This window comes from Prevotella sp. P4-119, assembly GCF_002251345.1.
Taxonomy (GTDB): Bacteria; Bacteroidota; Bacteroidia; order Bacteroidales; family Bacteroidaceae; genus Prevotella.
In genome coordinates, this window is record NZ_NPJB01000063.1 from 173,015 (window position 1) to 230,685 (window position 57,671).

Below are 57,671 nucleotides of genomic sequence, written 5' to 3' on the forward strand. Positions count from 1 at the left end.
ACACCCATAGATAGCGTTATAGATGTATCGGGAATAAGCATGGATAGTTTGACACTTGCGTTCAAAAATGAAAGAAAAACAAAATATCCTTTAGCATTTCGCTCACTTATTCGTACCTCTGCGACGTTGTCGCTTAGGTACTAGCGTTCGAGAATACAAAAGAAAAGAAAAGTTTTCTTTTGTATTCTGCTCACTTATTCGTACCTTTGCACCTTGTATTAATAATTATACTTATATTATTACATATGACACACACAAAATACATTTTCGTCACGGGTGGCGTAGTATCGTCACTGGGAAAGGGCATTATCTCTTCATCAATAGGAAAGCTTTTACAAGCCCGTGGCTACAACATCACTATTCAAAAGTTTGACCCATACATCAACATCGATCCGGGCACGCTGAATCCCTATGAACACGGAGAATGCTATGTTACGGTAGATGGTATGGAAACCGACCTCGACCTCGGACACTACGAACGGTTCACAGGCATTCAGACTACCAAGGCCAACTCGCTGACAACAGGACGAATCTACAAAGCTGTCATCGACAAAGAGCGCCACGGAGACTATCTGGGAAAAACCATTCAGGTGGTACCACACATCACCGACGAGATTAAGAGAAACGTCAAACTGCTGGGAGAAAAGTACCACTACGATTTCGTCATCACAGAAATTGGCGGAACCATCGGCGACATCGAGAGTGCTCCATTCATGGAAGCCATCCGACAGCTGAGGTGGGAATTGGGAAAGAATGCCATCAACGTGCACCTGACCTACGTACCCTATCTGAGAGCAGCAGGGGAACTCAAAACCAAGCCAACCCAGCATTCAGTAAAAGAACTACAGAGCGTGGGCATACAGCCCGACATCCTCGTGCTCCGCACAGAGAAACATCTGAGCGATGAGATACGCCATAAAGTGGCTGCCTTCTGTAACGTCGATTACGACTGCGTCATACAGAGCGAAGACCTACCCAGCATCTATGAAGTGCCGGTCAACATGCAAAACCAAGGCATCGACACCGCCATTCTTCGCAAGATGAACATGGAGGTCGGTCCCACTCCAGAACTCGGACCATGGAAAAGTTTCCTCGAACGACGCAACAAAGCCACAAAAGAAGTACACATCGGACTGGTGGGAAAATACGACTTGCAGGATGCATACAAGAGCATTCGCGAAAGTCTCTCGCAAGCAGGAGTATATAACGACCACAAGACTGTGCTGACATTCATCAACTCGGAAGACATTACAGAAGATAATGTGGCACAAAAACTGGCAGGTCAAGACGGTATCGTCATCTGTCCGGGATTCGGCCACCGCGGCATAGAGGGCAAAATCATAGCCGCCCACTACACCCGCACACACGATATCCCCACCTTCGGCATCTGCCTCGGCATGCAGATGATGGTCATCGAATTTGCACGCAACGTGTTAGGCTATACTGATGCCAACAGCAAGGAAATGGACGAAAAGACACCACACAACGTGATTGACATCATGGAAGAACAGAAAGACATCACCAACATGGGCGGAACCATGCGACTCGGTGCATTCGACTGCATCCTGCGTCAAGGATCACACGTCTTCAACATCTATCAGAAAGAACACATACAGGAGCGCCACCGCCACCGCTATGAGTTCAATAGTGACTATATCAAGGAATATGAGCAAAAAGGCATGCAATGTGTAGGCCGAAACCCAGAAAGCAATCTCGTGGAGATAGTAGAAATACCAAAGCTCAAATGGTACATCGGAACACAGTTCCACCCAGAATACCAATCGACCGTGCTCCATCCACATCCGCTCTTCCTTGATTTCATAAAAACAGCAATAATAAATAAATAAAAAATAATCAGAAAGAACAAAACAACAAGAAATGAACAAGAACACCATCATCGGTTTCATCCTCATCGCAGTCGTGCTGATAGGGTTCAGTTGGTACAACAGTCCCTCGCAAGAGCAGATCGAAGCCGCACGTCAACAAGACTCCATCGCCAATGCACTCCAGGACAAGGCTAAAAAGGCCGCTCCCCAAGAAACTATCAACAAAAAGCAACAGGAGAAGGCGCTGGCTGCCGACACTACGGCACTCTTCTACCCTGCCCTTAACGGCAAATCAAAACAGGTTACTCTGAAAAACAACAAACTCGAACTGACACTCGACACCAAAGGTGGCGTAGTGCGCAAGGCTCGTATTCTCGGTTTCAAAGACCTCAATGGCGCTAAAGACCTCACACTCTTCGATGCCAAGGACCAAAACCTCAACTTCCTGTTTGCAGGCAAAGAGGACAACATCGTAACTGCCGACCTCTACTTCGTTCCATCAGAACAAACTGACTCGACCGTCACCATGACAGCCACAGCCAGCAATGGCGGACAGCTCATCATGAAATACAGACTCGGCAACGACTACATGCTCCACTTCTCACTTCAAGCTCAAGGACTGGCAAAAGCCTTCGCACCTACCTATAAGGAGATGGAGATTGAATGGACTGACCATTGCCGCCAGCACGAGAAGGGACACTCCTTTGAGAATCGCTACACCTCTATCTTCTATAAAGAGAGCAAAGGTAGCACCGACAATCTCTCCGAGTCGGGTGATAAGTCAAAAACCATTGAGGACGAACTCGACTGGGTGGCTTTCCGCAACCAGTTCTTCAGCGTTGCTTTCATTTCTAAAGACAACTTCTCGGCTAATGCTGCACTCTCCAGCATCTCACAGGAGAAAGGCACCAACTATCTGAAACAGTTTGATGCAAAACTCAAGACTGCATTCGATCCAACAGGTGTCAAGGTCTCTGAGTTTGAAATGTATATTGGTCCCAACAACTTCCGCCTCATACAGAGTGTAGAAGCACAAAGCCAGTTTGGCAAAGACCTCGACCTCGAACAGCTCGTCAACCTCGGATGGACACTCTTCCGCTGGATCAACCGCTGGTTCACGCTCTATGTCTTCGACTTCCTGGCAAGCCTCGGCTTCAGTATGGGTGTCGTGCTGATTCTCATCACCATCATCCTCAAGGTTATTACCTATCCTATGGTGAAGAAGAGCTACATGTCATCTGCCAAGATGCGCGTGCTCAAACCCAAACTCGAAGAGGCTACCAAGCAGTATGACAAGCCGGAAGACCAGATGAAGAAACAACAGGAGATGATGTCGCTCTACTCCAAATATGGTGTAAGCCCAATGGGTGGATGTCTCCCCATGATTATCCAAATGCCAATCTGGATTGCCATGTTCTGGTTTGTTCCAAATGCCATTCAACTGCGTGGACAGAGCTTCCTCTGGATGGACGATCTCTCTACCTACGACCCCATTTTTGAATGGGGCACCAATATCTGGGGTATCGGCGACCACCTCTCACTCACCTGTATTCTCTTCTGTGCCGCACAGCTCATCTACACATGGATTTCTATGCGCCAACAGCGTGACCAGATGGTTGGACAGCAGGCAGAGCAGATGAAGATGATGCAATGGATGATGTACATCATGCCGCTCATGTTCTTCTTTATCTTCAACGACTACTCCAGCGGTCTTAACTTCTATTACTTCATCTCGCTGTTCTTCTCTGCCAGCATCATGTGGCTGCTCCGCAAAACCACTAACGACGAGAAACTCCTCGCCATACTGGAAGCCAACTATCAGGCCAACAAGAACAATCCTAAGAAACAAAGTGGACTGGCTGCACGTCTGGAAGCACTACAAAAGCAACAGGAAGAACTGCAACGCCAGCGCAACAATCTCCACAAGAAATAACAAGATCGCTAATATCATGACAATAGGTTTCGACAACGATAAATACCTCAAAATACAGTCAGAACACATTCGCGAGCGTATCGCCAAGTTCGATGGTAAACTCTACCTCGAACTCGGCGGTAAGCTGTTCGACGACCATCATGCCTCACGAGTTTTGCCTGGCTTCAAGCCCGACAGCAAACTCCGCATGTTTGGACAACTGCGCGATAGTTTGGAAATAGTCATCGTCATCAGCGCTGATGACATTGAGAAAAACAAGGTGCGTGCCGACCTCGGCATTACCTACGATGAAGATGTGCTCCGACTGCGCGACGAATTTATGAGCCGCGACTTCATGGTCGGCTCAGTAGTTATCACCCACTACGACGGACAGCGTGCTGCAGATGCCTTCCGCCATCGCTTGGAACGTCTCGGCATCAAATCCTACGTACACTATCTCATCGATGGTTATCCACATGATGTGGCACTCATCGCCTCGGACGAAGGATTCGGCAAAAACGATTTCGTAGAGACTGAACGCCCACTCGTCATCGTCACAGCTCCTGGACCCGGAAGCGGTAAGATGGCGGTATGCCTCAGCCAACTCTATGGCGAGAACAAACGTGGTGTTCATGCCGGATATGCTAAGTTTGAAACATTCCCTGTATGGAATCTGCCGCTGAAACATCCTGTCAACATCGCCTACGAGGCTGCTACCGCCGACCTCAACGATGTCAACATGATCGACCCCTTCCACATGGAAGCCTACGGCAAAGTGGCTATCAACTACAATCGCGACATAGAAATATTCCCTGTGCTCAATGCGCTCTTCGAAGGAATCTATGGCGAGAACCCCTACAAATCACCCACAGACATGGGTGTCAATATGGTAGGCTTCTGCATTTCCGACGACGAAGTGTGCTGTCAAGCATCAAAGGATGAAATCATACGTCGCTACTATGCTGCTACCAACAAACTGGCTGATGGTGCCGACAATGAAAACGAGGTAAACAAAATCCTGATGCTCTTCAATCAGGCTAAGATTACCACAGCCACCCGCAAAACTACCGTGGCTGCTGCTAAATACAAAGCAGAAACAGGACACACCTCAGCAGCCATCGAACTCCATGACGGTACGATCATCACCGCCAAGTCGAGTCCGTTGCTCGGATGTTGCGCCGCACTAATCCTCAATGCCACTAAATATCTGGCTGGCATCAACCACGAGGTGAAACTCATCCCACAAAGCATGATAGAACCCATTCAAAAGACTAAGACCGAATTCCTCGGAGCAAGAAACCCACGTCTGCACACCGATGAGGTACTCGTGGCGCTCTCCGTACTTTCGGAAAACGATGAGAACTGTCGCCGCGCATTAGAGCAATTGCCACAGTTGCGCGACTGTCAAGTTCACAGCACCGTCATGCTCAGCGAAGTAGATCGAAAGATTTTCAAGAAACTGGGATGCGGACTGACATGCGATCCTATCAAGAAAAAATAGCTAAGAATTGTAATCTATGAACAAACTAATTACACTTGTCGCCACCGCTCTGCTCATCATAGGCGCTGGGACAGCAAAAGCACAAGACAACGTGAACATTGGAAAAAGCAACATCAAGCTCAACAGCCGGATGATGACTCCCGAAGCTCTTTGGGCCATGGGACGCATTGGCGGTGTGGCTGCATCACCCAACGGCAGTCAGGTGGTCTATCAAGTAGGCTACTACAGCGTGAAGCAAAACAAAGGCCATCAGGTCATCTGCATCATGAATGCCGACGGTAGCCATCAACGCCAGCTCACCACCAGCAGCAAAAGCGAGACAGATCCCGTATGGCTTAATGCCGAAACCATTGCGTTCAACTGTGGCGGAGAAATCTGGACCATGAAAGCCGACGGTAGCGATCGCCAACAACTGACTAAGACTGGGGGCAAGGTAGAAGGCTTCAAATTCTCACCCGACGGAACGAAAGTCATCCTCATACAGTCGATTCCTTTCCACGAAATCATCAAGAAGAACCCCGACGACCTGCCTTTGGCTACAGGACGCCGCGTTACCGACTTGATGTACCGCCATTGGGATCATTACGTAGAGAGCATCCAGCATCCTTTCTTAGCAGAAGTGACTGCTGAAGGAGTTGGACAGGGTATAGATATTCTTGAAGGCGAACCTTTCGAATGTCCTATGGAACCATTCGGTGGTATTGAACAGCTGGCATGGAGTCCCGATTCGAAGACCATTGCCTATACTTGCCGCAAGAAAATCGGCATGGAATATGCTACTTCGACCGACTCTGATATCTTCCTTTATAATATAGGTACGCGCGAGACACGCAACCTCTGCAAACCTGCCGACTGGAAACAGCCTGCAACCGACATGACCCACACCCGTACGGATCAGGCTGTCAATGCAGACCCTAATGCCAATACTGGCTACGACCAGAATCCTATGTTCTCGCCAGACGGTAAATATATTGCTTGGCAGTCGATGCCTCGCGATGGCTATGAGTCTGACCTTAACCGCATCTGTGTCTATTCGCTCGAAACCGGCACCAAGCAGTACGTTGCCCACAACTCAGATATCGATGCCTTCTGCTGGGCTCCTGCAAAAGACAAAACTGCCATGCTCTATTTCATCAGCGTATGGCATGGTTGCAAGAACATGTATCGTGTAGATCGCAAAGGCGTGGTAAGTCAGCTGACCGACCACTGGTCTGACTGGACTTCGCTCCAATTGGCCAACGACGGTAAGCGCATCCTCGCTACTCGCCAGAGCATTTCCGCTCCAACAGATATCTACATGGTTACTCCCGGCAAGAACATCGAGAAGACTCAGGTTACCCAGATCAGTCAGGAGAATAAGCAGATTCTCGACCAACTCACCTTCGGTAAGGTGCAACAGCGTTGGGTAAAGACCACCGATAATAAAGAGATGCTCGTATGGGTTATCTTGCCTGCCAACTATGAGGAAGGTAAGAAATATCCCACCCTGCTATTCTGCGAAGGCGGTCCACAGAGTCCCGTATCACAGTTCTGGAGCTACCGCTGGAATTTCCAGATCATGGCTGCCAACGGCTATGTAGTCATCGCACCCAACCGTCGTGGTCTCCCCGGCTTTGGTCAGGAGTGGAAAGAAGAGATTTCTGGCGACTGGACCGGCCAATGCATGGATGACTATCTGTCTGCCATCGATGATGCCGCAAAGAATCTGCCCTTCGTTGACAAAGACCGCTTGGGTTGCGTTGGTGCTTCATTTGGCGGTTTCAGCGTATATTATCTCGCTGGTCACCACAACAAGCGCTTCAAGGCGTTCATCTCACACGATGGTGCTTTCAACCTCGAATCCATGTACACCGACACCGAAGAAGTATTCTTCAGCAATCAGGAGTACGACGATGCTTATTGGAAGAAAGACCGTACCGCTCGTGCCGACAAGACTTATAAGAACTCTCCCCACTTGTTTGTAGATCAATGGGATACCCCCATCCTCTGCATCCACGGCGAGAAAGACTACCGCATTGTTTATAACCAAGGTATGGGTGCTTTCAATGCCGCACGTCTGCGTGGCGTTCCTGCCGAACTGCTCATCTTCCCCGATGAGAACCACTGGGTATTGAAACCCCAGAACGGCATTCTGTGGCAGCGCACCTTCTTTGGCTGGCTCGACCGTTGGTTGAAGAAATAATCCGTAGTACACTCACTCTGCAACAAACAATTATCTAATAAACAAATGACACAAGAAATTCAAAAAACTCTGAGAGATTCTGCCGCCATGCGCTGGACAGCCCTTCTGTTGCTTGCCCTCGCCATGTTCTGCAGCTATATCTTTATGGATATTCTCTCGCCCATCAAAGACCTCATGCAGGAGTATCGCGGATGGGACTCTACCGCCTTCGGTACCATGCAGGGTTCGGAGGTATTCCTCAACGTATTCGTATTTTTCCTCATCTTTGCAGGTATCATCCTCGACAAGATGGGTGTGCGCTTCACCGCTGTACTTTCAGCAGCCGTTATGTTGACTGGTGCTATTGTCAAGTGGTACGCTGTGACCGACTATTTCACCGGCAGCAGTCTGGAAGTATGGTTTAATAACAACCTCAACTACATTCCTGTATTCGACGAATTGGGCGTTTCGCCTTTCTATGAGGGAATGCCCGCCTCAGCCAAGTTTGCCGCCTGCGGCTTTATGATCTTCGGCTGTGGTTGCGAAATGGCAGGAATCACCGTGAGCCGCGGTATTGTGAAATGGTTTAAGGGACGCGAAATGGCACTGGCTATGGGTTCTGAGATGGCATTGGCACGTTTGGGTGTTGCCACCTGTATGATTTTCTCTCCCTTCTTTGCCAAGCTCGGTGGTAATATCAGCGTTAGCCGTAGCGTTGCCTTCGGCGTAGTACTGATGTGTATTGCCCTCATCATGACCATCGTTTATTTCTTCATGGATAAGAAACTCGACAGTCAGACTGGTGAGGCAGAAGAGAAAGACGATCCATTCAAGATTAGCGATCTGGGACAGATTCTCACGTCAAGCGGTTTCTGGCTCGTTGCCCTGTTGTGTGTGCTCTACTATTCAGCTATCTTCCCCTTCCAGAAGTATGCGGTAAACATGCTGCAGTGTAACCTCACCCTCGTTGAACCTTCACAGGATTCGTTTTGGGCAAGTTCTTCTGTAACCATCGTACAGTATGTTATCATGCTCATCGTAGCTGCTGCAGGTTTTGCCAGCAATTTCCAAAAGGTAAAGAGAAACCAGTTTATCCTGCTCGCCTTTTCAATTATCTCGCTCATAACCTATTGTTACATGGGTTACATGCGTCAGTCGGCAGAGAGTATCTTCGCTGTATTCCCACTGTTGGCAGTACTCATCACCCCAATCCTCGGCAGTTATGTTGACCACAAGGGTAAGGCAGCTTCTATGTTGATACTCGGTTCGGTATTGCTTATCGCTTGCCACCTGACCTTTGCCTTCATTCTGCCTTTGTTCAAGGATAGCGCTGTGGGTGGTATCATCATTGCCTACGCTACTATTCTGGTATTGGGAAGTTCGTTCTCGCTGGTTCCTGCTTCATTGTGGCCCAGTGTGCCCAAACTGGTTGATGCTAAGGTTATCGGTTCTGCCTATGCGTTGATCTTCTGGATTCAGAACATCGGTTTGTGGCTGTTCCCCTTGCTCATCGGTAAGGTGCTCGACAAGTCTAATCCGGGTGTTACCGATCCTACAAAGTTCGACTACACCGCTCCCCTCATCATGTTGGCAAGTCTTGGCGTTGCAGCCCTGTTGCTCGGTTTCGTGCTGAAGGCTGTTGACAAGAAGAAAGGTCTGGGACTGGAAGAACCCAACATCAAGTAATTGCAATTGATAACTCAATGCAACATACCCATTCGGGGACTCACCATGAGGTTGAGTCCCCGAATTTCGTTTATCTCAATGTGATATTATTCCATTTCATAGTAATCATTACATAAGAGCATGAACTCGCTTTATGACGCAATTATATTTACACGCGTAAAGCGTTACAATATTACAGTATTACAGATTTCAAAAAGCTAAAACAATGGTTTTAGAGTGTACTTTTTCGATTTTTGGCCTATAAACAGCAGAAAAATTCGTTTTCTATTATTGTAATAACACAATTGCTCGAAGTTCTTGAGTAGATTGAGTCGCCATTCCCCACTTAATCCTCAATTCACCTGGTACAGATTCAATCCAGTCGCTAAACGGTTGTAGCTCATCCATCCGTAAAGGCTGTTCTTCGGGAAAGAAGAAAAACACTAGAGCATGATTGAATGGTTCAAGATGTGTGGAATTTCTTGTTATTTCGACCATCATCAAATTCATTCTGTTTGCCATTAAGGCATCTACAGAAACATCAAAGGCATGAATTTCTCCACCTTCCTGAAACAGGTCTCTCACATCGTTAACATCGATGCTCGCAAGACCCTTAGGAGCGTTGAGCACATCCATGATGCAGCGTTTAACCTGTCTGTGCTCTTCTTCTATTGTAACTTTTTCGTCAATGAGGGCAAAAACGGGTCTCATGTATTCTGGCCCTATCATGCATTTCTGTTCTTCCATAATCATCTATCCTTTTATTGATTGATACTCTTCTGGGAAGTCTTTCTTTAGCATGGCAAGGAAAGCATACTGATACATCGAACCGACAAAGTGTGCCATGCTTGGCAAAGGTCTCTTGGTTGCCCTGTCAAAGAGTGAACTCCAGATATGATTTAGCTCGTCCTCCCTAAAGCCGTTATCCATTCCCCGATGCAGATAAACATGTTTAAGGCATTCCGCTTCAAGTGGGTTCTGGCCAGACATCAGCTGAACAATCCTTGCTGACTCTTTCCAAGTCATACCTATCCAGCCCGTCATGAACCAGCAGACATCCTCTCTATATAGGAATCCGTATGGGAATCGCCATTTGTCAAATAGCCGTACTACACCGTGTTTCTTCTTATAGTCTTCAATGTTATGGACGTGAATTTCGTAAATCAGCCGTGCACTGTATAGGGCAGTAATGGTAAGCAGGTCTTCCATAGAAGTTATCTTACCGAAAAGTATCTCAGCCATTTCCTTTGCCAACTTGTCACCAAAGAAAGGAATGCTTCTGTCTTCTTCATCAAACAATGTCTGATAACCATTTGAATAATACAGAATGTTTGCACTTCCACGATGATACATGTCTGGACATACCTTGCCAGCCTTGACGATTTCATGTTGAATGCGCTTGATGCGAGTCAGCGTATCTGAGCGGATGACGTTAAATCTGAATATATGTATGTTGTCAGTCGGCTCAACATCACCGTCAATGCAAAGCGTATCTAATCCGTCATCTCCTTCCACTTCATAAACCTTATAATGTTCTGCTACACCATCAGGACAGACAACTATAGAATAGCCTTTCTGCTTCTTCCTATATCCACGAAACGTATTGATTTCTTCTTCACTCTGAATGTTGTCTATGTCTGATGTGCGGGCAACATTGTCATACCCGAATACTTCTGTAGCCTTGAAATATGCCCAGTCATAGGTATCTTCATCAACCTCAATGTCCATCGTCGTATCACTATCTTCATCGCCCCAAAAGTCTATCGGTGTAAGGCTGATACTTCCAAGGCAAATGTTAGTAATTCCAAGTGCATGACAAACATGCGAAGCGGTCATCCATCTGTGGCCTGGTCCGATAAGTGCATCAGGCATAGACGTTAGTTCTTTCACGTATCGGTGCATCGCCAAGAAGTAATCGACCTGCTTCCTATTCTCAATAAAAGTGAGTTCCTGTAACAAGGTAAATGTTCTGACTCCAAGATTGGGAATGCTCTCTTTCCCTTCTATGACGAGCTTTCTTAATTGTTCTATTGCTGTTTCCATATAGTAGTTATTTTACTAATGGGTTATTGGAATTGTATGCAGCATAACTGATGACCACTTGATTACCAAGTGCAGGGTCATAGTCAAGGATGAGGTCGCCATACTTGCGTCCTTCTGCCAACAGATTGCATAAAAGAATCTCGTCTTCCGTCAGAACTTCATGCTCTGTTCCTGTGACAAGACGGACAACGATGCCGTCCATCTTTGGTATCATGTCATACGATGTAAACAACTCGTATAGATACTTTGCGCCACTTTTACCATTAGAGGCATACGACATGATTTCCTCAGTACAGAACAACTCAGAATGGAAAAGCTCACAGAGTTGTTCAACGAGTATATAGTTTCTGACACCTTTCAATGCCGGTATGGCTTGAACTATAAAATCACTGATAACGGACATTCGCTCATAGTAGTGTTCCAAGAACTCTATTCTAAAATGTTTCTTCCGTTTTATTCTGTTCATGGGAGTGCTACCCAAGAACATAGAGTCCTTCGCTTGTTTGATAAGCTCTGCTTTCTTCGACTTGGATAGTTGTCTTATGGTCGGTATGAAGCCACCATGTTCTCGTATTATACTGAAATTCTGTAAAGCTTTTGCTTTATAGTACAAGCTATCGTCCCATCTGTTTAACGTATCTAAGTCCAAATCTTCGGTTCTGAAGCGTTCTTTTACATGTTTTTCAACGAATCCATAGAAAGATGTATGCCACAAGCAACAAGCAGCCAGTTCTTCTTTGGTTGCTTTTACGTCTAGTGCTACTATCAACTCTTTGGTAAGCGAGTGCTCCCACAAGTCACCCTCCATCGGATAAGCGTTAAGATGCAGTCCGCTACCGTCCTCCCAGTCTTCCATGGTTATGTGACACACCTTGTCATTGGCATCCTCATGGAAAACTGGTTGTAACAGACGCAGCATGTCAATATGGATTTTGTACCAGCCAAGACTTTGCCTCATGTCTGGGTACATCCTGACAATATGAGGAGCCACATCCTCATACCGTACGCAGTCTAAAAGTTCCTTGAATGTCATATCAAACCTTTTTGTTGATTTCTATGTTAATCTCAGTCTCAAACTTCTGTACATATATGAAGTCAGTGATAGCGAAGTTCATGTGGTCAAAGAGGTTGTGAAATGCACTGATTAGGTGCAAGTCTTTCGTCAGTTCTCTATCAAGCCCCTCATTCCAATTAGGCGGTGGGCAGTCCATACCGATAAAAGTGTCAAAGTCCTCATTGATGTCCCTTGGCAGGGTTAGCGTTGGCAGCGTAACACCATCATCATATAATGGGTTCCAACCTCTGTCACAGATTGCGCCCCAAAGTTCTTCGCGTTCTTCACCTTGCAAGGGGTGAAGTTCTGGATAGTCATAGGAGAGGAAGCATTTAGCTGTAACCTCCATATCATCCCCCCAGGCGTTTTCTTTGATGCTGCCCCAGATACTATAAGCCCTGTCGTACATATCCTTCAGTGCGTCTCTCAGAGCATCGTTAAAGGCGATGATGTCTGGTAGAATATCCTCTTGGTGAGCCAGCACTCTCTTATTTATCATGCTCTTACGCAAGGATAACAGGCAGTCGCAATCGGAATAATCGTGCCGATTGTCGTTGTATTTCCATAGAATCTCTCTCTCGATGAGTTCAATGTCGTAATCATGTAAGTCAACCATATTACTACTTCTTTTCAAATTACACTGCAAAATAAACAAAGACCTCCGCCAACTGGTGGCAGAGGTCAAAGGAAAGTGATGTTATTGTGAAAAATAATTATATCTTCTGGATTTCTTCTTTTAAATCTTTTATTTCCTTGCAAATACCTTCTATAATCTCGTTGTCATTATTGCCAAATTGAGAAAACACTTTTTTCCCAATCCAAACCTTTTCAGAAGTATTGTATCCCCGTCCTTTCAATATTTCTTTTAATTTATGGACTTCTTTATCTTGGTTGTTGTCATAACCCTTAGTATCATAGTCAATGTGTCTTATTGCTATATAACCTTTCTCTTTATCTGTTATCGTTATTCCATATTGATTATTCAACTTATACCTATGGTTCTTTTCTTCATAGGCCTCAAGATTGCATTCTGATATAACTTTTTCTACGAGAATCCTCACATCCGATATCTTTATTTGCCTCTTTTTATTGTGGATCCTCTCTTCATATTCTTTGATCTGTTTAGCGCATTCTTTTTGTATCAATGCGATATCAATATGCTCATAATTATCTGAACTAATGAGGTATGGAATGACCGAAGCAACAAGATTCAACTCTTCATTTGTTTTATATGCTGGGTGTGGGATACCAATACATAGTTTTCCATTAAGAACACCTACATAAATATTACCACAAACAATCTTGTATTTGAACTGGATATTTCCTGACATTTTTGACAAATTTAAAAGTCTTTCAAAGCATTTCTTTCCACTAAGGAATATCAAATGCTTGGATTTGGTTATATTTATTAAATGAAGTGTATATGGGATTGTCTCTACTAATAAGGTATCGCTTATCTCATCTGCTTTTGGGGTACTGAAAAATGATGCGTTCGTGACAATAATTTTACTATCATCTTCTATTATTTCATTCAAATTAGTCTGTGACAAGCATCTTTTCAAGCCTTTCCAATAGCCCCATTTTCTATGATTCTCCCATGACGAGGGTTTACCTTCTTCCCTGCAGTAATTACCTTTAAGCAAATGATTCTGGTCTTGATTATTATTGTACAAGTATGACCAGTTTTTATTTTCACATTGCTCCTTGTAAGTACCTCCACTACCAGGATTAATTCCAACAATCATCAATTCCGGTTTTTCTGAAATCAGAGAAAGATCAGATTGGGTATAATATGCTAGATTTACCTCCTTACGACTCGCAATTTCATGATACTCTCTGACGGTTTTTTCAGCCCATTTTACAATTTCTTCTTGAATGTTCATAACTTCATCGGGATTATAATTAGAATACATCTGTTTGGTAGAGTTGTTTCACAGTTATCTCATCTTTATCTAACTGGTAGAGGCCAGAAGGCAAATCATCTTGGATTACCTCTCGCTCATAATAATCCATATCCTCATCTACTAAGACTTTTTTATAATAATTCTGCTCGTCTTGTTCAATTCTACCAGTAAAACATTGGGGAATCTCAAAAGACTCGCCATCATTTACTTCTATATGATAAGCTTCCAGGCCTTGCTGTCCTAAAAGCTCTTCCTCATTGGTATCATTATAGTCAAGACCAAAATCTTCACAAATACTTTCTATGGTTGGCATTATTAATACAAACATAACAATAAAAATTAAAAGTTAATCATTTTACAATATTTCTCTTGCTATCCATGCACAAGCTTCTGCATCTGCCAATGCATGGTGATGATCCTCTAAGCAATAGTCACAGGCAGCAGCTACAGTTTGAAGCTGGTGGTTTTCTAAATCAGGGAGTACTCGCCGTGAGACACAAAGGGTGTCATAGAACTCATAGTCTGGATAGTCCATCTGATAGACGCGGAACACTGCCTTCAGACAACCTTCGTCAAAAGGCTTATTATGAGCAACGAGTGGTAAGTTCGTTATCAGAGGCTCTATCTGAGCCCATACTTTTGGAAAAACTGGTGCATCGTCAGTATCTTCATGGCAGAGACCATGAACCTGTGAGCACCAATAGTTATAATAGTTCGGTTCTGGTTGGATGAGAGAGTAGAACGAATCTACTATCTCACCATTTCGTACAATGACGATACCAACAGAACAAACCGAAGAACGCTCGTTGTTAGCTGTCTCAAAATCTATTGCTGCAAAATCTTTCATTTTATTGTTTTTATTATTTCTAACAGTTGATAATAATAGTTGTTCAATGCTTCAACTATAATATCACTATCTGTTGATTTGATAGTAGGAAGATGTAAATATATCCTGTTCTTCAATCCCATGTTATCAATTATTGCATTGGGATATCTCTTTATTAATTCTTCTTTATACGGGACAAAACAATTTGTATCCCAGACTGTAACAAACACATGAAAGTAATCGTCATTTTCTATGTTTTTTCGTCCATACCAAGATTCAAGTCCTATTTTGTTTGTCTTATCATTGAAAGAAATTCCTAAATCCCAGCCTTGATAAATCCACCATTTAGCGCTTGTCATTTGTTTTAATCGGCTTTTGATTAATGACAATTTTGACAAGTATCCAATCTCTCCTTGGAATTTATCAGAAGATCTGGTATCATAACAGAATTGAAGTTTCATCAACATACCCTCCGGTTTGTTTTTCATAAAACGCATCAGTCGCCTAGGATGCATAAAACTGTTTTCTTCAAAAACAGGACTTAGGTATTTAACACCTAGTTCATGAATGGTTTTATCAAAAAAGCATTTTGCTTTGTCTCTAAATTGAGAGTGTTGGGACAATTGTCCAAAACCTAAATAACATGGTGCTTTTAAGTTTTTAATGTCATCATTGAATATTTTATCATTTATGTCATTAAGTTTAAACTGATTGTTCAAAGCAATTCCTTTATTAGGATTTGGATCTTTGAGGTAAAACAGGTTAAATATTTGAATAACACCATTAAGATTGCCGTAACCGTTAAGTCTAGCTCTCTCAGTAAACAATTCGTTTACAAGATTCAACGTGGGATCACTACCAAATTCATACCAATCTTCGGTAAAACTTTGGTCATTATCGAACTGACGCAGATGGTTCAGCAATTCCTTATCTGTTTCTGCATGATGATCAGGATACTTAAAATTGGCTCCACGCGAATTCATCATTACTATCGAACCAATAACATCCCATGAGTTGCCAAATTGCAGTAAAGTCCGCCAACGGTATCCCATGTCAGTATTGGCTATTTTATTATAGTGAGTATAGACTTTCATCTGTTTATTCATTGCTTATATTATATTTGTTCCACATTCTTTTAATCTTTCCGGCAATTTCTTTACGGAGCCAGAGAGGTTCCAACACTTCCATATCCTCACCGTTCCAAAGTATTTCTTGTTGGAAGTCAAACTCTGGACGGAGATTAAAGGTAAAGATGCTATACTCTTCATTGCGCTCTATCTCTTCCTGCGACTCGTGCATTTTCAGATCACGGATGTAATTGGCCTGTCCTGCTGACACCTTTAACTTAACAGGTTGAATCTTGACAGACTGTTCGGCTATGATACCAAAACAACCAGCAAAGAAATCCTCTGCCGTCCAATCCTTTGGCATTTCAAATGTCTCGTCTGTTGCATGAAGATATTTAATTCGATCAAGGGAATAGATACGTGGCCCTTTCTCATAATAGTAGGAATAAGTGCTACGAGCCACCATGTACCAACGCTGCCGGAATAGTTTTACACAATACGGCTGAACATCGAAGTTGTTCTCCTCGTCCTTCCAATAACTGTGATAGGTCATGTTTAGCACACGATTTTCCTTCATAGCTTCGATGATGGGCTGAAGGTAATCCTGCCCCGATGGAACATACTCCAAGATGATACGCTCTTTGATGCTCTGGCTATTCGCTAAAGCATTGCTGACACAGAATGTGTTGTAAAGCCAGGAACGGAGTCCGTTCTTGCTAATATCCTCTTCATTCTCGATGTAGTAACGGTACTCGCCACGCCCTTCATTGGCGATGTTGATGCCAAACATATCCCAGATGACATAACGCCAGTTGTCGAAGGTACGTTTGGGGATATCCACACCTCTGCTAATGTCATCGCGAAGCCATAGCTCGTTCAGTTCTTTGAATGAAATCTTCCGTCTGCGATATATGGTTTCTATCACCCAGACGTATTTGGTAATCAGGTTTTGCCCTCTATCGTTATTAATCATTTTAAATTGTTTTTCTACAAAATTATACTGGGGGTGCGCCAAGCTGTGGCAGAGGTTGGAGAAAAAGTAGATTTTGTTAAAAATTTATCTACATTCAACCTTTAGGGACATCTAAAGCTCGGAATTGTTCTTGAAGGTTCGTTATCTTTTCCATCAACTCGCCGAAAGTCAGAGGTTGCCCATAAATGAAGCTCTCCTTCATTTCGTTATAGTCAGCTTCGTAAGAGGACATCAGTTCGTCACTTGGTACAATCTGAATAGTGGCAGGTAGCTCTTTGTCGTAATCCACATAACCAACATGATAGAACTTGCGACGATGTTCCACAATCTCATGATAGAGCACCAAATCATTAAGAGCCATTTCTGCGTATGGGGTTTGCATCAGTTTCTCCAAGTCGTAGAAGTGACGTGTCATTCTATGCGTTCTCGGTTCGTCCTTCTGGAACTCTTCACACAAGAGGAAAGCTTTTTCCAAGAAAGTCCTGGCGGGACTGACAGTGCGGATTGTCTGGACAAGGTCGGAATCCACATCTTCATCCTTGAAGGTCTGTTCTATAAGTGATGAAATTCTTCTCATCTCGTAAGGCTCGGACATTGACAACACGCTAATCTCTACTTTAACCGTTGGTATTGCGTATGCGGCTTGGCTATCGTAGAGTGAAGGATATTGAACATAAAGAACAGATGGGTCTTTATCGTGTGGTACCTTTCTTGTCTCGCCATTTTCATTGGTTATGTTATTGTCTGTTAGAACTGTTACGTCAAGTCCCAAATCAGCCAGTTTTTTCATCAACTCGTCCTTAAACTCACCAAACAGAAAGTCTTGCCCTTTCTCTCGAAGATTATGGATTTGTGTATTACTGGTACAGCTCGAACAAGAGAGTTGCTTGACGTTCAAGAAATAGTCTCGGCTCAACGCCAAGTCTATATCTTCACTGAATCGGTTGATGATGTCCCAGCCTTTACTCAGGCTTGTACCGCCTTTGAACAACAGATACTCAGATACGCTAGTGTGAAACAGCGCATACAATACTGCTGTTACCCACCAGTCCTTCTCAGCAGCAGCTTCATCAATTTGTCTTGCCTCAACTACACCTTGTATCATCGCCTTTCGCTCGTCGAGCGAGAAATCTATCCATTTACTCATTGCTTTATTCCTTTCTTTATAATTTGTCGCATCCATACAGGAGCCAACAATAAATCATATTCTATGGTGTCAGTCTCAGGAGTTTCTGAGAACAATTGTCCAATCCTCGCTTCAACATCCTGAGTGATGTTATGCTCACCAATGTTGCGTAATGCCTGTACCAGTTCTGGCATCAAACGTCCTCGGAATGCAAAGTTCTTAGGTGCCCCATGCTTCAGAGTCACTGTTCGATTCCCTAATTTCAATTTTCGCCCAGACCCAGTAGTCAGAAAAATAGTATTCATGGGTACTTGCGTTGAGAATCCTAAGCGATTAGCGGCTGTGGCTCCAGTTGGTATAACTTTTGCCTTATCTCGTTTAGCAATTTCTTTCACTAATTCGTAAGCCGAAGGGTAAAGGATGCCAAAACGTGTCTTGCGTGGCTTGACATACACACCCTTGGCTATACGGGTAACCAATCCTTCTTTCTCAAATATGGCGAGTAACTTTGTGACATACTCAACATCATACTGAGGAAAAGAAGAAACAAAGAATATCTCGCCGAATTTACTGCGAGTAATCTTCTTTCTAATCTGCTGTACTACTGCATTCTCCATTGATTTTGTATATAAATTATGGTCGGAATGATAACAAATATTTCCGACCACAAAGATATAAAATTTCTTTCATACAACAATACTTTAAGTGTTGAAATTAAGTTTCATTGGCAAATTATAGCGTTTTTCTTGTTGTGCAGATGGCATTCCTATATAAATAATGTGTCGTTTTTTACATTAGGTGGCAATATAGCCAGAAAAGACGACTTCAAGAATAAAATGCCATGACTTAATCAAATCATGGCACACTTGTATGCTATTTGTGGTTCAAAAAAGTTACAAACGTTAAATATTCGTCTTTTTCCCAATCTTTAGAATCTAGGTTATCACTTTTCTACCGCTTAGTGCATAAACCATTAATATAAAACACTTTACAAATACGATGACTATAATACTGTAACGCGACAGGACTTCTAAGACAACACTCTTTCTTTACATTATCGCATTACTTCCCATTATTAGCGCCCCACACTTACTATTGCTAAATGTACGTATCACATCCCATGTAACTCCGTTAGAAGTCCCACGTAAGTCCCAATAATCATACAAGCAAGATAGGAGACTGATAGGAGCCACCACGGTCGTACAAATGGAACACTAATTACGTGGTCACATTTGCATGTTGAAATAGTAATCATCACCATAAAGATAAGACTTTAGCCTTGTACCACACATTTTTGAGTATAATGTTCTTTGTTTCAGAGAAAAACATGTAACTTTGTAGGCATGAATTAATTAAAAAAACCTATCCTTATGAAACAAAGGTATTATAGATTTGGAATATTGACCTGTCTGCTGCTTTTCCTACTGACGGGCAATATAGTTGCGCAAACCAATGAAGAGAACCAACAGACCTACACCAAGCTGATGAAACAGAAAAATTATGGCGATGCTATCAGACTGATGGAGAAGGTTCTGAAGGACAAGGAAAGTAAAACTGCCGAGAACTACTACAAACGGGCTGCCGCATACGCTGCCATAGAATCTTATGTAGAGGCTGTGGCTGACTGCACTTCGTCGCTCATGCTCGACGACACCAATACAGAGGTATATTTTCTGCGTGGCAAATGCAAGTATCTTTTCGGTGATGTAACCTATCAAGACGATTTACTCAAAGGCGGTGAACAAGGTCAGAAGTATTTGGCAAAACTCGGAGCTAAGAAGCCAAAGGCTGAGCCGCAGCAAAACTACTATGCCCAGCAAACTCCCAGTCCAAAACAGGACATGACAGATGTGGATCAGAACATTCCTATGGTAGCTGCCAACAGCAACAAACACACGTTTGTGGTTATTGTGGCAAATGAGAAATATATGGAGAATAACATCTCTGCTGTCAACTATGCCGAAAACGATGGCAGGATATTCCGCCAATACTGCATCAGGACCTTGGGCATTCCTGAAGAAAACATCCACATGAAACTCAATGCCACCAAAAACCAGATGCGTGCAGAAATGAAATGGGCACAAAATATCAGCAAGGCTTTCGGACAGAAGGCCAATATCATCTTCTATTATTCTGGTCACGGAATGCCTGATGAGGTAAGCCGCAAAGCCTATCTGTTGCCTGCCGACGGTATAGCAAACGATCCTGAGAGTGCTTACCCCCTATCCACACTCTATGAACAACTGGCAGGACTGCAGACCAATGCCGTAATGGTATTCCTCGATGCTTGTTTCAGCGGAGCACAACGCAACGGTGGCATGCTCACCAGCACCAAGGGTGTGAGCATCAAGCCCAAAGCCGAACAGGTCAGCGGTAAGGTAGCCGTATTGAGTGCCACAAAAGAAGACCAGACCGCCTATCCCTACAACGAGAAGCGCCACGGTCTGTTTACCTATTTCTTACTGAAAAAACTCCACGACACCAAGGGCAATGTGACATTGGGCGAACTGAAAGACTATGTAGAGTCTAATGTCTATCAAACCAGTACCGTGAAATATAAGACGCAGACCCCTACCCTCACCATATCGGCAGCCAACGAACAATCATTGTTGAACATGAAACTCCGTTAACCCATGATCAAGAAATACATCCTACTCCCACTGTTGCTGATTGCCGCAACATTTATTTATGCGCAACCTCAGCGCAAAGTGTTATTGACGCTCAAAAAGGGCGAAATACTTTATTATGCCGAATATGCCAGCAATATGCGCATTAATGGTCATAAGTTTACTTGTATTCTTAACGATACGCTAAATGACAAAAAGATCTTTATCCACAACGGGGAACGAAAAGTAACAGCAAGCGAAATCTACGCTTATAACATCAATCCTGACGATTTCAACAAATGCGTCTTTGAATATTACAACAATATCAAAGGTACTGACAAACAGCAACACTACCTATCTTTATATGGAGTGAATTATGGACCATACGAAGGCATCGACTACTACTACGAGACCGACAAATGCGATGATTATACCGGACAATCAAACATCAACTATGCCCTCCCCCATGAATTTAGATTCACGCTCATGGGCGAAGACTATTTTCACTACGAAGACGGTAGTATTCTCGACGCAAAAGAAACGAGATACGAATATCAAAGTCCGAACAAACAACACGAAATCCACATTGATCATTCCAAACGCTTTGTCACCTTGGATGACAGAAGATTTATCATCCCGATTCCTATGGATGGAAACTGTAGTAAATACGATCCAAGAGTCTGTCTGTTTGACGATGGTACTTGTTTCTATGAGCAGACCTGCGAGATGACTCCCGGAATCAAAACATTCCAGTTCTTTATCACTCCAACAGCTATCAAACAACTCATCGTAGGAAAAGAATACTACGATTTCGACAAACATCAGGTACTACCTTATAAAAAAGATGCAGATTATTCAGGTTCTATTGATTACATGCTGTGGCCTTACGAACGCCTTGGATGGGATTACAAGAACCACGAATTAGTTACAACCTACAACTTCACCCTTCAAGACAAGAGCAAACGCCATCTTTTTATCGCCAATTGGAAGTATGATTACGTATTGATTGACGGAAAGAAATACGGAAAGCACTGCCCTATAGATGCTTTCTACGACGAAGATACCAATGCCTTTGCATGGACCACTATCGAAGGCAACGAGATTGTGCTCTATACTTTTGATCTCAACTGACAATGTGGCTTACCATTCTCTTTGCCATCACCACATTCTTCTCTGACTACCACAGAGAGGCTCAATGTGCTATCGACCTTTTCAACCAACATTCGGAGATAAGGACTGAACTCTGCCATTATCTCACTGAAGAAGAGAGCCGCATGGCACAAGCCATCGTCATGCCCGAAGTGGCAATGTACACCAAACTGGGTGGACAGATGGAATATCGCACCCTTTGTCTGATGTATATTCTCCACAGCAAGGCTGAGTTCAGCATCGGCCTGTTTCAGATGAAACCCTCGTTTGTAGAACAACTCGAACAACAACTGGCTGCCGATAAAAACTTGAAAAGAAAATATGCCAAACTCTTCATCCACAAGCGCAACGCACGCGAATGTAGAAAAATACGCATGGACCGCATGATGCAACTGAAATGGCAGACTCGCTATCTGGCTGCCTTCGTGGATATTTGCAAGCAAAAGACTGCCAACATCCACTTTACTTCCACGCAAGAGCTGTTGCGTCATTGGGCAACACTCTATAATGCAGGACTGCATCGCAGCGCTGCCGATGTCAATCGCTTGCAGAGACTCAAACAGTTTCCTCACTTCCGCAACAAATACAACTATGCCGATGTGGCATGGGAGTTCTATCAGCAACTCAACAATACAACCTACAAATAGTATAAGTCATGAAAAAACGAATCCCGATTACGCTGACAATATGGATACTGCAAACGCTCTTGGCAACTGCTGTCCACTGTCAATCCCTTCAGTTTGTAGAGACCGACCACCAACACTACACCTTCGGCGAAATGATCACAGACCTCGATTCCATCGCCAAACGCTATCCCGACTTTGTGAGTTACGAACTTGACAGCGCCACAACCCTACTGGGACATCGGTTGCCTGTGGTGACACTCGGCAACCGTTCGGCTCGTCACCACATCATGGTACAAGCCACCATGCACGCTCGCGAATATATGGCAACACAACTCACCATGGCACTCCTCGAACATTATGCCCAGATGTGCTATCAAGACATTTGTGAATATAAAGGCCAACGCATCAGCAATCTGCTGCAACAAGTGTGTTTTGTCATCATCCCGATGGTCAATCCCGACGGAGTGGAGATTGCACAAAACGGCAGCAACGGTCAACTGACCGATGAAGTGAAACAATGGGTAAGGCAGACTGAAGACAACGGCACCTCGCATACAAAAATCAAAGCCAATGCCAACGGGGTGGATATAAACCGCAATTTCGGCAATGGCTTCAACAATCCGTTTACTTCAAGCCGTAAGACCCATCGCAGTTTCAATTTCTATTCGGGCTTGTTGCCCTACTCCGAGCCAGAGAGCCAACTGATGCTCCGTGTGTCGCAGCGCTATGACTATGACCTTTTTCTCAACTATCACACATCGGGCAACATCATCTATTACGGATGTCAGAATGCAAAAAAATACGTCAACAAGTTAGCCCACGACTATGCCAAACTCATCCATTGCCACACCAATTATCCACTCTATGGTCCAGATAGCGCTCCTGCCGGCGGCACATGGGCTGACGACGTAGAGATTATCTACCAATGTCCCAGCGTTACCGTAGAATTAGGAAGTACCAATCCCGTACCCATCTCGGAGTTTCCTGCCATATTCGAAAAGCATAAAAATGTTTGGGCTGACCTCGCTATCGAAGTGCTGGACAACCCATAGCCTCTATACTTTTTAATGCATATCCCATCAAGAATGGGAAAGTGCAGTCTTGGTAGATTTTCTGTAAAGCAACATCAGACAGACAAAACCCAACAAACAGAAAGGAATACCGGCAAGTGCCGTATAACGCGGTGTGCAACCAAACGAGATGGGCAATCCGCCAACAAATGCACCAAGCGCATTACCAAGATTGAACGCCATCTGTACGCAGGCACCTCCCAGCATCTCACCACCTGGTGCATGACGCAGAATGAGGAATTGCTCAGGACCGCTTACGGCAAACAAGCAGCCAGCCACTACCACCATAAGCACTACCGAGAGCCATCCATAATCGGCAAGGAAGAAAATCAATATCAGTCCGACAACGGCAAGAAGCTGTGTGGCTGGTGCAACACGATAGGCTGAATAGCGGTCGGAAAGCACTCCACTCAGTATGTTGCCGAGCACCATTCCTGCACCAGCGGCTATCATCAGCATCGGAACTTGAGTCAATGCAAATCCACTCTCTTGCGAGAGCAACGGAGAAATATAGCTGTACCAACAGAACACACCACCATTGCCAAGCAATGTTGCCGTAAGTATCAACCAAGGAGCACTGGTGCTAAGAAAGCGAAACTGCCCTTTGAAACCTGTCACTGGCAAGCGATCCATATTGGGCACCCAGCGCCAGATACAGCAAAGGACGAGCAAGGCACATATACTGGTAATGAGGAAAGGGAATCTCCAAGACCATGTGGAACAAAGCCAAGACGACACCGGAACACCCATCAGGTTTGCCACCGTCATTCCTGCTATCATGGTTGATACTGCCTTACCCTTCTTATCTTCGGGTGCAAGATGCACAGCCACGATAGACGCTACTCCGAAATAAGCACCATGGGGCAGTCCTGAAATGAATCTTGCCACCAGAAACAACCAGTAGTTGGGAGCAAGCACAGAGAGTACGGCACCCGCAAACATCACCAATGCCAAAAACAGCAAGACACTCTTGGGCTTGAATCTATAGCCCACAATGAGTAGCGGTGCACCAACTGCCACACCTAAAGCGTATGCAGAAATCAGGTGTCCTGCCTGCGGAATACTAATCGACAAACTTGATGCTACTTCCGACAAGATAGCCATCATGACATATTCAGTAATACCTAATGCAAAAGTGCCAAGAGATAAGGCAAAGAGAGCTTTCTTCATTTGTGTTTTCAATTTTCGTGCAAAGATAGGGTAAGAAAGTAAGGTATAATTGGTAGATATTATCAAATAATTGTCTAATTTTGCACCGACAAGCATTATACCTGATCGATTATGAGGAAATATTCAAAGTCAAAGGATATGGTTACCGACGAGAAACAACCTGCGTATGAGGTGCTCGACTACGACACAGAGGGAAAGTCGTTTCGCTATCTGCATCATGAGGTGCCGATAAGCGAAGAGATTGCCATCCACTTCCATCCTGAATTGGAAATCAACTGGATAGTGCGTGGCTATGGTATGCGCATTGTTGGCACCTGCCATGAGTTTTTCTCACAAGGTGAAATGGTATTCATGCCTGGCAGCATGCCCCATTGTTGGATATACGATCCTGAGTCGTGTGGCGACACAGGTCGCAAGGAGTCGCATGTGTGTCAGTTGTCTGCCAACATGTTGTTGCATGCCTGCATCATATTTCCCGAACTGAAACCTGTAGTCAACTTTCTGCTTAGTCTGCGCCAAGCATATCTGATTACGGGCAACAGCAAAACCGTAGTCTGTCAGCAACTATTGGCGATGGAGCATGCTGATGATGCCATGAGGCTGTGTCATCTGTGGTCTGTCCTTACCTATATAAGTCATCACCCTGCCGATTTATTACCCATTGGTAAACCAGAAGACACCACGTTTGAAATGAATCAGAGTATTGAACAGATGCGCAAACTATTGGACTTTATATCGCTTCATTATAAAGAGGAAATCAGGCTCAATGATATTGCCCAGCATCTGAATCTCAGCACAGCGTCCTTCTGCCGATGTGTGAAGCAGGCCACTGGTCAAACATTCATTGCTTATCTCAACAGTTATCGGTTAAACAAGTTTTGCGAACTGTTACAATCTGACACAACACAGCGCATCAACGAATTGGCATGGGCATGTGGTTTTGGCGACATCCCCTATTTCAATCGGTTGTTTAAGAAAGTAAAAGGCATGACTCCATCCGCATGGATTGCAGAGAGTCGGAAGTGTGTGGAAACAAAGTCGTAAGATTTGAGCGAGTCTGAGACATCAGAATGAGACAAAACTGGCTGTTTCCAAATACTGTATGAAATATCTGTAAATTCGTCAAGGCTGCCCTTTAATAACGATATTCTTCACTTCCACTGCCATATCAAGGTCGTTGCGTCGGCAACGGGCAAGCCATTTTCTGAAGTTTTCTACTGTAGTCTCTCTGGGCATGAGTACTGTGGTTGAACGGTCGATGGTCTTGGTCAGAGGATTGGGTGAGAAAATGATGTAGAGCTGATTATACTCTTTGCTTTCTTGACTGTTGAGTATGTATTCATCTACTAACGAAGCGATACTGCGGTCAGCATCCTTAGGTGAGAAAAGCACATAACGACGGTTTGCCTTTACTGGAAAATTGCCTGTCGTCTGTTGGCGATAAGGCAAGAGGCAATAGGCTTTCTGACTCTCATCGATGAGATAAACCAGACAATAACCATCAGTGGGCGACTGGAAAGAGAACACCGTGTACATGATACTGACAGCCTTCTGCATGAATTTCTTCGACTTAAAAGAGCGTTTTCGTTAAGCCAAATATGCTGAGTTAAGCTTGTTTTCACTATGCCATGGCGAGAATAGATGCACTTAAATAAATGCGCATTTAACATCATTTGCAGAAAAAAACTTGGAAGCTATCCATATATTTTCCATATTTGCCAAATCTATCACTCGTTAAGCCGTAGAACATCATCCTTATAGATCATCAATTCGGCAAGCGACAGATAGTGAGAGTAATCAACCCTAAGAAATAACTTTTTAAAAACCAAGAAACATGAAAAAGTATGTATGTGATGTATGTGGATGGATTTACGACCCAGAAGTAGGTGATCCCGAAGGCGGTATTGCACCAGGAACAGCATTCGAAGACATTCCCGATGATTGGGTTTGCCCTCTTTGCGGAGTTGGCAAGGACGAGTTTAGTCCAGTAGGCTAATCTACGTTCTCAGACTCTATATTCATTTAACTTTTAATATTAGGAGGAACTATCATGACAAAAATAAAACAAGTATATCGCTGCCCCATCTGCAGCAACGTAGTAGAAGTATTGCACTCTGGAGCTGTTCTGAGTTGCTGTGGACAACCCATGCAACTGATGGAAGAAAACGCTACCGACGGAGCCTACAAGAAACATGTACCTGTTATCGAGCCCATAGAGGGAGGTTTTCGTGTCAAGGTAGGAAGCGTGGAACACCCCATGATTCCCGAGCACTATATCGAATGGATTGAACTCCTCACTCCTACCGATGTGCTTCGTCATGAATTGAGACCAGGCGAGAAACCTGAAGCTATCTTCATGACTAATGCCACAGAGGTGACAGCACGCGAATATTGCAACCTACACGGACTGTGGAAAGGCGAATAATACATTTCTCACTCATTTATACAAACAAGGACAACGAGTACTAATGCTCATTGCCCTTGTTTTTTATTTATTCTGTTGACGAATGGCATACGACTACAGATATAGAAGCTACTTAAAGAAACGATTCAGTTGCTTCACAGCCTTATCAAATTGCTTGACAGGCAAAGTATAGTTCTTCACAGGATTCATCTTGCTATCGTATATATCAAGCGACCCCTGTGGAGTCTTTTCCAAAATACTATCTTTGTCGATAATGAAAGCATAATTCAGATTGCTACCTACTATCTGCCACAGACGGGGTGAACTATCAGTCATAAGCCTGCCCATAGAATAGTCGTCTTCAGGATTCTTCACGCCTAAATATTCCTTCATCAACGTAGGGACCACATCATAATGAGTCGTACGATGTGCATACTGATGTGGCTGTTGTCCTGGCACATGCCATATCATTGGAACTCCTATCTGATGAATAGAGAAATTACTATTGTTTCCCCAGTAATTGCGATGATTCTCATTAAACTCCTGACTATGATCGCCAGTGATTATAACCAAAGTATTCTCCAACAATCCTTGCTTCTTCAAAGTCTCAAACACTCTGCCTAAGAGTAAATCATCTTGGTAGCAAGTATTGCGATAAAGATTCCAAAAAGGAGTGGGATCCATATTGTTGTTCAGTTTCGTGTAGTCGGCAAAGGCCCATGCTGGCTGAAAACGCGTATTCTTATCGACAGGTAACTCAAAACTATGAGGAAGGTCAAAGAAGAGGAACGAGAAGAAAGGCTTTTTCTTGTCCTTTCTACCTTCCACATCGGAAATAAAGAGATTGGTAATACGAGTATCTCGGTCCAAGGCTGTCTTACCCTCGGTCTCTGTTCGTATACCAGGTACACCACCAAAGATAACCCTGCCGAAAGGAGGGTCTGCCCATGTAGCACTGGGATAAGTATGAATATCATATCCTAAAGCCTGCAACCTCTGTATCAAGAGTGGTTGCACATGAGCAGGTTCAAAACTTTCCCAATAATAGCAAGACAAACCGAAGAAAAGGCTAAACACACCACTCCTCGTACCATTGCTTCCACTCGTATGATTAGTATACCATTGATTCTGTTTAGCAAACTGATAGGTATGAGGCATGCACTCAGGAGTCAGCGCCCTGCGATTCCATGAATCAATAAGAATAACTACAATATTGGGTAAAGAATCGGGGTTTTCCGCTTCTAATGGGTGTATGGGATATTGCAAGTCAGTACTATGTCTGCCCTGGGTATTCCCCATTCCTCTTGGTTGTTTGAATCCCCACTTGAGCAGTAAACCATTAGAAGTAGTAGGAAAATAATAAGGTAATAAGGTGGCACTCTTCATAACCGACTGATGCTGATAGAAGGCTGCATATACATGCCAAAGATGCGCATAAAGCGTACTGCCTACAAAGATGCCTACCATCAGCCAAGCATAGGCTTTTCTTCTCCATAACCAAAAACGATGAGACAGATACCACACTCCCACTACGACAGCTGCGACAACAGCAAAGAGTCCTACTTCCTTAAGATAGAGCAAGATATCAAAATTGAATATCTCGCCTGCACCCTTGCCAAAAACCATACTCAACACAAAACCATTGATATGGAAATGATAGATGGAAAAAACCTGCGAGTTGAGGTAATTGAGCACACTGAGCAACACCACTCCAATTATCTGCACCACCAAAGCCGTCTTTCTGTATCGACACAACAGGAACAATAGACTTAAGAGATAAGGCACCAATGCAAACTGCGAAGCATGACTCACGCAAGATGCAGCAAAGAAAACCCATCCCTCCAAATCCATATAGTCGAGAATGGAACTATCCACAATATAAAAGCCAAACTGAATGGCTATCAATATTGTAAAAATGCATAAAACAAAAAACCTTGTTTTATGCTCTTTATCAATTGATTTTTATAAGTCATATTTAGGTAAACCTTAATTCCGCAACACTATTATAAATTAAACTTTTTAAGTACCTGAACAACAAAAAGTTCTTGCTTTGGCAAGCGGCAGAGCCGGTTACTTAGACTAGCTATGCGGCAGAGCCGAGCGGCCCAGGATTTTGCCATGTCGAAGAATTCACTTATCTTAGTGTTGCAAAAAGAAAACAAGCAAAAACTCCTTCTTTTTCTTTATATCCGCTTTTCTATGCGGCAAAGTGGTTCGTTTATGCCACCCATTTCCTTTTTATATCTTTCGTCGCCACGACACATGTCGAAGTCTACTATACCTTCGTTCATCCAAAGCTTTGTAGCCTCCAAAATAAGCAATATACCTGGCGAATAGCGACTAAAAGAGGTGTCGATAGCAAGACGTGGCATAAGTAGATTTTTGTTATGACGATATACAATCATAAATGCTGCAGGCTTTTTGTCTATTTCCAAAACATAAAGTTGAGCATCTTTTAGTTTTTTCAAGCTTGCTGTAGCGCAACCGTTTTTCACCTCGTAGACAGCCTTTAAGTAGGTGGTGATATTGCTGAAAGCATTATAGCTCTTGTGTCGCCAAGCCATCTTACGTTTGAAATAGAAATGCCAAAGATAGCGCAAATAGCTGTCGGAAGCCATATTGTCGTGGTTAAACACTTTTAGCTCCATTTTCTTACCATCTGTGGTAAGATGATTATACGACTTGCGAATATTCTTATATATATTTTTAGGTAGCGACGACACATATTCTTCGTGAGAAGCAAATTGTGTTAATGGTACATGAAAGCTTGTACGCTCGATAGTATTATTGTCGATTAGCTTCATTATTTTAGCAAAAGGAGTTTGACACGGCACATCAGCAAGGCTTAGCGTCATTCCCTTACATGAGGCTACTATATGGTCGGCAATAGCCTTCATTATCTCCTCGTTGCCTTCGTATGTATATGGGCAAACCATATTCAGCACACCTCCTACTCGGCATGATGGTATTCGTGCCTTTTTTGATGAGCGTGTAACAGCAAAAGGAATAATGGCGAAAGGTTTACCATCTACTGTTATTAAATCGTAGCGCATAATGGTAGTAAGTATTCCTAAACCATCTGTAGAATGGTGAGCAATGAAGTAATTCCATTCGTATGTCTGATAGTAGGTATAGTTGATGTATGCAGATGTTTTGTTTTCTGCTATCTTGTCGAGCACAAGCCATTGATTCTTAATGCTTTCTATCTTGCTATGTTGACTAATAGATATATTATTTTTCATAAGTCTTATACAATAGTTCGTTAAAATTTGAGTATATGGCTACGCAGCCTTAGGCTGCCAGCCAATGAGTTCTTAGACTAGCTAAGCGGCAGGGCCGAGCGTCCCAGGATTTTGCCATGTCAGAGGAATTCACTTAATTTAGTGTTGCTGTAATAATCAAACAAAACCTCATCAGACATGACAAAAATACAAATAAAATCTGAGAAACTCACTCCTTTTGGAGAAATTTTTGCAATCATGGAGCAATTTAACCCAAATCGGTCTTTATAAAATTACAAGATGCTTGTTCTAATGATTTGGTTAAAACAAATGATATATATAACCACCAATAAGCCCAATTGGTATTGATTTTCTTCATTTTTCATGCCCTTTAATAACGATATTCTTCACTTCCACAGCCATATCAAGGTCGTTGCGTCGGCAACGGGCAAGCCATTTCCTAAAGTTTTCTACTGTGGTCTCTCTGGGCATGAGTTCTGTGGTTGAACGGTCGATGGTCTTGGTCAGAGGATTGGGTGAGAAAATGATGTAGAGCTGATTATACTCTTTGCTTTCTTGACTGTTGAGTGTGTATTCATCTACTAACGACGCGATACTGCGGTCGGCATCCTTAGGCGAGAAAAGCACATAACGACGGTTTGCCTTTATTGGGAAATTGCCTGTCGTCTGTTGGCGATAAGGCAAGAGGCAATAGGCTTTCTGACTCTCATCGATGAGATAAACCAGACAATAACCATCAGTGGGCGACCGGAAAGAGAGATAGAGTTGATCGTTGGTATTGAAGCGGTCGGTTTCAAACTTATCGTCGGTGCCATTACACAACACTTTTGCCATAAACTCTACCTTGGCTCTTTTTATTTCGCGCGCCTTTCCCTTTACTTTTGCTGTGATGAGAAAACCATCATCTTGTGGTATTACGGTTATATCCGGTTTACCGACGGTCTCTATCCATTCGCCATTCACCTCGTATTCTGCCACCTGTACAAACTTATCAATAGATTCACTACTGGTTTCTTTGGCAAACGACGAATTGGTCATCGATACGGTAGTTCCAAATTCGTCTGCCAATGCTTTGATTTTAGCTCTTTGCAAGGCATAGTCCTTGGCTTCGCGCAACGTGACATTTTGTGGTGCTGCGTATGTATATTCACCTGCTACGGTTTACACCTTCTGCGCCATCAGCATGATGGGACAAAATAACATGGCAAAAAGCATCGTAAACTTCATTCTATTCATCATCTTTATAGATATCAAATTTGTAATGGTTAGCATACTTATTGTTTCACGCTGCAAATATAAGGACTATTTCCGGTTTTACAAAGTCTATTTTCACATTTTTATTGTAGCAGTACGAGGATGGCTCATTCATACTCAACATGAAACCCAAGCTCTATATACTAATGTACGCACGCGCACATACGCGCACGCGACTCGTCAACTTTTCGACCACCGACCACCAATTACGTATAACAACCTACCATATAGCATCTTACAACGGTGGTCAAAAGATATTCAAATGAGTGATCGACCACCAATCGACCACCCATCAATATCCATGGCTGCCTATACAGTCTCCCCTTCAACACCATTCTTTATTACTTGATAACAATAGGGATAGTACCTTCTATGACAGGCCATATTGTTCATTGTGTTTGTACAACATTACACAACATTTGGCCAAGCGTTGGAAAACACCCTTGCCAAACGTTAGAAAATACTTTTATCAACGTTGGAAAACACTTTTGTCAACGTTGGATAATACTTTTATCAAACGTTGGATAATACTTTTATCAAACATTGGATAATACTTTTATCAAACATTGGATAATACTTTTATCAAACGTTGGATAATACTTTTATCAAACGTTGGATAATACTTGAAAATAATATAGTAGTTTACACAACTACTCGTTTTCCAGGTATTTGTGTCAACTGCAAGTGTTATTGCATCTATTTCTTTTATTTGTGCCAACAGCTATGTTCTGTTCATAGACCTAATAACACCGCACTGGTTTTGTAAATGTTTAAGCCATACAACAAACGCCACCATGTAAAATTATAATATATTTTTGCCCTAAAATCCGTTATCATTAGCAAAATCTTAACAGTACACATACATACTTGATAACTAAAGCGTTAGACGATATATAACGGCTTATAACGTGAGAGGGGTGTGGCATAGAATTCAGAAAGATCTGTTGACAGAAGTTAAAATTTGAGAGAGAGTAGAACTTGGTGGTGAGAGATTGGTATTGTGATGTGTTTTATGTATATTAATAGGTTCGCGCGCGAGCTGTGTTATGGTAGGCGCACGTCAAAAATACCCATTATGGCCATTTCTGCAACTTCAACTTGTCAGTGTACCACCCGACGGGTTGATTCGCCACAGACGCCTTGTAAATGCCTTAAAACGGGTATTATAATCACCAGATAGTATCGGCGATTTGACTATTGGCTGTTCGTCGCCACCTCGAACCATCTTCGTCGTGTTCTCGTCGTCATTTCGCTGTTTTTTCGTTGTTTTCTCGTTCGTTTTTCGATTGGTTCTTTATCGGCAAACGAATGACGAGCGAGAGACGAACGAAAGACGAACGAGAACCGAGCGAAAAGGGAACGAGAAGCGATCGAGAACGGAACGAAAATGGACAGAAAAAAGATTAAAATTCAGTGTGTTTTGTAAACAAGTATGCCTGCACATCGCATTCATCTTGTTAAAAATGTTAGCATACTATATATAGACATGATAGTATGTTGGCTATTGTTTAGTGAAGAGGTATCATACGATTTGCTAAAAACTGAATGAGATATATGTTTTCAGAGACGCAGAATGTAATAAATGTGAAAAGAAACAGAATAATCGCTATTTTTCTTTGTAATACGAAACAAAAAACGTAGATTTGCCAACGAATACTAATATTAAAACTATGATGAAACTCAACGACAAACAAACAGCTGCTGCCATTATCGCTGTAGGCATGGCATTCATGGGAATGGCCATCCGCAATGGCATTGTGACTTTTAAAGACCGCGACCGTACCGTGGCAGTCAAAGGATTGTGTGAACGCGAAGTGAAAGCTGATAAAGTGACATGGTCGCTAACCTATAAAGAGATTGGCAACGACCCTTCCGCCATGTACGACCTGCTGGAACAGAAGAACCGCAAGGTGGTGGCTTTCCTCAAATCGGCAGGCATCAAAGATGATGAGATAAGCATCAATCCTGCAGAGATTGCTGACCGGCAAGCCGACAACTATGGCAACGAAATCATGAACTACCGCTATAAGGCGAAAAGTGTGATTACCGTCACGTCAAACAATATCGACCAAGTGAGACAACTGATGCGCCGACAGGCTGAACTGATGAAGCAAGGCATTGCAATCGTCAGCGAAGAGTATAGCAACAACGTCACTTATGAGTTTACAGGGCTAAACCGCATCAAACCAGAAATGGTGCAGGAGGCTACCAAAAACGCTCGTGCCACTGCTCAGAAATTTGCAGACGATTCCGGCAGTAAGTTGGGAGATATACGTAGTGCACAACAAGGACAATTCTCGATTGAGAACCGCGACAACAACACACCGTATATCAAACGTATCCGCGTGGTCAACACCATGGAATATGCCTTAGACTGATACAGAAGCAGTATAAAGCAGAACGGTAAAAAAAGTATCGTGCCCCTTCTGACCTACAGGTCAAAAGGGGCACGACTGTTATAGTACGACTACTTTATGCTGCAAAAGCAAAGAGTCCGTCGAAGATGCATGAGCATACACCGAAGAGCACAATACCAGCAATGGTAAGTACCAAAGCTACACGAGTAGCGCAATCGGTGGTAAAGGTAGGCAATGGGTTCTCAGACTTGTTGATATACATAGCCTTCACGATGAGCAGATAGTAGTAGAGTGACACTACCGTGTTGATCAAGGCGATGAATACCACAAAGTAAGCCAGGAACGATCCCTGCTGAGCGGCAGCCATGAAGACGAAGAACTTCGAGAACATACCGGCAAATGGAGGAATACCTGCCAATGAGAACAAGGCGAGCGTCATGAGGAATGCCAAGCGTGGGTTGGTCTGATACAGACCATTGTATGCCGACATGATGGTAGAGCCGTTGCCACGCTGTTCAACAGTATTGATGACAGCGAATACAGCCATATTTGCCACCACATATACCAATACGTAATACATCAGCGAAGCCATGCCCATCTGAGAAGCACCAATCACTGCCAACATAATGTAGCCTGCCTGTGAGATAGAACTGAATGCCATGAAGCGCTTGAGTTCTGACTGGCGGATAGCGAAGAGGTTGGCAATAGTGATGCTGAGCACGATAACGATATAGAGCAGATACTCCCAATACTCAGTAAGAGGAGCAAATGCACGCGAAAGTACTACCAACAGAGCGAAGGCAGCTGCACCTTTTGACACGACGCTGAGATAACCAGTAACGGCAGTAGGAGCACCCTGATAGGTATCAGCAGTCCAGAAGTGGAATGGAACAAGCGAGAGCTTGAAACCGAGTCCGCTGAAGAAGAACACCAAACCCACAATAGCCAAAAGCAAAGAGGGCTGATAGTGTGCTACGCTGAAAAGCATCTGGAAGCGTCCTGCAACGTCATTGAAATAGAGCGTGCCTACTGTGCCATAAATCAAAGAGATGCCATAGAGCATGACACCACTTGAGAATGTGGCAGTGAGTACAAACTTAGCAGCAGCCTCAGCTGAGCGATTCTTATACTTATCGAATGCCACGAGACAAGCCATGGGCACTGAAGCCATTTCAAGTCCAAGGAAGAACAGCAGGAAATTGCCGCTCGACATCATGACATACATACCAAGCAGTGTGGAAAGTACCAATACATGGAACTCACCTGCAAGTTTCTCTGCATCGCGCTCAAGCCATGACTGGGCTACAAGCACTACGAGAAGTGTACCGAGAGTGAGAATAATCTTCATCACCTGAGTAGCCTTGGTAGCTACATACAGTCCGCCAAAAGCTTCTGCAGGACCTACGAAAGCGCATGACACAATCTGTGCCACGAGCAATACGGTCATCAGCATGCCGAGCGTCTGCACCTTCTTCTTTCCCTTGCCAAGCATCAGGTCGGCAAAGAACATGATAACCAGAGCAAGCACGAGTGATGCTTCTGGTAGCATATGTAAGAATTGTCCGTAATTCATTGTTGTATCTTGTATTTAAGGGATTAAAGAATGTTTGCCAGAATAGGACCTACTGCATCGCTGATAACATTGCTGGCCCAGAGAGGGAACAGACCGAGACCTGCCACACAAGCAATGAGGCAGATAACAGCTACACGCTCGTCCCAAGAGGCATCGGTCAACTCCAGGAAGTGAGGATTCTTCACCTCGCCATACAGAATCTTGCCGACTACACGCAGAATATAAACTGCGGTGATAACAATACTGGTACAAGCGATGATGGTGCAGACACGATGGAACATGTCGCCATTCTCAAACGAACCGACGAAAATAGTCATTTCTGCAATGAAGCCTGAGAAGCCGGGAAGACCAAGGTTTGCCAAACCAGCAATCACATAACCCACTGCAAGGAAAGGCATAATCTTCATCAGACCGTCCAAATAACGAATGTCACGAGTATGGGTACGACCATAAATCATACCGATGAGGGCAAAGAAGAGAGCCGTCATCAAACCGTGTGACAACATCTGCAGTATGGCACCAGTGCATGAAGTCTTGGTCATCATCAGCAGAGCGAAAAGCACCAAGCCACAGTGGGATACCGACGAATAGGCGTTGATATACTTGAGGTCGGTCTGTACGCAAGCAGAGAATGCACCATATACCACAGAGATAGTGGTAAGAATCAAGAAGATCCAAGCCAATTCATTGGCAGCATCAGGCAGAAGGTACATAGCCACACGGAAGCAACCGTAGCCTCCCAGTTTCATCAGTACACCAGCGTGAAGCATTGATACTGCTGTAGGGGCAGAAGCATGACCGTCGGGTGACCATGTATGGAATGGGAACATAGCACCAAGCACACCGAAACCTATAAAAATGAAGGGGAAGAAAATCTTCTGAATCTCTACCGGAATATTGTTCATGGCAGCAATGGCATTAACGTTCATCGTGGTATGACCACTGAAATAATAGATGCCAAGAATACCAATAATCAGCAGAGCAGATCCTCCCATCAGCATCAGAGTGAGCTTCATGGCTGCATACTCCTTGTTACCACTACCCCATACTCCAATCAACAGATACATGGGGATAAGAGCAACCTCATAGAACATGAACATAGTGAAGAGGTCGGTGCAGATGAAGAAACCATAGACACCAGTGGAAAGCAAGGTGAACCACAGGAAATACTCCTTTGTCAGTGGCTGCAAACGCCATGAGGCGAATGTTCCGGTGAAGACGATGATGCTCGAAAGCAACAACATCACAACAGAAATGCCATCGACACCTACAGAATAGGCAATATTGAGAGGCTTGAACCATGGAGTGCTTGCTGTAAGCAACATCACGTCGGTATTGCCGGCAGCACGCTGCTGAACAAAATAGATGGTCAGCCAAACAGACAGTGCCAGCAGACACGAAGCGCCAGCCACCATCACACCACGCACCTGATTGAGGCTCTTGCTCAGCCAAAGGCCAAGGAGCATCAGGGCGGGGATTACTACGAATAATGTCAATATACTCATTGTTTCGATTTTTCTTTATTCATAATGTTCAGAGAGCACATGCCAACAAGATGAGGGTCAATGCTACAGTGCCGGTGAGGAACCATACGGCATACTGGCGCACATCACCACTCTGCCAAGGACGAATAGACTCGCCAGCCTCGTTGGCGCCCCATGCCAAGAAGTTGAAAGTACCGTCAACAATGTGGCGGTCGAACCAGGCAATAGGTTTAGAAATGCAACGGAAGATGATACGGTGAGTAACATACTGCCAGATTTCGTCTTGATAGAAACGCTTATAGGCAGCACGATGCAAACGCGGGAACATCTTGTACAGACGATCGGCGACAGGCTGACTCTCACCCTTATATATATAGGTGGCGAGGCAAATACTCAGAATGGCAATGACGGTAGAGGTCAATGCTATCTGTACGTCGAAATGGATGTTGTACTCCTGACCGCTGGCGGTTACAAACGAACCGAAGCTGCCTCCCCATCCTGCAAATCCTGCAATGGTGGTGTAAACACCAACACCAACAGTGATAACACAGAGAATAATAAGAGGAATGGTCATGGTAAGTGGAGCCTCATGTGGAGTATGGTGCTCGTGGGCAACCTTGTTTTCGGTTCCCCAGAATATACCATAGTACAAACGGAACATATAGAAAGCGGTCATAGCAGCAATACCTGTCATAATCCATCCTACCACAGGGCTATAGGCAAAGCAGGCACTGATAATTTCATCCTTGGAAGAGAATCCAGAGAAGAAGGGAATACCAGCAATAGCCAGACAGCTGATGAGGAAGGTAATATGAGTAATAGGCATATACTTACGGAGACCACCCATCATAGCCATTTCGTTAGAATGAACGGCATGAATGATACAACCAGCACCAAGGAACAAGCAAGCCTTGAACATGGCGTGGGTGAAAAGGTGGAACATAGATGCCATGAAGCCCAACTGTGCATGGTTATCGAGCATCGCATCGTGACCTGGCAGACTCACACCAAGAGCAACCATCATGAAGGCAATCTGTGAAATGGTAGAGAATGCCAGCACACGCTTGATATCGCTCTGGGCACATGCCACTGCAGCTGCATAGAATGCGGTGAAGACTCCCACCCATACCACAATGCTCAACTGAGGCTGTGCATATTCTATCCACAGTGGGAACATACGGGCAATCTGGAACACACCAGCAACCACCATCGTGGCGGCGTGGATCAGCGCAGACACAGGTGTAGGACCTTCCATGGCATCGGGCAACCAGATGTGCAAGGGGAACATAGCACTCTTACCAGCACCACCGATGAACATCAGCACAAGAGCGGTAGGAAGAATAAATGTTCCTGCAATCACAGCCTTGGCGGTATTGCCGGCAATGAATGGAGTGGTTCCCGCACCCATCTCGATAGTTCCTGCAAATGAGAAACTGAACGATTCGGTGTAGTAACCGAAGATCAGAATACCGATAAGGAAGAAAAGGTCGGCAAAACGAGTTACGATAAATGCCTTCTTAGATGCTGCAATAGCTGGCTTCAATGGATAGTAGAAACCAATCAACAAGTAAGATGATACACCCACAAGCTCCCAGAACAGATACATCTGGAAGATGTTGGTAGCTACCACAAGGCCAAGCATTGACATGGTGAAGAGACTCAGGAATGCGTAGTAACGCTGGAAGCCTTTTTCGCCGTGCATATAGCCAAACGAATAGATATGTACCATCAGACTGACTGTTGAAATAACGATGAGCATCATCACCGAGATGGGATCCAACAGAATACCCATATCAAAATGGAGATTGCCCAACGGCAGCCAGGTGAAGTTGTAAGGAACAATAGTAGCGAAAGTGCCATCAGCCAGACGGGGAGCAAAGAAATAGCTGAACGCCGTCATATAAGACAACACGGTCACAAGTCCCAACGAAGTGGTGCCGATAAGGCCTGCGACCTTATGCGACAGCTTCATGCCATAGAGTCCCAATACCAGGAACGAGAGAGCTGGCAGAAGCAGAATCAAAAATGTATAACTGTAATCCATCACTTCTTAATTACCATTTCATGTTTTTGATACTTTCAACGCTGTCGCTCTTGAAACGGCGATAGACATTGATGATGATTGCAATCGCAACGGCAGACTCGGCTGCACTTACACCGATAGAGAAGAGTGTCATAAACATACCCTCCATGCTATCAGGATAGAGCATACGGTTGAATGCTGCGAAATTGATATCGACCGCATTGAGCACCAACTCAATGGAGATGAGCATGGCAATCAGATTGCGACGGGTCACAAAACCAAATACACCGATAAAGAAAAGCAGTGCACTCAGGATGAAATAAAATTCTACTGGTACCATAGTCTTAGTCCTCCTTTCTTGATACTACCAATGCACCGATAATACATGCCAACAGGAACAGTGAGATGAACTCGAAGGGGAGTACATACTGATACTTGCCGGCACCTACCAGTGCATGACCGATTTCACGCATGGGAACTTCCTGATCGGGAGTTACCGTACCAATATAACGCGACATGCCGCGCAACATATCATTCTTAAGGAATACCAGCACTACAGTTGCCAAGCCCACAACGCTCAACAAGGCACCCATCACTACACGGCTGCCCTTGAGACGCTCTACCATACCCTGAAGGGTACGTTTGCTAACCAACTGGATGGCGAAGACATAAATCATCGTCACGCCACCAGCATAAACTGAAATCTGTGCTGCTCCCAGGAATGTATAGTCGAGCAGGAAATAAAGACCTGCTACGCCAAAGAGCACAAACAACATAAAGGTTGCGGCTCTCATGATTCGCTTCGTCGTCACACACATCACGGCAGAGCCGAGAATGACGACAGCGAGAATGCAAAACATTACTAAATTAGCCATTGTCTTTACTTCGTTTTAGTGTTAAACTTACCGATAGTCATGCTGGCACCACCTTCCAAGAGGTTGGGCAGAGAACCACCCTGATATACCTCCTTGTCGAGGTGGAGTACCAGACTCTTACGGTCGAATACGGCATTCTCGAAATCGTTGACAAACTCGATAGCATCGAAGTTACAAGCATTGGTACACAACTGGCAGAACATGCAGTCACCAAGGTCGTAGCGATAGTCATCGAGCACCTTTTTCTTCTTGCCGGTCTCGGGATCTTCCTGCATGTGAGAAGTGATCTTAATCGTGCCATTAGGGCAGGTTTTCTCACACAATGTGCAGGCCGTACATTTATAAGTTCCGTCTTCGTTACGCTTGAAGACGAGGCGTCCACGGTGGCGCTTTGCCACGTGGAGCGTAGTTTTACGGTTCTCGGGATACTGCTCCGTAGATTTGTTGGTAAAGAAGTCCTTGAAATATTCCTTCCAAGTAATCTTCATACCAGTCAGGAGCGTCTTTACTCCATGTCCGAGTTCTCCGAAATATGATTGGTTATTTTCCATTTCTATTCTTTACACCTTATTTAATATACCATCCGAGTGCCACCACGATAGTCATCAGCACAAGGTTGATGAGGGCCAGCGGCATGAGATATTTCCATTCAAGTTTCAGAATCTGGTCGATACGCAGACGTGGGAAGGTCCACTTAATCCACATCAGAATCCATACCAAGGCAAAAGCTTTACCCATGAACCATACGATACCAGGGATATAGTTCATCACCTGATCGAATGCTGCTACACCAATGTTAACAGGAGCCCAACCACCAAGGAATACGGTGGCGGCAATACCAGCAATGATAAACAGATTAAGGAACTCTGCCAGATAGAAGAAACCAAAGCCCATACCAGAATACTCAGTATGGTGACCTGCGGTCAGCTCACTCTCAGCCTCTGCCATATCGAACGGACCACGGTTGGCCTCAGCGTTACCGGCAATGAGGAATACGAAGAAAGCGATGAGCGCAGGAATGTGGCCCTGGAAAATCAACCAACGCCAAGGTCCTGTCTGAGCCTCAACGATACCAGAAATCTGCATCGTTCCTGTCAGGATGACAGCTGTAATCAGACAGAGGCACAATGACATCTCATAAGAAATCATCTGTACGGCACCACGCATAGCAGATACCACAGAATACTTATTGTTGGAACTCCATCCTGCAAGGAAGATACCTACCACACCGATAGAAGAAATGGCAGTCAACAGGAATACGCCCACATTGAAGTCGAGCACCGTTGCACCATTGTTCCATGGCAGGAACGAAAAAGCACCTACAGAACCGATAATAACCAGCAGCGGAGCCACGGCATAAAGCAGTTTGTCGGCTTTATCTACAAAGAAAATTTCTTTGATAAGCATCTTCAGTACGTCGGCAAACACCTGCATCAGTCCCCAATAGCCCACACGCATCGGACCAAGACGGCACTGGAAGTAGGCACACACCTTACGTTCCATGAAAATCAGCGCAATGGCAATCAGCGCATATCCTACAAGGATTCCCGCACCAATCAGCACGCACTCTATCAATATCGACCAGAAGTCGCCCAGTCCCAAAGTGACACGAAGCAACTGGTCTATCCAGTTTGTTATTATTGAAAAGTCAAACATGATATTTTACGTTCTTTTGTTGTTTAACGGTCAATGTCGGGAATCACAAAGTCGATGGCAGCACCAGTTGCCACAAGGTCGGCAATCTTCTGACCACGAAGCATAGGATCAAGCGCACCGGTAAGCGAAAGTCCCATAGGACGCATCTTCAAGCGGTAAGGACTCTTGTCGCCACGTGAATCGAGATAGACACCAAACTCACCGCTGGCTCCCTCAACAGAGAAATACCATTGTCCTTCGGGTACCTTGATAATGGGTTTCTGCTTCACATAGAAGTCACCGGCAGGAATATTGTCGATTAGTTGCTCAATAATGCGCAGACTCTGATACATTTCCTGAATGTGACAGGTATAGCGGTCCATTGTATCGCAACCAGTCATAATAATCTGATCCCATTCAACCTTATCGTACATATCATACGGATGGTTCTTACGTACGTCGTTCTTCCAACCAGAAGCGCGACCAGCAGGACCAGTTACTGCATAGCTGATACAATTTTCGAGATCCATCGGACCAACTTTCTCAAAACGATTGTGAGTAATGATATTGTCACCAAACACATCAACATACTCCTGAATCATTGGTTTGAGATACTTCACGAGCGCCTTCACATTCTCCACGAAGTTGGGATCGATATCATCCTGCAGACCACCGATGCGGTAGTAGTTCTGGATGAGGCGTCCACCAGTGGTTTCCTCCATGCAGTTGAGCACATGCTCACGATCGCGCATAGAATAGAGGAAGGCTGTCAATGCACCCATGTCCTGTGCACAGCATCCCACATACAGCAAGTGTGAGTCAAGACGCTGCAACTCGTCCATGATGGTACGGATATACTTGATACGGTCGGTCAGTTCGACACCCATACCCTCTTCTATCACTCCTACCAGCGCATGACGATGCATCATAGCAGAAAGATAGTTCAGACGGTCAGTCAGTGCGAGCGACTGTGGATAAGTATAGCTTTCACACATCTTCTCAATACCGCGGTGGATATAACCCAAGTGAGGATATACACGCTTCACGGTCTCACCATCAACCACGGTCTGCAAGCGAAGCACACCATGGGTAGAAGGGTGCTGAGGACCGATGTTGATGACATAATCGTCGTCGGTAAAGAGTTTATTCTGCTTCGAACAGAGATGACCATCCTTGTCGAGCCAGTATTCCATACCATAGTCAGGCTCTTTATCGTCTTCAAGCACATAGTCATCATTAAACTTCCAATCCTTGCGGAAGGGATGTCCTTTGAAGTCATTGCGGAGGAAGAGACGACGCATATCGGGATGACCGAGGAAGAGGATACCGAAGAAGTCATAGACCTCGCGTTCCAACAGATCGGCAACATGCCAGATATTGGTCACAGTAGGAATCACACTCTCACCGTCAACCACCTTAGCAAGCATTTTCACGCTGCAACGCTCATGGCTGTCGGTATTTTCGAGAATATAGACACAGCCAAGGCCTTCTTCAGCGCCGAAGTCCTCACCAACAATAGTTACAAGATAATCAAAGTGTTTCTTGTCCTTCAAGTTCTGCATCTCTGAGGCGAACTTGTCGAAATCGAATACTAAATGCTCAAGTTTCATGCGTTCTCCTCCTTCTCTTTCTTCATTTGTTCTACAAACTCCTGAGGCACATCGGTCACCACAATAGGTTCACGGCGATGATCACCCAGACGGCGTGCAACGAGTTCCTCGTTTGAAACACCCAGTTCGCGCTCAGTCTCCGACTGTTTGTGATTCGCACCACCGAAGAACTTCTCGATTTTCACCTTACGCTGCAACTGCATCATACCATACATGATAGCCTCTGGACGTGGAGGACAACCAGGAATAAACACATCCACTGGTACAATTTCCTCAATACCCTTCACCACATGATAGCTTGACTTGAAAGGACCACCGCTAATGGCACATCCTCCGACAGCTATCACATATTTTGGTTCAGCCATTTCATCGTACAGACGCTTCAAGGCTGGAGCCATCTTGTGGGTAATAGTACCGGCACACATGATCAAGTCGGCCTGACGGGGTGAGTTACGTGTCACCTCAAAGCCGAAGCGTGCGAAGTCGTAGCGTGAGCATCCACATGCCATAAACTCGATACCACAGCATGATGTAGCAAAAGTCAATGACCAGAGTGAGTTAGAGCGTCCCCAGTTGATCAACTGGTCGAGCGAACCTGTCACAACATTGACACCGCCTTCGTGCAGATCGTCAATAAGTTTCTCCAGTGTGGCATTGTCTTTGAATTCCTCGTAAGGAATACTCTTGATTTTCGGCTTTATTTCCATTCAAGAGCTCCTTTCTTCCAGGCATATGCCAGCCCGAACACTAATACAACCAAGAAGAAGCCGATGCTCAACAATGCTGCAACACCCATCTCCTTCACTACTACTGCCCATGGATAGAGGAAAACAGTTTCCACATCAAACATGAGGAAGAGGATGGCAAACAGATAGAAGCCTACACTAACCGGCAACCAAGAAGAACCATGAGTAGGAATACCACACTCATAGGGCTCGCCTTTTACCTTGTTGTAGCTTCGCGGACCAAGAAGTTTGGCCATCACATACGCTGCCACCACCAATGTAATAGCCGTCACGAGGACGGTAATTAACAAAGTAAAGTTCATAAAAGTTATAATATTATAATATCGATTTTGCTTAGCGCTTGCAAAGGTACTAACTTTAATCGAAACCACGAAACATTTTAGCATCGTTTTCTCGCTTTTTTCGTGCTTTTTCAAATAAGATACTGCCCGCACATTCACATTTCACATCACAAAGGATAAAATGCCACATTTACCGACCGCCAACTATCAAAGTGTAAAGTATCATCTACAACACGCTACCACAGTTTCTATTATCTGCTTACATTTTGCTTTCTCGCATAATTCAAGGTGGCACTACTTTAATTTTAGTTAATTTATGGTAGAAAAATAGGCAACGTCTTTGTTTTTTGAATAATAATTTAGTAATTTCGCAGTCGAAAAACAAAAAAATTCCAAAAACAAAAGAAATATGAAAAGAATCCTAACTCTAATGCTGATGCTGGCAATGGTTATAACCATTTCAGCAGAGAAAAAAGCCAAGTACGTGTTCTATTTTATCACAGACGGAACAGGTGTAAATACTGTGCTCGGTGCCGAGATGTATAATGCCGAAATGCAAGGCCGTATCGGTCGTGTACCATTCTGCATGACCTCATTTCCCATCGTAGGTGTAGCCTCTACATATTCTAACAATAGTGGAGTAACCGACTCTGCCGCTTCCGGTTCAGCTCTCGCCACAGGCGTGAAGACCGAGAATGGTGCTCTTGGTATGCGTCCCGACCTCAAGACACCCGTTACCTCTATTGCCGTATGGGCAAAAGAAGCAGGAATGAAGGTAGGTGTGGCATCAAGTGTTACCATAAACCATGCTACGCCCGCAGCATTCTATGCCCATCAGCCCAAGCGCTCATTGTCCTATGACATTGCCAAGGATATGATTGCTACCGACCTCGATTTCTATGGCGGTTCAGCTGTTGAAAAGGCAGAAGATCCCAAGAATCATCCTGGTGCTCCCTGCATTTATAAAGAGATGGAGAAAGCAGGATATGCTGTAGCTTTTGGTATGGCAGACTATCAGAAAAAAGCCAAGAAAGCCAAGAAGATGTTGCTTGTTCAGGATCCAAAGCACCTGAATCCTGCCTCAGACATATACTCTCTCCCCTACGCTATTGATGTTAAAGACGGCGAGATGACCATCGAAGACATTCTCCGCGCAGAAATTGAATTTCTGATGCGCGACAATAAGAACGGTTTCTTCTTGATGAATGAGATTGGCGGCAAGGTCGATTGGGCATGTCACGGACATGATGGCGCCACAGCATTTGCCGAGGTTGGTGCTGTAGATCGTTGCATCAAGATTGCCTATGAATTCTACAAGCAGCATCCCGACGAGACACTTATCGTGCTCACCGCAGACCACGAAACTGGCGGTTTAGTACTTGCCAACAACGGTCTCTATGCTTTGAACCTCAAAGCTCTGGGCAACCAAAAAGTAAGTATCGACGGATTCACACAGGTTCTCCGCAATCTCCGCAAGCAGACTTCCAATAAAGTAACATGGGAACAAGCCAAGCAAGCTCTGACCGACAACTTCGGTTTCTGGACTGCATTGGAACTCACTAAGGACGAAGAGGCATCTCTCCAAAAGGTATGGCATGAATCTTTCGAAGGCAAGGCAGAGGATGTGAAGAACGAATACACAGCCAATGAACCCCTTGCTGAAGAAGCCAGACACATCATCAACACCAAAGCTCTGATCTCATGGAGTACAAACGGTCACTCTGCAGGTCTCGTTCCTGTATATGCTATCGGTGTAGGTTCTGAGCAGTTCATGGGTCACAACGATAATGCCCAGATTCCTGTCAAGATTGCCAAGGCAGCTGGATACAATATTCCAGGATATCTGAAATAAGAGAAAATCACTTATCAGACTCCACCACTTGCAGAGTCGATAGATGATTGAAATACAATTCCCCAAACAACAATCCCAAGTGTCAAGCACTTGGGATTGTTAGTTAATGCAACCTAAAATAATATCAAACCGTGCGCTCGATGATTTCGAGACACATACGGCTATTGTGATAAGGACACTTCCAGAATCCGGCTTTGTCATCATCCAGATTCAAAGTACCATCTTTACGACGGCTCCAGTGCCACTCGCCATTTTCATTGTCTATAAGGTTCTCCTTAATATATGTCCAACAGTGTTGTGCTTTCTGCAAAGCAGACTCGTCACCGAAATACTGATAGATATTAAAGAAACCTACCACTGCTTCAGCCTGTACCCACCAATGGAGGTCGCTATCCACATAGCCAGTGTCGAGATTAGCTTCATGAACCATAGAACCATCGGCATTAAGTCCTTTCTCTGAAGCTTTCGCCACCACTTCAACGATGGGCTCCACCTTCTTCAATACTTCAGCATCACCCAATACAAGGGCTGCCTCATGAATAAGCCATGAGCATTCGATATCATGTCCATAACTCTCCAATGCTCCTGCACCACGTTTCCAATCCATATCGAAGAAAAGATCGAGATGATGAGTTTCAGGATTGAGGATACGGTCTGTGAAGATATCTATCAGATTATGCAGAGAAGCCTTCAGCTCATCTGATTTCCATACGCGGTACAGATTGGTATAGGGTTCGATGATATGGAGATGGGTATTCTGCGACTTAGGATAGTTGGCATCAAGTTCCGACAAACGCATATCGGCAATCGGTTGCCAATCTCGTGTCATAGCCTCAATATAACCATTATATTCATGGTCGAGAGCATGTTCCTCAATGCATCGGTAGAGATCAATTGCCACTTTCAATGCCTCTGCATCACCTGTTGCACGTGCATACTCCGACATGCCGTAGATAGCAAACCCAATGGCATAAAACTGTTTCTTGGTATCAAGAGGTTTGCCGTTGCAGTCAAGACTCCAATATACGCCACCATATTCAGGATCAATAAAATGATCGATGATATAATGCTTAGCGCGACTGGCAGCCTCTAAATATGTTTTATCGCCCAACACACGATAGGCAGCAGAGAATGCCCATAGGATACGAGCATTAAGGATAGCCCCTTTCTCGGCATCGGCATGCAAATGTTCATGTCCGTCGATACGTCCATAGAATCCGCCATGCTCTTGGTCCACCATCTTGTCGAGCCAGAAGCGCAAGATGTTCTTCTGTAGAACATCCTGCATTTCTGTTTTCATTGTAGATACAATATTACTCATCGTTATTTCTTAATTGGGAATTTATAGGCCAACAGCATCAGCAGCAAGGCGATTGCTGCGGGGAACAGAGAGAATAGCGACCATACCATAGTCAGCACCGAATCGGTAACAGAAGCTGGATCGATAATCGTATTGCCAAAATCGTCTGTAATCATATTGGCACCTGCCCAACCAAGCAACAGGGCAATCAGCGAACCAGAGATAGCCGTACCAAACTTCTGCGACATAGTACCTGACGAGAAGATCAGTCCTGTAGCCGAGGTTCCGAAGTGTTCTGTATGATAGTCCGCCACATCGGCATACATAGACCAAAGCAATGGTGAATAGATACCGATACCCATTGAAGTAAGGATCACCAGACCAACCATCACGCTGATATATGCAGGATCCATTGGTATGAAGAAGAATGCTACCGATGTAACCAGGCAGAATACCGCAGCCCAGAAGAATGCCATACGTTTTGATCCAACTTTCTTGGCAAACCAAGGAGCCACGCCACCGAATACCATACAGGTAACTTCACCGAATGCCATGAATACTGTGAAGTTGATAATCAAGTTATCGATGGTCACATTGCCATGCAGACAGTAGTCAAACATATATCCAGCTACTGCGTAACGGAATCCGTTGAAGAAGTTGGTACAAACAGCCATGGCAGTCATGTAGAGCCATGCCTTGTTGCGAACAAGGTCACCAAACTGTCCAAACGAGAATTTTTCAGCTCTTACTGGTTTCAGACGCTCTTTAGTAAGCAGTCCGCATGCCAGCGTCATGATGGCAGCAACTGCACCCAGTACAGCGCCAGTCACGGCATACTGATGTGCTACACTACCTCCAATCCATTTCTGGAGATAGGGAAACGAGAGCAGGGTGGCAAATCCCATGGCATACGCCCCAATCATGCGATAGGCAGAGAATTGGTTTTTCTCGTTGTCATCTTCTGTCATCACACCCAGCAACGATCCGTACGGTACATTGACCATGGTATAGATCGCCATCATCAGCAGATAGAGGGTATAAGCATAGATGCGCTTACCCATATCTCCGAAATCAGGTGTAAAGAGCAGCAAGGCGAACACCAGTCCGAACGGAATAGCTCCGAAGATGAGCCAAGGGCGATAGGTGCCCCATCGTGACTGTGTTCTGTCAGCAAGACTTCCCATCAAGGGGTCTGTTACGACATCGAACATACGCGCTACGAGCATCAGCACAGCGGCATCAGCAAACGACAAGCCAAACACATTGGTAAAGAACAACGGAAAGGCGATAGACATCACTTTCCATACTATGCCACCTGCAGCGGCATCACCCAGCGCATAAGCAATTTTTTCCTTAACACTTGCCATAAATAATAAGGTGTTTATTTGTTCAACGACTTGTTTTTAGCCACCAGTTTTTTGATGGTTTCCACACTAAACTGTGTGCGGTATCCGTCAGCAGGTGTGTTCATGCAGTAATCCACCAAGCGATCGATGGTAGAAGTAGCCACATGCATGCGAGTATCGGAAGAAGCATAGTAGATGAACACTTTGCCATCTTCGTCGGCTATCCAACCATTGGTAAACACAACGTTCATCACGTCGCCGATATATTCCTCACCCTGTGGTACGAGCAGATATCCGCCTGGTTCTGCAATGACCTTTGTAGGATCTTCCAACGAAGTCATATACATATAGAGCACATAGCGCAGGCCGCTTGCACATCCACGTACACCATGGGCAAGATGCAACCATCCTTTATCGGTCTTGATGGGATGAGGACCTTCACCGTTCTTCACCTCCTGAATGGTGTGATAGTGGCGTGCGTTGATAATCTTCTCTTCTTTGATTTCTGCATGGGTGATGTCATCAACAAGTGCCCAACCGATGCCACCGCCTGAACCGGTATCGATGAATCCATCCTGCGGACGGGTGTAGAAAGCGTATTTACCCTCTACAAATTCCGGATGAAGCACCACATTACGCTGCTGGCTCTTGGTTTTCAAGTCTGGCAGACGTTCCCAGTTGATCAGATCTTTGGTACGTGCGATGGCAGCCGTAGCAGTAGCAGCGCTAAGGTCGCCGGGCTGAGCATCGTCGTGACGCTCGGCACAGAATACGCCATATATCCATCCATCCTCATGGGCGGTAAGACGCATATCGTAGATATTGGTAGCGGGAATCACATCTTCAGGCATCGTGATAGGCTCATCCCAGAAGCGGAAGTTATCCACGCCATTGGGACTTTCTGCCACAGCGAAGAAGCTCTTGCGGTCTGCACCTTCCACGCGAACCACCAACAGATACTTGCCATTCCATTTGATGGCACCAGAATTGAGGGTAGCATTCATCATGATGCGCTGCATCAGATAGGGGTTATCCTTTTCGTTAAAGTCATAACGCCACTCCAACGGAGTATGTTCTGCAGTAAGAATAGGATTCTTCCAACGGTCATAGATACCGTTACCCCACTCTTCCATTTCATTTTTCTTGGTCAGCAGCGCCTCATGATGAGCACGCAGAACCTTTACTTTTTCGTCAAAATTGCTCATTTTGTTTTGATGATTTATTGTTTTATTATTATTTAATTTTCTTAATATCTTTCAGAAAGAGCGTATTCTCAGCCTCATAGAGTTTCATAAAATCCTGTGCACAAGGCAACGAGGGAGACGGTCCGAAATATTCTTCCTTATAGTTGCGCCAAAGCAAGAAGTAACTGATGGGATAGCGATCCATTACAGGTTTCAACACGCGCGTCCACCAAGTTGCATCAGGCATATTCTTCAGTCCACACTCAGTCATGGCAAGCAGTTTACCGTTGCGCTTAGCAAAGTCGCTGAGGAAATTGAGGTCGGCTGTAACCTGGCTTACGAAGTCGGCTTCTGTCCCCCATTGGTAAGCATCTTCACCAATCAGCGTCACTCTATCATTACCGGGATAACGCAGCAGGAATCGTTCTTCGGTCCATCCGCCATCAAGGTTTGGCGAATAGCTCCACAACAGATTGTCAAGTCCTCGACCGTTGAGATAGTCTTGCAACATATTCCAGAGTTGGCGATATTCGGTATCGGTACAGAGTTTCTGTCCCCACCAGAACCATGATCCGTTATTTTCATGCCATGGGCGGAAGATGATGGGTACGGGTTGTCCCTTCTTGGTCTTCAGGCTGACGAGGAAATCGCCTACGCGCTGCATCCATGTTTGGAATTTAGCATGACACTTTCCACCTGGCAATATGTTCTTTACTACCGTAGAGTCAGTAACATCCCATGCTGTTCCTCCCGTAAGTGGGTTGCGTGGGTGCCAACTGATGGTAACAATACCTCCACGTTCGTAGTGAGCAATGAGTTCATCGTGTATGCGAGTAAAGGGCACACTATCGAGATTTTTCTTGTCGTCCATCTCTATGCCTCCGAGATCAAATCCCATCAAGGCAGGATAGTCGCCTACGGTTTCAAGCACATCACTTCGGTTTTGTTCCCATTCCCATGTCACTCCATAGAAGGGATCATCCTGATGTGCCATCATGTAACCTTTGGGTTGCAAGAGGCGCAACCGCTGTTCCAGTTGTTTGCCGCCATCAATTGTCTTCTTTGCCATGATTTGTAGTGGGCAACCTGCCAACATCAAGGCTGCCATGGCTATCATTGTCATCATCTTCATGGTTTGATATTCATTTGAGTGAGCAACCAGTTTTCCCATTCATCCCATTGTTCCTGATACCAGAAATGGGCTGTCTGCTGATAAGGCGTGATAGACTTCGGACCTTTCACTATATTATAGGTCGCCCATGCTGTAGTGGGTGGCACTACATCATCATTATATCCAAAGGAGAACCATCCGGTTTGTGCATTGGTGATGCGGCGTGCAAAGTTCACTCCGTCGTAATAGCGTGAAGTCTCGATTTGTTTCTCCATTCCCTTGCCTTTGTTCCAATAGAAATAGTGGGGCCATCCGCAAGCCACGCCTTTCAGCGAAGCGGTATGGTCGCAAAGTGCTGCATGCACGGGAGCGTAGAATGTGATGCGGCGATCGAGTCCGGCTGTTGCCAACGAGAGGAATCCGCCCTGACTTGAACCAGTCACACCCAGTTCTTTGCCGTTCCATGGTGTGTATTGTTCGATATAGTCGAGTGCACGAATACATCCCAACACCACATGTTTATAGTAGCTCTTATCGCGATTGTCCATGCCAAATTCCCAATATCCGTTGAGTGCACCCTGTCCGAGGTCGTCATAAACAGACTGCTGCATGGTAACGGGAATGCCATGAATACCTATTTCGAGCGTCACGGCACCTTTCGATGCTGTATAGATGTCGCCACCATAGGGGCGCACACCTGCACCAGGCACACGGAGCAAAGCGGGATACTTACCCGGCTTTACGGGTTCGCAGAGGATGCCATAAGTGCGTGATCCCCAGCGCACATTCTGGAAGCTCACTTCATAGACGTTAACGTCTTTGGTGCAACGTTCTGGCAATAGGCGCTTGGTAGGATTGAGGTCTGTATGGCGTGCTTCGCTAATGGCATTCTGCCAGAACTGGTCGAAATCGGCAGGATTGACCGTTGTAGGTTTCAACTGTTCGGGTGAGAAGGCTGCTGAACATGCGCCTTTATATTCCTTACCTCCGATAGTGGTCTTCACATCCACGCGGTAGAATCCGGGTTTGCTCATCTTGCCCTTCACGGTCAAGGTACCGTCTTTAAGCACTACGGCGGTTTTCTTCACATCTTGATACATCTCCGGCCCTGCCTCATAGTCGATAACGGCTCCGGCAAGGGGTGTTGCCGATTTGGTAACAGAGATACGGAAAGTTGCGGTCTCTCCTACTTTGTAGGTCCAATCCTGATGATCGGGCACTACGTTGACCTGGATATTGTAGCCTCTGATTTGGGCTGCCACAGGCAGCACGCAGACAGTAGCCAGCAACAGCAGGAGTGTCTTCATAAAATGTTTCATGTTCTTAGTATTTGGATTTTTGTTGTATTATCTTAATGGTTCGTGGGGAGTGTCACGACATTACTGTCGCTCATAGCGCTCTTCCACCAAGCATCGCTACACATGGTGTCTGTAGAACCTTGCTTGCCTTGGTACCACACCATGAAATGTCCCCATTTGGCACCAGCAGTCCAGCAGTTGCCGATATTTCCCTGCTCGCCATTATCACTCTTACCACATTCACCCAGCACAATCATCTTGGTGGGATAGGCAGCTTGCAGTTCGGTAAATTCCTGTTTGTTTTTCTCCACACTACAGCCATAGAGGTCGCGTGCCACCATATCTACATATTGGTCACCCGGATACCAGTCGTTATCTTGGTTGTACTGTGTGGCGTCGCCGTTAAAGTTTTGTGAGGTCCATATCCAGATCAGGTTTTTCACTCCTTTCTGTTTGAAATAGTCGAACATAGCAATCCAGAGTTTTTTATAGTTGGCAGATCCTTCTGCACCCCACCAGAACCAGGCTTTGCCCCAGCTGGCACCAGATTTCAAGGTAGCATTTCCTGCACCTTCATGGAATGGGCGCCATGTCGCAGCAATTCCTGCATCTTGCAGTTTCAACAAGACAGCCGCCACTTTATCCATTTCCTGATAGAACCACTTGTTTTCCCACGTGCCTTCTTTCAGCGCATTAGAGGCTTTGAACGTGGTTTTTGTAGGATCACAAGTCACACCAGAACCATCCATCTTGACTTCTGTATTCTCACTTGTAGGCACATTGAAATGCCACATCAACTGAACAATACCGCCTTTGTCTGCCCAATTCTTTACGGGAGTAATGTCGTTATAATTAATCCATCCGTTACTACCCTGATTAGGCACATAGATATGGATAAAGTCGAAACAGTTCATGGCGGGATATTTACCTGTCAGCGCCTTGACCTTATCGGCAATTTTTGTATTCCAGTTCACATCAGCCATCACACTACTAATCACCTTTTTGCCATACAGACCCTGGAAATAATCATAGAGATCTTTTACCTGTTGGGTTTGTCCTGCCACGAGAGTCTTTGTGATGTTGACTGCGGGAGTTTTGTAGGTTGTGAAACTGAAACTGTAGGCTGCAGTAGTATTTTTCACCAATCCGGCAGGAATGGTTATAGCTACAGTAGTGCCCTCATCGGGGCAATTAGCTTTGATAGTGAGTGTACGTGCAGAACTCTTCAGACTCTTTACCGTACCGCCGGCAATCTGTACTTTGGCAACATCAGTAGAAGTCAGCGTGATGTTCTGGTCATATTTCACATCGATAGTCACATCACCCACAGCAATATCTTTTGCACCATTTGCAGGTGTGACCGATACCACATTAGGAACTGTTGGTTGATTACCACCACCGACATCATTAGGATCGTCACCACCACATCCCACTGCCAATACGGCAGCAGCAAACATCATTAGAAGTTTTGAAATTTTCATGATTTATATATTTATATTCTCGTTTTATGTATTTCGTAATATTCGACTGCAAAGTTAGTGGTTTTTTCTGAAATAGACCGATACTTTAATGACTAACTCGCGTACTATTACTTTTATCTTTCAGATTACACAATTCAACCTTGTTATCAACTGAATTTAAGTCCCATTCTTCACATGCCTCATCCCGAATCCATCCCGAAAGCATCCCGAAGAAAAAGTATCATTACACCTATTATTTTTCAGATTTATGAAGTGGTAGAGAAATAGCGTCTGAACTCAAATCGCATACAGGAATTTTAGTTTTCAAAAAAATTCGACCACACGACCACAGACCTGTGCATCGCGCTGTTGGTCAGTATTTTAAGTGGTGGTCGAAGCTATTTATATCGACCACCCTTCGACCACCGCCAAAATTTGTCGAATTTTACATCTCAGCCCAATATGCGTATTGTCAGATATCTCCAAACCTTTGGCAAAAGTATTGTCCAACGTTAGGCAATAGTATTGCCCAACGTTAGGCAATGGTATTGCCCAACGTTAGGCAAAAGTGTTTTCAAACGTTTGGCAAAAGTGTTTTCAAACGTTTGACAAAGGTCTTTTCAACGTTTGATAAATGTATTATCCAACGTTTGATAAAGGAGTTATCCAACGTTTGATAAAGGTATTATCCAATATTTGACAAAGGTTTTTGCAATATTGCATAATAGTTCTTATCTGCTAACGTAAAACAAACGGGGAACAGTAGGAACTTTGGCTTACATCGTAAACAGGTGTTTGCAATCGATTTACGGTGGTCGATGGGTGGTCGATACAAACGCCTTCGACCACCACTTAAAATACTGACCAACAGCGCGATGCACAGGTCAGTGGTCGAGTGGTCGAAATTTCACGAAAACTAAAATTTCTGTACGCGAATACCTCAAAATCAAGAAGAGGCGCATCCTCGTCGGATGCGCCTCAATTCTTTATAATCAATTACTTAGAGTTTACTCAATAGTAATCTTCGTAATCTTCACGTTGTCACCATTGGCAATGAACGTACCGCCCCAATTCTGCTTCTTGTATGCAGCGTCAAGCATTGCTTGCGTGAGGGTAAGCGAAACCTTACCGCCATTGGCTGCGAGATCGCATGCTGTGAACTTTCCATTATCGTCATTGCCAGGATTAGAGAATCTTGCATAGGTTCCTCCCCAGTGACCTTCAACGATTTCAAGCTGCCAATTGGTATCGGTTGGAGTAATGTAGAAGTTGATAGTCTGACCAACAGAAGCATCAGCATCCTTCAACTCAGCACCTCCATCAGAGAGGAGATTAGGCTGGTTGCCCCAATCGTCGGCAATGGCCTCACCTGTCCACAAAGTTGTTTCCACAGAGATATGCTCTACAAGAGCCACCTTGGTAAGGATAAAGCCAGCACCGCAGATAACAAGACCTTGATTTTTATCAGACAGTTTGTCTATCATAGCCTGTGTGAGTACAAGACGATATTCCTTGGCATCATTAGGCATTGAGATGTTACCATCGTTGTCAGAGCCAGCCAGTTCTTTGGTACCAGGCAGAGCACCCCAACCATCGCCACAAGCAAAGCGCATCTTACAGTAGCCAATAGCTGGATCTACACCAAATGTCACAACGAGTTCGGTTCCTGGAGTTACCTGACTCCAATCATAACCACCCCATGACAAGGCAGTAAAGCCATTTGCCCAGTCACCAGAAGAGTGTGCACCGGTCCAGATCACTGTAGTAATCTCGGTATTGGGGATGAAGTCAATCTTATAAGTAATCTCGCCATTTGAAGAAATAAGGCGAACACTTGTACCCTTCTTAGCATTATCAGGAGCACCAACAGTCAACGTGTTACCGCTTACAATGAACTGGCAAGCTTTTCCGGCGATTTCCACACCTGTAAGCTTGTCGCCATTAGCAATAGGCAATACGAAGGTCTGACCTGCATGAAGTTCTGCATCTTCACCAGGAAGTTCTGTAACATAACAGAATACTGCCTCATTAATGGTAAGTTTAGGAGCGTTTATCGTAACACCATTGGCAAGTTTCAATACAGGAGCGCCAGATGCTGCTGCCATAGGAACTTTGACATTCAGAGTAGTACCATCAGCAGAAACTGCATCTTTCTCTACGGTTGCTTCAGCACCACCGAAGTCAACGCTCTTCACGAGGTCAAGGTCGGTACCGATAATTTGGATAGTAGAACCAGCACTTGCAGGATTAGCATTGTAACCTGTTGCGGTTGGCTTAACGAGAGTGAAGTCAACTTCTACTTTCTGACCATTTGCCATCACGAGGCGGAGCTTGCCTTCGGTAGCTGTTTCAGGAACGGCTGTCACAACAACCTTATCGGCAGCTACGCTGATAGCTTCGCCAGACAGAGCGTCAGCATTGTCAAACTCTACTGCTGTTACCAGATCCATATCCTTACCAGAGATGGTCAGCGCAGCACCAGCTTTCACAGGAGCAGGAGCAGCTACACAGTCAGAAGGCTTAACAGTTTCAACCATAGCAGCAGGTACCTCTACGTCTGATTTGCAGACGAGATCGATAGCTCCATCGGGAGCTTCAGCAGGCAGCACGAACGAGAGGCTCTTGCCATCTTCAGCAATAGTGAATTCGGTAATCTCAACACCACCAACCTTAACGGCTTTGATCAGCTGCATATAGTCACCAGTAACGGTTACGGTTTCACCAGCCTTGGCAGTAATAGTACCTTCAGCGTCAACCTCGTTGCGTCCCTTTACCTTAGCAACGGTAGGAGTACCAACGATGAGACGGTCGTCGCTCAATACAATCTGATAGTCGAGTTTTGCAGCATCGCCCACGGTAAGGTCAGCGGTGTAGAACTGCAGTTTACCGGTCTTGGCATCCTCAGGAACCTTCACCTTGATGGTGTAGCGGTCGTGCTGGAGGAAGTCTTTTTCGCTGACAACCACGTTGTCGGCAAAAGCCATAGAGTGAATCAGGTTGAGATAACCATCCTCGTCACCCTTGATTTCAATCACATCGCCAGGCATTGCCGATGGAGTGATGCTCTTGATAACGATACCCTCAGTATAGGTCAGTGTAGATTTGGTAGTAATCTCCTGGTCGTTGTTTGCCACAAGTACTACATTACCTACCTCAGGACCATCGTGAGGAACGGTTACACGAATTTCACTGGGAACACCGGCCTTCACCACTTCGATAGTGGTAATAGCATCAACACCAGGAATGCGTACTTCGCGAATCTGGTCGAGGTTGCTACCGATGAAGCGCAACTGACCGCCACGCATCACAGGAGAAGGACCGAAAGCATTGAGCGACACACCACCTTGATACTGGTTGGTGTCTAAATCGTCGTTGCTGCACGCTGCCAGTGACAGCCCCATAAGGGCCATCACCAACAGGGTGAATATGTTATTGATCTTTTTCATAATATCCTTTTAGTTATTGATGTGTTATTTGTTAGGAACCACACGGAGGTTGTCGTAACGGAAGATCGGGGTACACTTCGTGCCCTGAACACCACCGTTGATAGGCCACATGATGAAGCTATCGAAACTTGAGATGCTCATTGGAGACGGAGCTTTGGTACCATCGTCGTTATAAACGAACTCGGTGAGAGGAATAGTTACTGTGATCCACTCATCGCCAGTATCGAACGAACCGGTTGACTTCCAAGGATTGTAGAGTGCACGAGGCAGGTCCTTACCACCATCAGCAGAAGTATGGATGTAAGTATTGTTCTGCCAAGAGTCGTTTGCACAGAGCTTATTGTTCACAAAGAGAATCTGGAGTGCACCGGCAGACCAAGGATTGCTTGATGGGATGTAAAGCTCAAACTTGAACGACATATTCTCCCAGTCAGAGAAGTCGATGATGTTGCGCAGAGGCACACCGGCACCTTCCTTGATGCTCATAGGATCTCCGTTCCAGTTACCACAC

General features: G+C 44.7%; 48 protein-coding genes (1 of these 48 cut by a window edge). 14 read left to right on the top strand and 34 right to left on the bottom strand.

Annotation, left to right across the window (positions count from 1 at the left end; translation table 11 throughout):
* Positions 1-245: 245 nt before the first annotated feature.
* From CIK89_RS07040 to CIK89_RS07060, 5 genes are read left to right on the top strand one after another with little or no spacing between them, the layout of a single operon-like run.
* Positions 246-1,847: a CTP synthase gene (locus CIK89_RS07040; RefSeq protein WP_094390677.1), complete on the top strand. Its 1,602-nt coding sequence runs from the start codon at positions 246-248 to the stop codon at positions 1,845-1,847.
* Positions 1,848-1,878: 31 nt separating this feature from the next.
* Positions 1,879-3,759 (top strand): membrane protein insertase YidC, encoded by a 1,881-nt coding sequence (yidC, locus tag CIK89_RS07045; RefSeq protein WP_094390678.1) that lies wholly within the window; start codon positions 1,879-1,881, stop codon positions 3,757-3,759.
* 16 nt (positions 3,760-3,775) lie between these two features.
* Positions 3,776-5,239, top strand: a complete 1,464-nt coding sequence (locus CIK89_RS07050; RefSeq protein ID WP_094390679.1) for a DUF1846 domain-containing protein — start codon at positions 3,776-3,778, stop codon at positions 5,237-5,239.
* 16 nt (positions 5,240-5,255) lie between these two features.
* A complete protein-coding gene (locus CIK89_RS07055) occupies positions 5,256-7,421 on the top strand; it encodes a S9 family peptidase (protein WP_094390680.1) in 2,166 nt (721 codons plus the stop codon).
* Between the two features lie 45 nt (positions 7,422-7,466).
* Positions 7,467-9,086: an MFS transporter gene (locus CIK89_RS07060; protein ID WP_094390681.1), complete on the top strand. Its 1,620-nt coding sequence runs from the start codon at positions 7,467-7,469 to the stop codon at positions 9,084-9,086.
* A gap of 267 nt (positions 9,087-9,353) precedes the next feature.
* Here the strand turns inward: CIK89_RS07060 and CIK89_RS07065 are convergent, their stop codons facing one another.
* The 11 genes from CIK89_RS07065 to CIK89_RS07115 all read right to left on the bottom strand — a co-directional run bounded on the left by CIK89_RS07065 (position 9,354) and on the right by CIK89_RS07115 (position 18,675).
* Complete coding sequence (locus tag CIK89_RS07065; RefSeq protein WP_144007373.1) at positions 9,354-9,812, bottom strand: hypothetical protein; 459 nt, start codon at positions 9,810-9,812, stop codon at positions 9,354-9,356.
* 6 nt (positions 9,813-9,818) lie between these two features.
* Positions 9,819-11,108: a hypothetical protein gene (locus tag CIK89_RS07070; RefSeq protein WP_094386733.1), complete on the bottom strand. Its 1,290-nt coding sequence runs from the start codon at positions 11,106-11,108 to the stop codon at positions 9,819-9,821.
* Positions 11,109-11,115: 7 nt separating this feature from the next.
* Positions 11,116-12,141 carry a DUF6557 family protein gene (locus CIK89_RS07075; RefSeq protein ID WP_094386732.1) on the bottom strand — a complete coding sequence of 342 codons (1,026 nt, stop codon included), beginning with the start codon at positions 12,139-12,141 and terminating at the stop codon, positions 11,116-11,118.
* Position 12,142: 1 nt separating this feature from the next.
* Positions 12,143-12,778 (bottom strand): hypothetical protein, encoded by a 636-nt coding sequence (locus CIK89_RS07080; RefSeq protein ID WP_094386731.1) that lies wholly within the window; start codon positions 12,776-12,778, stop codon positions 12,143-12,145.
* A 97-nt stretch (positions 12,779-12,875) separates the two neighbouring features.
* The gene (locus CIK89_RS07085; protein WP_094390683.1) at positions 12,876-14,045 is read right to left on the bottom strand and encodes a hypothetical protein; all 1,170 of its coding nucleotides are present in this window, start codon (positions 14,043-14,045) and stop codon (positions 12,876-12,878) included.
* Positions 14,046-14,064: 19 nt separating this feature from the next.
* Positions 14,065-14,394, bottom strand: a complete 330-nt coding sequence (locus tag CIK89_RS07090; protein ID WP_094387106.1) for a hypothetical protein — start codon at positions 14,392-14,394, stop codon at positions 14,065-14,067.
* A 27-nt stretch (positions 14,395-14,421) separates the two neighbouring features.
* Entirely contained in the window at positions 14,422-14,913 is a 492-nt protein-coding gene (locus CIK89_RS07095; protein WP_094390685.1) for a 3'-5' exonuclease, read from the bottom strand.
* Positions 14,910-15,998 (bottom strand): hypothetical protein, encoded by a 1,089-nt coding sequence (locus CIK89_RS07100; protein WP_094390686.1) that lies wholly within the window; start codon positions 15,996-15,998, stop codon positions 14,910-14,912. Before CIK89_RS07100 ends, CIK89_RS07095 begins: the two co-directional genes overlap by 4 nt.
* Entirely contained in the window at positions 15,991-16,932 is a 942-nt protein-coding gene (locus tag CIK89_RS07105) for a YafY family protein (RefSeq protein WP_094390687.1), read from the bottom strand. The genes CIK89_RS07100 and CIK89_RS07105 overlap by 8 nt, the downstream gene beginning before the upstream one ends.
* 94 nt (positions 16,933-17,026) lie before the next feature.
* Positions 17,027-18,079 (bottom strand): nucleotidyl transferase AbiEii/AbiGii toxin family protein, encoded by a 1,053-nt coding sequence (locus tag CIK89_RS07110; RefSeq protein ID WP_094390688.1) that lies wholly within the window; start codon positions 18,077-18,079, stop codon positions 17,027-17,029.
* The gene (locus CIK89_RS07115; protein WP_094390689.1) at positions 18,076-18,675 is read right to left on the bottom strand and encodes a DUF6088 family protein; all 600 of its coding nucleotides are present in this window, start codon (positions 18,673-18,675) and stop codon (positions 18,076-18,078) included. Before CIK89_RS07115 ends, CIK89_RS07110 begins: the two co-directional genes overlap by 4 nt.
* Positions 18,676-19,428: 753 nt before the next feature.
* Here CIK89_RS07115 and CIK89_RS07125 point away from each other — a divergent pair.
* Genes CIK89_RS07125 through CIK89_RS07140 form a run of 4 tightly spaced genes read left to right on the top strand, consistent with a single transcriptional unit; the run spans position 19,429 to position 23,491 of the window.
* Positions 19,429-20,688 carry a caspase family protein gene (locus tag CIK89_RS07125; RefSeq protein ID WP_094390691.1) on the top strand — a complete coding sequence of 420 codons (1,260 nt, stop codon included), beginning with the start codon at positions 19,429-19,431 and terminating at the stop codon, positions 20,686-20,688.
* Between the two features lie 3 nt (positions 20,689-20,691).
* The gene (locus CIK89_RS07130; RefSeq protein WP_094390692.1) at positions 20,692-21,795 is read left to right on the top strand and encodes a hypothetical protein; all 1,104 of its coding nucleotides are present in this window, start codon (positions 20,692-20,694) and stop codon (positions 21,793-21,795) included.
* 2 nt (positions 21,796-21,797) lie between these two features.
* A complete protein-coding gene (locus tag CIK89_RS07135; RefSeq protein WP_094390693.1) occupies positions 21,798-22,460 on the top strand; it encodes a hypothetical protein in 663 nt (220 codons plus the stop codon).
* An 8-nt stretch (positions 22,461-22,468) separates the two neighbouring features.
* Positions 22,469-23,491, top strand: a complete 1,023-nt coding sequence (locus CIK89_RS07140; RefSeq protein ID WP_094390694.1) for a M14 family metallocarboxypeptidase — start codon at positions 22,469-22,471, stop codon at positions 23,489-23,491.
* A 27-nt stretch (positions 23,492-23,518) separates the two neighbouring features.
* On the opposite strand, the gene CIK89_RS07145 is transcribed toward CIK89_RS07140, so the two are convergent.
* A complete protein-coding gene (locus CIK89_RS07145) occupies positions 23,519-24,679 on the bottom strand; it encodes an MFS transporter (RefSeq protein ID WP_094390695.1) in 1,161 nt (386 codons plus the stop codon).
* Between the two features lie 111 nt (positions 24,680-24,790).
* Between CIK89_RS07145 and CIK89_RS07150 the strand changes: the two genes are divergently transcribed.
* Complete coding sequence (locus CIK89_RS07150) at positions 24,791-25,723, top strand: AraC family transcriptional regulator (protein WP_094390696.1); 933 nt, start codon at positions 24,791-24,793, stop codon at positions 25,721-25,723.
* 78 nt (positions 25,724-25,801) lie between these two features.
* Here CIK89_RS07150 and CIK89_RS07155 read toward each other — a convergent pair whose 3' ends face one another.
* Positions 25,802-26,236, bottom strand: coding sequence for a DUF4384 domain-containing protein (locus CIK89_RS07155; RefSeq protein WP_094390697.1), 435 nt, complete (start codon positions 26,234-26,236; stop codon positions 25,802-25,804).
* Positions 26,237-26,513: 277 nt separating this feature from the next.
* Here CIK89_RS07155 and rd point away from each other — a divergent pair, with 277 nt between their 5' ends.
* On the top strand, positions 26,514-26,675 hold the full coding sequence (gene rd, locus CIK89_RS07160; protein ID WP_094390698.1) for a rubredoxin: 162 nt from the start codon (positions 26,514-26,516) through the stop codon (positions 26,673-26,675).
* Between the two features lie 54 nt (positions 26,676-26,729).
* A complete protein-coding gene (locus CIK89_RS07165) occupies positions 26,730-27,104 on the top strand; it encodes a desulfoferrodoxin (RefSeq protein ID WP_094390699.1) in 375 nt (124 codons plus the stop codon).
* 108 nt (positions 27,105-27,212) lie between these two features.
* On the opposite strand, the gene CIK89_RS07170 is transcribed toward CIK89_RS07165, so the two are convergent.
* The 3 genes from CIK89_RS07170 to CIK89_RS07180 all read right to left on the bottom strand — a co-directional run bounded on the left by CIK89_RS07170 (position 27,213) and on the right by CIK89_RS07180 (position 31,441).
* Positions 27,213-28,958: a sulfatase-like hydrolase/transferase gene (locus CIK89_RS07170; RefSeq protein ID WP_254046638.1), complete on the bottom strand. Its 1,746-nt coding sequence runs from the start codon at positions 28,956-28,958 to the stop codon at positions 27,213-27,215.
* 308 nt (positions 28,959-29,266) lie between these two features.
* Positions 29,267-30,325 (bottom strand): GNAT family N-acetyltransferase, encoded by a 1,059-nt coding sequence (locus CIK89_RS07175; RefSeq protein WP_094390700.1) that lies wholly within the window; start codon positions 30,323-30,325, stop codon positions 29,267-29,269.
* A 354-nt stretch (positions 30,326-30,679) separates the two neighbouring features.
* Positions 30,680-31,441 carry a DUF4384 domain-containing protein gene (locus tag CIK89_RS07180; protein ID WP_094390701.1) on the bottom strand — a complete coding sequence of 254 codons (762 nt, stop codon included), beginning with the start codon at positions 31,439-31,441 and terminating at the stop codon, positions 30,680-30,682.
* 1,808 nt (positions 31,442-33,249) lie between these two features.
* Between CIK89_RS07180 and CIK89_RS07185 the strand changes: the two genes are divergently transcribed.
* Positions 33,250-33,957 (top strand): SIMPL domain-containing protein, encoded by a 708-nt coding sequence (locus CIK89_RS07185; RefSeq protein WP_254046639.1) that lies wholly within the window; start codon positions 33,250-33,252, stop codon positions 33,955-33,957.
* 94 nt (positions 33,958-34,051) lie between these two features.
* On the opposite strand, the gene CIK89_RS07190 is transcribed toward CIK89_RS07185, so the two are convergent.
* The 10 genes from CIK89_RS07190 to CIK89_RS07235 are packed head-to-tail and all read right to left on the bottom strand — an operon-like array spanning position 34,052 to position 44,184.
* Positions 34,052-35,509, bottom strand: a complete 1,458-nt coding sequence (locus CIK89_RS07190; protein WP_094390702.1) for an NADH-quinone oxidoreductase subunit N — start codon at positions 35,507-35,509, stop codon at positions 34,052-34,054.
* A gap of 23 nt (positions 35,510-35,532) precedes the next feature.
* Positions 35,533-37,014: a NuoM family protein gene (locus tag CIK89_RS07195; RefSeq protein WP_094390703.1), complete on the bottom strand. Its 1,482-nt coding sequence runs from the start codon at positions 37,012-37,014 to the stop codon at positions 35,533-35,535.
* Between the two features lie 28 nt (positions 37,015-37,042).
* The gene (gene nuoL, locus CIK89_RS07200) at positions 37,043-39,037 is read right to left on the bottom strand and encodes an NADH-quinone oxidoreductase subunit L (protein ID WP_158214990.1); all 1,995 of its coding nucleotides are present in this window, start codon (positions 39,035-39,037) and stop codon (positions 37,043-37,045) included.
* A 10-nt stretch (positions 39,038-39,047) separates the two neighbouring features.
* Positions 39,048-39,356: an NADH-quinone oxidoreductase subunit NuoK gene (gene nuoK, locus CIK89_RS07205; protein ID WP_094390705.1), complete on the bottom strand. Its 309-nt coding sequence runs from the start codon at positions 39,354-39,356 to the stop codon at positions 39,048-39,050.
* Positions 39,357-39,360: 4 nt separating this feature from the next.
* Positions 39,361-39,891, bottom strand: a complete 531-nt coding sequence (locus CIK89_RS07210; RefSeq protein ID WP_094390706.1) for an NADH-quinone oxidoreductase subunit J — start codon at positions 39,889-39,891, stop codon at positions 39,361-39,363.
* A 5-nt stretch (positions 39,892-39,896) separates the two neighbouring features.
* Entirely contained in the window at positions 39,897-40,442 is a 546-nt protein-coding gene (locus CIK89_RS07215) for a 4Fe-4S dicluster domain-containing protein (protein ID WP_094390707.1), read from the bottom strand.
* A 16-nt stretch (positions 40,443-40,458) separates the two neighbouring features.
* Entirely contained in the window at positions 40,459-41,547 is a 1,089-nt protein-coding gene (gene nuoH, locus CIK89_RS07220; RefSeq protein ID WP_094390708.1) for an NADH-quinone oxidoreductase subunit NuoH, read from the bottom strand.
* Positions 41,548-41,570: 23 nt separating this feature from the next.
* Complete coding sequence (locus tag CIK89_RS07225; protein WP_094390709.1) at positions 41,571-43,136, bottom strand: NADH-quinone oxidoreductase subunit C; 1,566 nt, start codon at positions 43,134-43,136, stop codon at positions 41,571-41,573.
* Positions 43,133-43,843, bottom strand: coding sequence for an NADH-quinone oxidoreductase subunit B (locus tag CIK89_RS07230; RefSeq protein WP_094390710.1), 711 nt, complete (start codon positions 43,841-43,843; stop codon positions 43,133-43,135). Before CIK89_RS07230 ends, CIK89_RS07225 begins: the two co-directional genes overlap by 4 nt.
* The gene (locus CIK89_RS07235; RefSeq protein ID WP_094390711.1) at positions 43,834-44,184 is read right to left on the bottom strand and encodes an NADH-quinone oxidoreductase subunit A; all 351 of its coding nucleotides are present in this window, start codon (positions 44,182-44,184) and stop codon (positions 43,834-43,836) included. Before CIK89_RS07235 ends, CIK89_RS07230 begins: the two co-directional genes overlap by 10 nt.
* 388 nt (positions 44,185-44,572) lie before the next feature.
* Between CIK89_RS07235 and CIK89_RS07240 the strand changes: the two genes are divergently transcribed.
* Positions 44,573-46,015, top strand: coding sequence for an alkaline phosphatase (locus tag CIK89_RS07240; RefSeq protein ID WP_094390712.1), 1,443 nt, complete (start codon positions 44,573-44,575; stop codon positions 46,013-46,015).
* Positions 46,016-46,139: 124 nt separating this feature from the next.
* Here the strand turns inward: CIK89_RS07240 and CIK89_RS07245 are convergent, their stop codons facing one another.
* The 8 genes from CIK89_RS07245 to CIK89_RS07280 all read right to left on the bottom strand — a co-directional run.
* Positions 46,140-47,315: an AGE family epimerase/isomerase gene (locus CIK89_RS07245; protein WP_305775610.1), complete on the bottom strand. Its 1,176-nt coding sequence runs from the start codon at positions 47,313-47,315 to the stop codon at positions 46,140-46,142.
* A gap of 23 nt (positions 47,316-47,338) precedes the next feature.
* Positions 47,339-48,682: an MFS transporter gene (locus tag CIK89_RS07250; protein ID WP_094390714.1), complete on the bottom strand. Its 1,344-nt coding sequence runs from the start codon at positions 48,680-48,682 to the stop codon at positions 47,339-47,341.
* 14 nt (positions 48,683-48,696) lie between these two features.
* Positions 48,697-49,866, bottom strand: coding sequence for a glycosidase (locus CIK89_RS07255; protein WP_094390715.1), 1,170 nt, complete (start codon positions 49,864-49,866; stop codon positions 48,697-48,699).
* A 28-nt stretch (positions 49,867-49,894) separates the two neighbouring features.
* The gene (locus tag CIK89_RS07260) at positions 49,895-50,977 is read right to left on the bottom strand and encodes a glycoside hydrolase family 26 protein (RefSeq protein WP_158214991.1); all 1,083 of its coding nucleotides are present in this window, start codon (positions 50,975-50,977) and stop codon (positions 49,895-49,897) included.
* Positions 50,974-52,263 (bottom strand): acetylxylan esterase, encoded by a 1,290-nt coding sequence (locus CIK89_RS07265; protein ID WP_094390732.1) that lies wholly within the window; start codon positions 52,261-52,263, stop codon positions 50,974-50,976. Before CIK89_RS07265 ends, CIK89_RS07260 begins: the two co-directional genes overlap by 4 nt.
* A gap of 44 nt (positions 52,264-52,307) precedes the next feature.
* Positions 52,308-53,735 carry a glycosyl hydrolase gene (locus CIK89_RS07270; RefSeq protein ID WP_254046640.1) on the bottom strand — a complete coding sequence of 476 codons (1,428 nt, stop codon included), beginning with the start codon at positions 53,733-53,735 and terminating at the stop codon, positions 52,308-52,310.
* 986 nt (positions 53,736-54,721) lie between these two features.
* The gene (locus CIK89_RS07275; RefSeq protein WP_094390717.1) at positions 54,722-57,160 is read right to left on the bottom strand and encodes a hypothetical protein; all 2,439 of its coding nucleotides are present in this window, start codon (positions 57,158-57,160) and stop codon (positions 54,722-54,724) included.
* Positions 57,161-57,184: 24 nt separating this feature from the next.
* Positions 57,185-57,671, bottom strand: the 3' portion of a protein-coding gene (locus CIK89_RS07280) for a glycan-binding surface protein (protein ID WP_094447515.1). The gene runs 848 nt beyond the window's last position; only the last 487 of its 1,335 coding nucleotides appear in the window; the start codon falls outside the window, past its right edge — the gene reads right to left on this strand; its stop codon occupies positions 57,185-57,187.

What these genes read in the sequence shown, in the direction of transcription:
- CIK89_RS07040 (WP_094390677.1), top strand. Translation starts at nt 246, where the DNA reads ATGACACACACAAAATACATTTTCGTCACGGGTGGCGTAGTATCGTCA.
- yidC (WP_094390678.1), top strand. Translation starts at nt 1,879, where the DNA reads ATGAACAAGAACACCATCATCGGTTTCATCCTCATCGCAGTCGTGCTG.
- CIK89_RS07050 (WP_094390679.1), top strand. Translation starts at nt 3,776, where the DNA reads ATGACAATAGGTTTCGACAACGATAAATACCTCAAAATACAGTCAGAA.
- CIK89_RS07055 (WP_094390680.1), top strand. Translation starts at nt 5,256, where the DNA reads ATGAACAAACTAATTACACTTGTCGCCACCGCTCTGCTCATCATAGGC.
- CIK89_RS07060 (WP_094390681.1), top strand. Translation starts at nt 7,467, where the DNA reads ATGACACAAGAAATTCAAAAAACTCTGAGAGATTCTGCCGCCATGCGC.
- CIK89_RS07065 (WP_144007373.1), bottom strand. Translation starts at nt 9,812, where the DNA reads ATGGAAGAACAGAAATGCATGATAGGGCCAGAATACATGAGACCCGTT.
- CIK89_RS07070 (WP_094386733.1), bottom strand. Translation starts at nt 11,108, where the DNA reads ATGGAAACAGCAATAGAACAATTAAGAAAGCTCGTCATAGAAGGGAAA.
- CIK89_RS07075 (WP_094386732.1), bottom strand. Translation starts at nt 12,141, where the DNA reads ATGACATTCAAGGAACTTTTAGACTGCGTACGGTATGAGGATGTGGCT.
- CIK89_RS07080 (WP_094386731.1), bottom strand. Translation starts at nt 12,778, where the DNA reads ATGGTTGACTTACATGATTACGACATTGAACTCATCGAGAGAGAGATT.
- CIK89_RS07085 (WP_094390683.1), bottom strand. Translation starts at nt 14,045, where the DNA reads ATGAACATTCAAGAAGAAATTGTAAAATGGGCTGAAAAAACCGTCAGA.
- CIK89_RS07090 (WP_094387106.1), bottom strand. Translation starts at nt 14,394, where the DNA reads ATGTTTGTATTAATAATGCCAACCATAGAAAGTATTTGTGAAGATTTT.
- CIK89_RS07095 (WP_094390685.1), bottom strand. Translation starts at nt 14,913, where the DNA reads ATGAAAGATTTTGCAGCAATAGATTTTGAGACAGCTAACAACGAGCGT.
- CIK89_RS07100 (WP_094390686.1), bottom strand. Translation starts at nt 15,998, where the DNA reads ATGAATAAACAGATGAAAGTCTATACTCACTATAATAAAATAGCCAAT.
- CIK89_RS07105 (WP_094390687.1), bottom strand. Translation starts at nt 16,932, where the DNA reads ATGATTAATAACGATAGAGGGCAAAACCTGATTACCAAATACGTCTGG.
- CIK89_RS07110 (WP_094390688.1), bottom strand. Translation starts at nt 18,079, where the DNA reads ATGAGTAAATGGATAGATTTCTCGCTCGACGAGCGAAAGGCGATGATA.
- CIK89_RS07115 (WP_094390689.1), bottom strand. Translation starts at nt 18,675, where the DNA reads ATGGAGAATGCAGTAGTACAGCAGATTAGAAAGAAGATTACTCGCAGT.
- CIK89_RS07125 (WP_094390691.1), top strand. Translation starts at nt 19,429, where the DNA reads ATGAAACAAAGGTATTATAGATTTGGAATATTGACCTGTCTGCTGCTT.
- CIK89_RS07130 (WP_094390692.1), top strand. Translation starts at nt 20,692, where the DNA reads ATGATCAAGAAATACATCCTACTCCCACTGTTGCTGATTGCCGCAACA.
- CIK89_RS07135 (WP_094390693.1), top strand. Translation starts at nt 21,798, where the DNA reads ATGTGGCTTACCATTCTCTTTGCCATCACCACATTCTTCTCTGACTAC.
- CIK89_RS07140 (WP_094390694.1), top strand. Translation starts at nt 22,469, where the DNA reads ATGAAAAAACGAATCCCGATTACGCTGACAATATGGATACTGCAAACG.
- CIK89_RS07145 (WP_094390695.1), bottom strand. Translation starts at nt 24,679, where the DNA reads ATGAAGAAAGCTCTCTTTGCCTTATCTCTTGGCACTTTTGCATTAGGT.
- CIK89_RS07150 (WP_094390696.1), top strand. Translation starts at nt 24,791, where the DNA reads ATGAGGAAATATTCAAAGTCAAAGGATATGGTTACCGACGAGAAACAA.
- CIK89_RS07155 (WP_094390697.1), bottom strand. Translation starts at nt 26,236, where the DNA reads ATGCAGAAGGCTGTCAGTATCATGTACACGGTGTTCTCTTTCCAGTCG.
- rd (WP_094390698.1), top strand. Translation starts at nt 26,514, where the DNA reads ATGAAAAAGTATGTATGTGATGTATGTGGATGGATTTACGACCCAGAA.
- CIK89_RS07165 (WP_094390699.1), top strand. Translation starts at nt 26,730, where the DNA reads ATGACAAAAATAAAACAAGTATATCGCTGCCCCATCTGCAGCAACGTA.
- CIK89_RS07175 (WP_094390700.1), bottom strand. Translation starts at nt 30,325, where the DNA reads ATGAAAAATAATATATCTATTAGTCAACATAGCAAGATAGAAAGCATT.
- CIK89_RS07185 (WP_254046639.1), top strand. Translation starts at nt 33,250, where the DNA reads ATGATGAAACTCAACGACAAACAAACAGCTGCTGCCATTATCGCTGTA.
- CIK89_RS07190 (WP_094390702.1), bottom strand. Translation starts at nt 35,509, where the DNA reads ATGAATTACGGACAATTCTTACATATGCTACCAGAAGCATCACTCGTG.
- CIK89_RS07195 (WP_094390703.1), bottom strand. Translation starts at nt 37,014, where the DNA reads ATGAGTATATTGACATTATTCGTAGTAATCCCCGCCCTGATGCTCCTT.
- nuoL (WP_158214990.1), bottom strand. Translation starts at nt 39,037, where the DNA reads ATGGATTACAGTTATACATTTTTGATTCTGCTTCTGCCAGCTCTCTCG.
- nuoK (WP_094390705.1), bottom strand. Translation starts at nt 39,356, where the DNA reads ATGGTACCAGTAGAATTTTATTTCATCCTGAGTGCACTGCTTTTCTTT.
- CIK89_RS07210 (WP_094390706.1), bottom strand. Translation starts at nt 39,891, where the DNA reads ATGGCTAATTTAGTAATGTTTTGCATTCTCGCTGTCGTCATTCTCGGC.
- CIK89_RS07215 (WP_094390707.1), bottom strand. Translation starts at nt 40,442, where the DNA reads ATGGAAAATAACCAATCATATTTCGGAGAACTCGGACATGGAGTAAAG.
- nuoH (WP_094390708.1), bottom strand. Translation starts at nt 41,547, where the DNA reads ATGTTTGACTTTTCAATAATAACAAACTGGATAGACCAGTTGCTTCGT.
- CIK89_RS07225 (WP_094390709.1), bottom strand. Translation starts at nt 43,136, where the DNA reads ATGAAACTTGAGCATTTAGTATTCGATTTCGACAAGTTCGCCTCAGAG.
- CIK89_RS07230 (WP_094390710.1), bottom strand. Translation starts at nt 43,843, where the DNA reads ATGGAAATAAAGCCGAAAATCAAGAGTATTCCTTACGAGGAATTCAAA.
- CIK89_RS07235 (WP_094390711.1), bottom strand. Translation starts at nt 44,184, where the DNA reads ATGAACTTTACTTTGTTAATTACCGTCCTCGTGACGGCTATTACATTG.
- CIK89_RS07240 (WP_094390712.1), top strand. Translation starts at nt 44,573, where the DNA reads ATGAAAAGAATCCTAACTCTAATGCTGATGCTGGCAATGGTTATAACC.
- CIK89_RS07245 (WP_305775610.1), bottom strand. Translation starts at nt 47,315, where the DNA reads ATGAAAACAGAAATGCAGGATGTTCTACAGAAGAACATCTTGCGCTTC.
- CIK89_RS07250 (WP_094390714.1), bottom strand. Translation starts at nt 48,682, where the DNA reads ATGGCAAGTGTTAAGGAAAAAATTGCTTATGCGCTGGGTGATGCCGCT.
- CIK89_RS07255 (WP_094390715.1), bottom strand. Translation starts at nt 49,866, where the DNA reads ATGAGCAATTTTGACGAAAAAGTAAAGGTTCTGCGTGCTCATCATGAG.
- CIK89_RS07260 (WP_158214991.1), bottom strand. Translation starts at nt 50,977, where the DNA reads ATGAAGATGATGACAATGATAGCCATGGCAGCCTTGATGTTGGCAGGT.
- CIK89_RS07265 (WP_094390732.1), bottom strand. Translation starts at nt 52,263, where the DNA reads ATGAAGACACTCCTGCTGTTGCTGGCTACTGTCTGCGTGCTGCCTGTG.
- CIK89_RS07270 (WP_254046640.1), bottom strand. Translation starts at nt 53,735, where the DNA reads ATGAAAATTTCAAAACTTCTAATGATGTTTGCTGCTGCCGTATTGGCA.
- CIK89_RS07275 (WP_094390717.1), bottom strand. Translation starts at nt 57,160, where the DNA reads ATGAAAAAGATCAATAACATATTCACCCTGTTGGTGATGGCCCTTATG.